Source organism: Brenneria populi, from assembly GCF_036016195.1.
Classification (GTDB): domain Bacteria; phylum Pseudomonadota; class Gammaproteobacteria; order Enterobacterales; family Enterobacteriaceae; genus Brenneria; species Brenneria populi.
Genome location: NZ_JAYWTM010000001.1, coordinates 574,716 through 632,386 on the forward strand (window position 1 = coordinate 574,716; position 57,671 = coordinate 632,386).

52 protein-coding genes (2 of these 52 cut by a window edge) are annotated in these 57,671 nt (G+C 55.2%); 29 read left to right on the forward strand and 23 right to left on the reverse strand.

The annotated features are described in order from the left end of the window. Positions 1-1,037 carry the beginning of a LuxR C-terminal-related transcriptional regulator gene (locus VSX58_RS02585; protein ID WP_327616681.1) on the reverse strand. 1,711 nt of this gene lie to the left of the window's left edge, so the window shows 1,037 of its 2,748 coding nt (coding positions 1-1,037); its start codon is at positions 1,035-1,037; its stop codon lies off the left edge, out of view. A 590-nt stretch (positions 1,038-1,627) separates the two neighbouring features. Here VSX58_RS02585 and VSX58_RS02590 point away from each other — a divergent pair. Both VSX58_RS02590 and VSX58_RS02595 read left to right on the forward strand, forming a co-directional pair. After that, positions 1,628-2,407: an acetoin reductase gene (locus VSX58_RS02590; protein WP_327616682.1), complete on the forward strand. Its 780-nt coding sequence runs from the start codon at positions 1,628-1,630 to the stop codon at positions 2,405-2,407. 136 nt (positions 2,408-2,543) lie between these two features. Continuing rightward, positions 2,544-2,717 (forward strand): hypothetical protein, encoded by a 174-nt coding sequence (locus VSX58_RS02595; protein ID WP_327616683.1) that lies wholly within the window; start codon positions 2,544-2,546, stop codon positions 2,715-2,717. Between the two features lie 156 nt (positions 2,718-2,873). Here VSX58_RS02595 and VSX58_RS02600 read toward each other — a convergent pair whose 3' ends face one another. Continuing rightward, complete coding sequence (locus VSX58_RS02600) at positions 2,874-3,725, reverse strand: LysR family transcriptional regulator (RefSeq protein WP_327616684.1); 852 nt, start codon at positions 3,723-3,725, stop codon at positions 2,874-2,876. A 163-nt stretch (positions 3,726-3,888) separates the two neighbouring features. Between VSX58_RS02600 and VSX58_RS02605 the strand changes: the two genes are divergently transcribed. Beyond that, positions 3,889-5,076 carry an MFS transporter gene (locus VSX58_RS02605; protein ID WP_327616685.1) on the forward strand — a complete coding sequence of 396 codons (1,188 nt, stop codon included), beginning with the start codon at positions 3,889-3,891 and terminating at the stop codon, positions 5,074-5,076. A gap of 96 nt (positions 5,077-5,172) precedes the next feature. Here the strand turns inward: VSX58_RS02605 and ychF are convergent, their stop codons facing one another. Both ychF and pth read right to left on the reverse strand, forming a co-directional pair. Further along, a complete protein-coding gene (ychF, locus tag VSX58_RS02610) occupies positions 5,173-6,264 on the reverse strand; it encodes a redox-regulated ATPase YchF (protein ID WP_327616686.1) in 1,092 nt (363 codons plus the stop codon). 131 nt (positions 6,265-6,395) lie between these two features. Continuing rightward, on the reverse strand, positions 6,396-7,019 hold the full coding sequence (gene pth, locus VSX58_RS02615; RefSeq protein ID WP_327615806.1) for an aminoacyl-tRNA hydrolase: 624 nt from the start codon (positions 7,017-7,019) through the stop codon (positions 6,396-6,398). A gap of 296 nt (positions 7,020-7,315) precedes the next feature. Between pth and ychH the strand changes: the two genes are divergently transcribed. Beyond that, the gene (ychH, locus tag VSX58_RS02620) at positions 7,316-7,585 is read left to right on the forward strand and encodes a stress-induced protein YchH (RefSeq protein ID WP_327615805.1); all 270 of its coding nucleotides are present in this window, start codon (positions 7,316-7,318) and stop codon (positions 7,583-7,585) included. A 185-nt stretch (positions 7,586-7,770) separates the two neighbouring features. Here the strand turns inward: ychH and prs are convergent, their stop codons facing one another. The 3 genes from prs to lolB all read right to left on the reverse strand — a co-directional run bounded on the left by prs (position 7,771) and on the right by lolB (position 10,365). Beyond that, on the reverse strand, positions 7,771-8,718 hold the full coding sequence (prs, locus tag VSX58_RS02625; protein WP_327615804.1) for a ribose-phosphate diphosphokinase: 948 nt from the start codon (positions 8,716-8,718) through the stop codon (positions 7,771-7,773). Between the two features lie 147 nt (positions 8,719-8,865). After that, positions 8,866-9,738: a 4-(cytidine 5'-diphospho)-2-C-methyl-D-erythritol kinase gene (gene ispE / locus VSX58_RS02630; protein ID WP_327616687.1), complete on the reverse strand. Its 873-nt coding sequence runs from the start codon at positions 9,736-9,738 to the stop codon at positions 8,866-8,868. Positions 9,739-9,741: 3 nt separating this feature from the next. After that, positions 9,742-10,365, reverse strand: coding sequence for a lipoprotein insertase outer membrane protein LolB (gene lolB / locus VSX58_RS02635; RefSeq protein ID WP_327616689.1), 624 nt, complete (start codon positions 10,363-10,365; stop codon positions 9,742-9,744). Positions 10,366-10,576: 211 nt separating this feature from the next. On the opposite strand from lolB, the gene hemA reads away from it, so the two are divergent. From hemA to kdsA, 6 genes are all read left to right on the forward strand, one after another. Further along, complete coding sequence (gene hemA, locus VSX58_RS02640; RefSeq protein ID WP_327616690.1) at positions 10,577-11,833, forward strand: glutamyl-tRNA reductase; 1,257 nt, start codon at positions 10,577-10,579, stop codon at positions 11,831-11,833. Between the two features lie 32 nt (positions 11,834-11,865). Continuing rightward, positions 11,866-12,948, forward strand: a complete 1,083-nt coding sequence (prfA, locus tag VSX58_RS02645; RefSeq protein ID WP_327616691.1) for a peptide chain release factor 1 — start codon at positions 11,866-11,868, stop codon at positions 12,946-12,948. Further along, positions 12,948-13,793: a peptide chain release factor N(5)-glutamine methyltransferase gene (prmC, locus tag VSX58_RS02650; protein ID WP_327616693.1), complete on the forward strand. Its 846-nt coding sequence runs from the start codon at positions 12,948-12,950 to the stop codon at positions 13,791-13,793. The genes prfA and prmC overlap by 1 nt, the downstream gene beginning before the upstream one ends. An 18-nt stretch (positions 13,794-13,811) precedes the next feature. Continuing rightward, a complete protein-coding gene (locus VSX58_RS02655) occupies positions 13,812-14,204 on the forward strand; it encodes a SirB2 family protein (RefSeq protein ID WP_327615798.1) in 393 nt (130 codons plus the stop codon). Positions 14,205-14,206: 2 nt separating this feature from the next. Next, entirely contained in the window at positions 14,207-15,016 is an 810-nt protein-coding gene (gene sirB1, locus VSX58_RS02660; RefSeq protein WP_327616694.1) for an invasion regulator SirB1, read from the forward strand. 79 nt (positions 15,017-15,095) lie between these two features. Next, positions 15,096-15,950 carry a 3-deoxy-8-phosphooctulonate synthase gene (gene kdsA, locus VSX58_RS02665; protein ID WP_327615796.1) on the forward strand — a complete coding sequence of 285 codons (855 nt, stop codon included), beginning with the start codon at positions 15,096-15,098 and terminating at the stop codon, positions 15,948-15,950. Positions 15,951-16,019: 69 nt separating this feature from the next. Here the strand turns inward: kdsA and ydgH are convergent, their stop codons facing one another. Then, positions 16,020-16,970, reverse strand: a complete 951-nt coding sequence (gene ydgH / locus VSX58_RS02670) for a DUF1471 family protein YdgH (RefSeq protein WP_327615795.1) — start codon at positions 16,968-16,970, stop codon at positions 16,020-16,022. A gap of 769 nt (positions 16,971-17,739) precedes the next feature. On the opposite strand from ydgH, the gene pntA reads away from it, so the two are divergent. Both pntA and pntB read left to right on the forward strand, forming a co-directional pair. Beyond that, positions 17,740-19,269: a Re/Si-specific NAD(P)(+) transhydrogenase subunit alpha gene (gene pntA, locus VSX58_RS02675; protein ID WP_327616695.1), complete on the forward strand. Its 1,530-nt coding sequence runs from the start codon at positions 17,740-17,742 to the stop codon at positions 19,267-19,269. Between the two features lie 10 nt (positions 19,270-19,279). Next, entirely contained in the window at positions 19,280-20,668 is a 1,389-nt protein-coding gene (gene pntB, locus VSX58_RS02680; RefSeq protein WP_327616696.1) for a Re/Si-specific NAD(P)(+) transhydrogenase subunit beta, read from the forward strand. 73 nt (positions 20,669-20,741) lie between these two features. On the opposite strand, the gene uspE is transcribed toward pntB, so the two are convergent. The 6 genes from uspE to VSX58_RS02710 form a co-directional block, all read right to left on the reverse strand. After that, positions 20,742-21,701, reverse strand: a complete 960-nt coding sequence (gene uspE, locus VSX58_RS02685; protein ID WP_327613464.1) for a universal stress protein UspE — start codon at positions 21,699-21,701, stop codon at positions 20,742-20,744. 166 nt (positions 21,702-21,867) lie between these two features. Beyond that, complete coding sequence (locus tag VSX58_RS02690; RefSeq protein ID WP_048638872.1) at positions 21,868-22,620, reverse strand: FNR family transcription factor; 753 nt, start codon at positions 22,618-22,620, stop codon at positions 21,868-21,870. Positions 22,621-22,792: 172 nt separating this feature from the next. After that, positions 22,793-23,326, reverse strand: a complete 534-nt coding sequence (ogt, locus tag VSX58_RS02695) for a methylated-DNA--[protein]-cysteine S-methyltransferase (protein WP_327616697.1) — start codon at positions 23,324-23,326, stop codon at positions 22,793-22,795. A 308-nt stretch (positions 23,327-23,634) separates the two neighbouring features. Further along, complete coding sequence (locus tag VSX58_RS02700) at positions 23,635-26,100, reverse strand: putative virulence factor (RefSeq protein WP_327616698.1); 2,466 nt, start codon at positions 26,098-26,100, stop codon at positions 23,635-23,637. After that, positions 26,097-29,087 carry a virulence factor SrfB gene (locus tag VSX58_RS02705; RefSeq protein WP_327616699.1) on the reverse strand — a complete coding sequence of 997 codons (2,991 nt, stop codon included), beginning with the start codon at positions 29,085-29,087 and terminating at the stop codon, positions 26,097-26,099. Before VSX58_RS02705 ends, VSX58_RS02700 begins: the two co-directional genes overlap by 4 nt. Then, positions 29,087-30,517, reverse strand: coding sequence for an SrfA family protein (locus tag VSX58_RS02710; protein WP_327616701.1), 1,431 nt, complete (start codon positions 30,515-30,517; stop codon positions 29,087-29,089). Before VSX58_RS02710 ends, VSX58_RS02705 begins: the two co-directional genes overlap by 1 nt. Positions 30,518-30,780: 263 nt before the next feature. Between VSX58_RS02710 and VSX58_RS02715 the strand changes: the two genes are divergently transcribed. Further along, entirely contained in the window at positions 30,781-31,065 is a 285-nt protein-coding gene (locus VSX58_RS02715) for a YciI family protein (protein WP_327616702.1), read from the forward strand. A gap of 49 nt (positions 31,066-31,114) precedes the next feature. Here the strand turns inward: VSX58_RS02715 and VSX58_RS02720 are convergent, their stop codons facing one another. Then, positions 31,115-31,387 carry a DUF3811 domain-containing protein gene (locus VSX58_RS02720; protein ID WP_327617047.1) on the reverse strand — a complete coding sequence of 91 codons (273 nt, stop codon included), beginning with the start codon at positions 31,385-31,387 and terminating at the stop codon, positions 31,115-31,117. 159 nt (positions 31,388-31,546) lie between these two features. Here VSX58_RS02720 and VSX58_RS02725 point away from each other — a divergent pair, with 159 nt between their 5' ends. The 10 genes from VSX58_RS02725 (at position 31,547) to VSX58_RS02770 (ending at position 40,938) form a co-directional block, all read left to right on the forward strand. Then, positions 31,547-31,828 carry a VF530 family protein gene (locus VSX58_RS02725; protein WP_327613470.1) on the forward strand — a complete coding sequence of 94 codons (282 nt, stop codon included), beginning with the start codon at positions 31,547-31,549 and terminating at the stop codon, positions 31,826-31,828. 425 nt (positions 31,829-32,253) lie between these two features. After that, positions 32,254-32,640 carry a DHHA2 domain-containing protein gene (locus tag VSX58_RS02730; protein WP_327616703.1) on the forward strand — a complete coding sequence of 129 codons (387 nt, stop codon included), beginning with the start codon at positions 32,254-32,256 and terminating at the stop codon, positions 32,638-32,640. Positions 32,641-32,649: 9 nt separating this feature from the next. Continuing rightward, on the forward strand, positions 32,650-32,808 hold the full coding sequence (locus tag VSX58_RS02735) for a hypothetical protein (RefSeq protein ID WP_327616704.1): 159 nt from the start codon (positions 32,650-32,652) through the stop codon (positions 32,806-32,808). 229 nt (positions 32,809-33,037) lie between these two features. Then, complete coding sequence (locus VSX58_RS02740; RefSeq protein WP_327616705.1) at positions 33,038-34,810, forward strand: EAL domain-containing protein; 1,773 nt, start codon at positions 33,038-33,040, stop codon at positions 34,808-34,810. 81 nt (positions 34,811-34,891) lie between these two features. Further along, positions 34,892-35,722, forward strand: a complete 831-nt coding sequence (locus VSX58_RS02745) for a mannosyl-3-phosphoglycerate phosphatase-related protein (RefSeq protein WP_327616706.1) — start codon at positions 34,892-34,894, stop codon at positions 35,720-35,722. Positions 35,723-35,751: 29 nt separating this feature from the next. Continuing rightward, complete coding sequence (locus VSX58_RS02750; protein WP_327613475.1) at positions 35,752-36,969, forward strand: glycosyltransferase family protein; 1,218 nt, start codon at positions 35,752-35,754, stop codon at positions 36,967-36,969. 328 nt (positions 36,970-37,297) lie between these two features. Next, the gene (locus VSX58_RS02755) at positions 37,298-38,482 is read left to right on the forward strand and encodes a pyridoxal phosphate-dependent aminotransferase (RefSeq protein ID WP_327616707.1); all 1,185 of its coding nucleotides are present in this window, start codon (positions 37,298-37,300) and stop codon (positions 38,480-38,482) included. A 387-nt stretch (positions 38,483-38,869) separates the two neighbouring features. Continuing rightward, positions 38,870-40,114: an acyltransferase family protein gene (locus VSX58_RS02760; RefSeq protein WP_327616708.1), complete on the forward strand. Its 1,245-nt coding sequence runs from the start codon at positions 38,870-38,872 to the stop codon at positions 40,112-40,114. Positions 40,115-40,203: 89 nt separating this feature from the next. Next, complete coding sequence (locus VSX58_RS02765; protein WP_327616709.1) at positions 40,204-40,554, forward strand: DUF1283 family protein; 351 nt, start codon at positions 40,204-40,206, stop codon at positions 40,552-40,554. Positions 40,555-40,641: 87 nt separating this feature from the next. Continuing rightward, on the forward strand, positions 40,642-40,938 hold the full coding sequence (locus VSX58_RS02770; RefSeq protein WP_327613478.1) for a DUF1161 domain-containing protein: 297 nt from the start codon (positions 40,642-40,644) through the stop codon (positions 40,936-40,938). Positions 40,939-41,014: 76 nt separating this feature from the next. Here the strand turns inward: VSX58_RS02770 and VSX58_RS02775 are convergent, their stop codons facing one another. The 4 genes from VSX58_RS02775 to VSX58_RS02790 form a co-directional block, all read right to left on the reverse strand. Continuing rightward, the gene (locus tag VSX58_RS02775) at positions 41,015-42,484 is read right to left on the reverse strand and encodes an MDR family MFS transporter (protein WP_327616710.1); all 1,470 of its coding nucleotides are present in this window, start codon (positions 42,482-42,484) and stop codon (positions 41,015-41,017) included. Between the two features lie 181 nt (positions 42,485-42,665). After that, positions 42,666-43,331, reverse strand: a complete 666-nt coding sequence (gene bioD / locus VSX58_RS02780) for a dethiobiotin synthase (RefSeq protein WP_327616711.1) — start codon at positions 43,329-43,331, stop codon at positions 42,666-42,668. A 169-nt stretch (positions 43,332-43,500) separates the two neighbouring features. Continuing rightward, the gene (gene mlc / locus VSX58_RS02785; RefSeq protein WP_327616712.1) at positions 43,501-44,718 is read right to left on the reverse strand and encodes a sugar metabolism global transcriptional regulator Mlc; all 1,218 of its coding nucleotides are present in this window, start codon (positions 44,716-44,718) and stop codon (positions 43,501-43,503) included. Between the two features lie 343 nt (positions 44,719-45,061). After that, entirely contained in the window at positions 45,062-45,955 is an 894-nt protein-coding gene (locus VSX58_RS02790; protein ID WP_327613482.1) for a LysR family transcriptional regulator, read from the reverse strand. A gap of 99 nt (positions 45,956-46,054) precedes the next feature. Between VSX58_RS02790 and VSX58_RS02795 the strand changes: the two genes are divergently transcribed. Both VSX58_RS02795 and tus read left to right on the forward strand, forming a co-directional pair. Further along, positions 46,055-47,329, forward strand: a complete 1,275-nt coding sequence (locus tag VSX58_RS02795) for an MFS transporter (RefSeq protein WP_327616714.1) — start codon at positions 46,055-46,057, stop codon at positions 47,327-47,329. A 117-nt stretch (positions 47,330-47,446) separates the two neighbouring features. Next, a complete protein-coding gene (tus, locus tag VSX58_RS02800; protein ID WP_327616715.1) occupies positions 47,447-48,379 on the forward strand; it encodes a DNA replication terminus site-binding protein in 933 nt (310 codons plus the stop codon). 84 nt (positions 48,380-48,463) lie between these two features. On the opposite strand, the gene fumC is transcribed toward tus, so the two are convergent. Beyond that, positions 48,464-49,861, reverse strand: coding sequence for a class II fumarate hydratase (gene fumC, locus VSX58_RS02805; RefSeq protein ID WP_327616716.1), 1,398 nt, complete (start codon positions 49,859-49,861; stop codon positions 48,464-48,466). 323 nt (positions 49,862-50,184) lie between these two features. Between fumC and manA the strand changes: the two genes are divergently transcribed. The 4 genes from manA (at position 50,185) to add (ending at position 55,204) form a co-directional block, all read left to right on the forward strand. Continuing rightward, positions 50,185-51,357, forward strand: a complete 1,173-nt coding sequence (gene manA, locus VSX58_RS02810) for a mannose-6-phosphate isomerase (protein WP_327616717.1) — start codon at positions 50,185-50,187, stop codon at positions 51,355-51,357. A gap of 62 nt (positions 51,358-51,419) precedes the next feature. After that, the gene (locus tag VSX58_RS02815) at positions 51,420-52,922 is read left to right on the forward strand and encodes a YdgA family protein (protein ID WP_327616718.1); all 1,503 of its coding nucleotides are present in this window, start codon (positions 51,420-51,422) and stop codon (positions 52,920-52,922) included. A gap of 133 nt (positions 52,923-53,055) precedes the next feature. Next, a complete protein-coding gene (locus tag VSX58_RS02820) occupies positions 53,056-54,036 on the forward strand; it encodes an arsenic resistance protein (protein ID WP_327616719.1) in 981 nt (326 codons plus the stop codon). A 151-nt stretch (positions 54,037-54,187) separates the two neighbouring features. Then, a complete protein-coding gene (add, locus tag VSX58_RS02825; RefSeq protein WP_327613489.1) occupies positions 54,188-55,204 on the forward strand; it encodes an adenosine deaminase in 1,017 nt (338 codons plus the stop codon). 84 nt (positions 55,205-55,288) lie between these two features. On the opposite strand, the gene VSX58_RS02830 is transcribed toward add, so the two are convergent. From VSX58_RS02830 to araC, 3 genes are all read right to left on the reverse strand, one after another. Further along, on the reverse strand, positions 55,289-56,299 hold the full coding sequence (locus VSX58_RS02830; RefSeq protein ID WP_327616720.1) for a bile acid:sodium symporter family protein: 1,011 nt from the start codon (positions 56,297-56,299) through the stop codon (positions 55,289-55,291). Between the two features lie 167 nt (positions 56,300-56,466). After that, entirely contained in the window at positions 56,467-57,513 is a 1,047-nt protein-coding gene (locus VSX58_RS02835; protein ID WP_327616722.1) for an oxidoreductase, read from the reverse strand. A 107-nt stretch (positions 57,514-57,620) separates the two neighbouring features. After that, positions 57,621-57,671: the end of an arabinose operon transcriptional regulator AraC gene (gene araC / locus VSX58_RS02840; RefSeq protein ID WP_327616723.1), read on the reverse strand. Its footprint extends 906 nt past the window's final position; 51 of the gene's 957 nt are visible here — the last part of the coding sequence; the start codon falls outside the window, past its right edge; it ends in the stop codon at positions 57,621-57,623.

Consider the following 57,671-nt stretch of genomic DNA (forward strand, 5'->3'; position numbering starts at 1 on the left):
AACCAGGCGCCGCCGTCGCCGAGGGCGCAAAGAAACAGATTATGCCGTTCTATCCAGGCCAGCATCGCCTCTCCGTTATTCCGCCCGGTAACGGCGTTGCACAGGGCGGGGTTAAGACGGTTGAGAACCGAGGTGCGCAATAGGAAGTCGAACACCTCCGGCGGCAGCGGCTTGAACACTATCTCTTCCAGATAGCGGGTAATTGAGCGCGAACCTTCGCTCAGGCTGCGGATGAAACAGCCGGGATCGGTGCGCCAGTCGGCCGACAGCGTGGCGATCTTCATACCGGCGATCCACCCTTCGGTCAGGGAGATAATTCGCTGAATATCCTGCTTTCTGGCCGTAGCCGGGGCCGAAGCCATAAAGTAGGCGCTGGCCTCCTCAAAAGTGAAGCGCAGATCGTTATCGTAGATTTCCGCCAGCCGATCCTGAATCCGCAGGCGACTCAGCTCCAGAGGCGGGCGGAAACGGCTACCGATGATCAGGTGTAAGGACGACGGTGCGTGATTAAGCAGATAGGTGAGGCCGTCGCGTATTTCGCGATGATCGATGGCGTGGTAGTCATCAAGAATCAGATACAGCGGATGCGGGCAAAGGTGTAACTGATTGATCAGCTCCGCCAGAAACATGGAAAAATCGGCGGATAGCTCGCCATTCAGGTAGCGCTGGAAGGTCGGGCTCCACTCGTGGCACAGAGAGCGCAGCGCTTCCAGCAGGTAACGCATAAACAGCAGCGGCGTATTGTCGTCTTCCTCAAGGCTCAGCCAGGCCACCGCCTCTCCCTGCTGCCGGCGGCGGCGGCACCACTGCGCCAGCAGGGTGGTTTTACCAAATCCCGCCGCGGCGCAAACCAGCGTCAGGCTGCGCGACGCCGCCTCGTCAAGCCGCTGCAGTAAACGCTCTCGCTGCAACGACATCTCCGATGAGTGCGGCGGCGTCAGTTTGGTGAGGATCAGCGGTAACTTGAGAGTAAAGCGAAGAGGCTCTTCATGGACGAACTCCGCCAGCGGGTAGTGTATTGGGAGCAAAAACGGCATACGTGCCAATATCTCTTTATTCAATAAGTGATTTCAAGGCGCTAACGAGAGTAAACCGGATCACCCCGCGATAACTCGCCCATCGCGTCTGCCCCCCCAATCGGGGGGTATACCCTGTTTGCTCGCTCCTATACAGTAAACTTCATCTTACGCAATAGGGCAGAAACAGGTTTTCTGCGCGCCAAGCGGCCGTGCCGACGAAGGAAACGACCGCGAGAACTTGAATGAACGACCGGCGGTACAGGTTTATCGCAAAATGCGCGATGGTGAATCTGAAGGCGCCCACGCCGAGGCATAGCCCGGATTCATGCAGTTAAAACATCTCGGTCAGCGCGCGCGAGAACCTGATATGGATTCGATTATATCGGGTCAATCCTTCGGGGTCACGGCCATTGTGTCGCTAATCTACGCGACCTTGCAGCAGCGAATAATGATTTCGCCCGGGACGTTTTCGCCGCTCCCGGGCACCCGGAAAAGTGCGGGGCCATTTCCACTGCGAATGGCCCGGCATTGCATTGGTGACTCTACCCAATAGATTTCGAGTTGCAGGGTATATTGTTTTTTTTGCATTAAAAGAGGTGAATCAGAGTATGGCTATCGAAAATAAAGTCGCGTTGGTAACCGGCGCAGGACAGGGTATTGGCCGCGGCATCGCTTTACGTCTGGCCAAAGACGGCGCATCGGTCATGCTGGTCGACGTTAATCGTTCCGGTTTGGATGAGGTAGCTGCGGAAATTAAGGCATTGGGGCGTAAAGCAGCAACTTTTGTTGCCGATATTTCTGACCGAGCTCAGGTTTACGAAGCTGTCGAACAGGCTGAAAAACAGCTGGGCGGATTCGACATTATCGTTAACAATGCCGGTATCTCCCAGGTTCAGGCGCTGGCCGACGTAACGCCGGAAGAAGTTGACCGCATCATGCGTATCAACGTTCAGGGGACGCTCTGGGGCATTCAGGCCGCCGCGCAGAAATTCATCGAAAGAAAACAGAAAGGCAAAATCATTAATGCCAGCTCCATTGCCGGCCATGATGGCTTCGCTTTACTTGGCGTTTATTCCGCCACGAAATTCGCCGTACGCGCCTTGACCCAGGCCGCCGCTAAAGAGTACGCCAGCCGGGGCATCACGGTGAACGCATACTGCCCGGGCGTTGTCGGCACCGGTATGTGGGAACACATGGACCGTCGCTTCGCGGAAATTACCGGTACTCCGGTGGGCGCGACTTACAAAAAATACGTGGACGGCATCGCTCTCGGCCGCGCCGAAACGGCGGATGACGTGGCGGGTCTGGTCTCCTACCTGGCCGGCCCGGATTCCGACTACGTCACCGGTCAGTCCATCCTGATCGACGGCGGCATCGTTTACCGCTAAGCCTGCGCGTTTAATCTAATAACATTTCTTCAAACCGCTTTCCCCGGAAAGCGGTTTTTTTTATGCACGGAATACCGAAGGCAGCTGTTCTATGGAGAAAAACGTAGGGCGATAGGCGGCATATTAAGAGATCGTCGTGCCGCCCGGCCTCGATGACGCGCCCAACGCCGCGTACTTCCCGGCCGAATGTCCGCGCGTCAAGTCCGAGGACATTGCGGAACTGCACTGGAAGCTGCACACCGAGCGCAACAACGGCGAGGCAGTCATCGGCGATATCGACCGCCTCTACTCGATCCCCGGTTTCCGCTGAATCTCGGCGCCGTCATGACCGCCAATGACTCACGGACAGCCACATGACGGCCTTTCCGCAACAGCGGGCGGAAGAGTATATCGCCGCCGAGCTCTTCGTGGTAGTCACCTTCGTGATCTCGCGATGAACAGGGCGCTGGCGTTCAGCGCGGCGCCTTCACCGCCATATTTCCAGCAGCGCCTGCGCAAACACCTGCAGCTTAACCGGCGGATGCCGCAATGCGCGCAGCAGACGGATGTCGTCGCCGCGGCGCGCCGGATCGTCGAACAGGGTGATAAGTTGTCCGTCGGCAACGGCCCGCCCGGTAACCCAGGTCGGCAAGTAGCTCAGGCCAAGACCGGCGATGGCCGCCAGCAGCAGAGCCTCGAAGTCGTCGCAGTCCAGCGCTCGGCCGGCGGCATCTTTCGCCATCAATCCCGCGGCATGTAGGCCGCGCCAGCAAACGGCGTCGGGGTCGTCGCGCTTGTCGAGCAGGCGATGCCCCGTCAGTTCATCCAGGGAGGATGGCCGGCCGTAACGGCGCAGATAGTCCGGGCTGGCGCATATCGACCAGCGCTGCACCCCCAGGGTCTGCGCATAGAGCCGGCTGTCTTTAAGCGGACCGATACGGATCACGGCGTCCAGACGCTCGCTGGAGGGATCGGCCAGACGTTCGGTGAAATCCAGTTCCACGCGCAATTCGGGATACCGCGCGAGCAGGCCGGGCAGCAAAGGCAGAACATGGTGCCTGCCGAAGGTCGGCAGGCAGGCCAGACGCAATACGCCGCGCGGCTCGTCGCTCAAGGCGGCGACCTCGGCGCGCAGATCCACCAACTCATCGAGCAGGACGGGGGCGCGTGCCAGTAGCAGTCCGCCCGCGTCGGTCAGCGCCAGCCCGCGCGTGGAGCGCACGAACAAGCGCGTACCCAGCGCGCTTTCCAGAGCATCGATCTGACGCACCACGGAGGAGGGCGCGACGCCTCGCCGTATGGCTACGGCAGAGAAGCTGCCCGCATGTGCGACAGCCATAAACGCCGGCAGATATTCTGCATATCGAATCTGATTCATTTTTGCATTTTACGCAAAACTTATGCGCGTTGTCATGCGCTTCTCCGTTCGCGGCGAACCGCCTAACATGCCGGCCATGACATAGCACACGCGGCGCTGACGCCGCATAGATGGAGCTTACGATATGACCTTAGCTTATCAACCCGCCGCGCCGCTTAACGGGCGCAGCATCGTGGCGCTGTCGGCCGCCTGCGGTTTTGCCGTCGCCAACCTCTACTACTGCCAGCCGCTGCTGCCTGCAATGGCGGCGACGTTCGGCGCCGGCGCTTTCGCCCAGGGTACGATCGCAATGCTTACGCAACTGGGTTACGCCGCCGGGCTGCTGCTCTTCGGACCATTAGGCGACCAATGCGACCGGCACCGGCTGATTACGGCGCTGCTTCTCGTGAATATCCTCGGCCTGACGCTTTGCGCGACGGCGGCCAGCCTGAATGGACTGTTTCTCGCGAGCGCGCTGGTGGGGCTTACGGCAATCAGCGCGCAGATCGTTATTCCGGCCGTATCGGGAATGGCCGACCCGGCGCAGCGCGGCTATACCGTGGGACGTCTGATGAGCGGGCTGTTCGCGGGGACGCTGCTGGCGCGCACCGTCAGCGGCTATGTCGGCGCGAACGCGGGCTGGCGCGTCATGTTCACGCTTGCCGCGGCGCTTGATGCGGCGCTGATTGCGCTGGTCTGGCGTTATCTGCCGCGCGCCCGGCCGGCCGGCGGCCTGACCTATCCCCAGTTGCTGGCATCATTGGGACAACTGTTCGCTCGTCAGCCGCTATTGCGCGATGCCTGCCTCAGCGGTTTTCTGCTGTTCGCCGCATTCAATGTCCTCTGGGGACCGTTGGCGCTGATGCTGACGCGGTCACCGTACCACTGGGGCAGCGAGATCGCCGGACTGTTCGGGCTGGTGGGAGTTATCGGCATGGCGGCGTCGCCGTTCATCGGACGCTTGACCGACCGCTGGGGAGCTCGACGAGTCGTCGCGCTGGCGGCGCTTACGGTCGCAGCGGCGTTTGCGCTGATAGCCGGATCGACATATTGGCGCGGCTGTCTGCTTGCCGGCGTCATCGTGCTCGATCTGGGGAGCAGAGCCAACCTGGTGGCCAACCAGACAAGAATCTATGCGCTCTTGCCGCAGGCGCGCGGGCGGCTGAACACGCTATTTATGACCGCCTATTTCCTCGGCGGCGCGGCCGGCTCGGCATTAGGGGCGACAGCCGCGGAACATTTCGGATGGAGCGGGGTATCCGCCGCCGGAATGCTATGCGCGGCACTGGCGGCAGCCTCGGTGTGGCGGCGAAAGGCGCGGCGTGCCGGTTAAGAGATGTTAAGAAAAAATCCACGCAACTGCGTGGATTTTAAAGAGGGTTTTAGTCTTCATGAGATGTATTGAGATCTCATGAGACAATAGGCGCCATTAGACGTTGAACAAGAAATTCATCACATCGCCGTCTTTCACGATGTAGTCTTTGCCTTCCGAACGCATTTTCCCGGCTTCTTTCGCGCCTTGCTCGCCTTTGTAGGCGATGAAATCCTCATAAGAGATGGTTTGCGCGCGGATAAAGCCTTTTTCAAAGTCGGTGTGGATCTTGCCGGCCGCCTGCGGGGCGGTGGCGCCGACGGGGATGGTCCAGGCGCGGACTTCTTTTACGCCGGCGGTGAAGTAGGTTTGCAGGTTCAGCAATTCATAGCCCGCGCGGATTACGCGGTTTAGTCCCGGCTCCGTCAGCCCCAGTTCCGCCATAAATTCATCGCGGTCTTCGTCATCCAGCTCGGCGATATCGGATTCAACCGCCGCGCAAACCGGCACCACAACGGAGCCTTCCGCCGCGGCTATCGCCCGGACCTGATCGAGATAGGGGTTGTTTTCAAAGCCGTCTTCGTTGACGTTGGCGATGTACATGGTCGGCTTCAGCGTCAGGAAACTTAGATAGCGAATCGCCGCTTTATCTTCGGCGCTGAGATCCAGCGAACGCAGCATGCCGGCATTTTCAAGCTGCGGCAGGCATTTTTCCAGGGCTTCCAGTTCGGCTTTGGCATCTTTGTCGCCGCCCTTGGCTTTCTTCTGTACGCGGTGAATGGCGCGCTCGCAGGTATCCAGGTCGGAGAGGGCCAGTTCGGTATTGATCACGTCGATATCCTCGGCCGGATTAACCTTGCCGGAAACGTGCACAATATTGTCGTTTTCGAAGCAACGCACCACATGACCGATGGCTTCCGTTTCACGGATGTTGGTCAGAAACTGATTGCCCAGGCCTTCGCCTTTGGACGCGCCTTTCACCAGCCCGGCGATATCGACGAACTCCATGGTTGTGGGGAGAGTACGCTGCGGTTTAACGATCTCGGCCAGCTTATCCAGACGCGGATCGGGCATCGGGACCACGCCGGTATTGGGCTCAATGGTGCAAAACGGGAAATTGGCCGCTTCAATACCCGCTTTGGTCAGCGCGTTGAACAGAGTGGATTTACCGACGTTAGGCAGACCGACGATACCGCATTTGAATCCCATGTTTATATCACCTTAAATTACTTATTAATCAGACAATTAATTTCAACTGTCTGTCAGAATGACCACTATTCCGGCTGATTATACACGGAATGGCCGTTTATCTCGATCCGCCATCGGCATCAGACGGCGATTTATGCCGCTCTGAATGCGTGCAAGCGGTTCATGGCCTTCGCCATATCTTCCGTTAGCAGAATATCGGTGCAGCGGATCGCTTCATCAATAGCGTCATCGATCGGCTTCTGTTCGCTGACGGGCGGTTTCCCCAGCACAAAACCGGTTACTTTATTTTTATCGCCCGGATGCCCGATGCCGATGCGCAAGCGATGGAAATTAGGGTTGTTTCCCAACTTGCTGATAATGTCTTTCAATCCGTTATGCCCGCCGTGGCCGCCGCCTAATTTGAGTTTGGCCGTGCCGGGCAGTAAGTCCAGCTCATCATGCGCCACCAGGATCTCATCCGGCTGGATGCGATAAAATGTCGCCATGGCCGCCACGGCTTTGCCGCTGAGGTTCATAAACGTTGTGGGAACCAATAGCCGGATATCATGCCCGGCCAGATTCAGGCGTGAGGTATAGCCAAAAAATTTACTTTCTTCTTTCAACGGCTGACGATGGATTTCAGCCAGGCGGTCAACGTACCAGGCGCCGGCATTATGGCGGGTCGCCGCATATTCGGCGCCCGGATTGGCCAAGCCAACGATTAACTTAATGCTGCTCACGATAATATTCCAGATTGCGCGTTGTATCGATCTCATCTCGATATCATGCCGCATGATTAAATAACGCAGAGGAGCGTTAGTTTACACAGTTCCCTTTCTGACTTGAAGCCGCAGCATATTTGACGTTAGCGCGCTGCGGAGGGAAGGATATCGGAATAATACCGCAATGGAATTATTCAATATTTAGCCCATTTATTGACTTAACGGTAAAAAGATGACTTTTTACTCTATTATCTGTGATCCCCCGCGCAATCATCGGCCGAGGGGATTGGCTATAATTACATCAACACAGGGGAGCCTCATCATCCACAGAGACTATCTGGAGGTGACAGATGAAACGTAAGAGCGCGACCACGCTGGGTAATATGTTGATGGGTATCGGTATGTTTTTGATGATTGGCGGTATTGCTTATTCCATCATCAGCCAATTTCCCGATCTGAACTTACCGCATCTTTCGGCTTATATTGACCTGATAGCCGTGTTTGCCGGCGCGATTTTTTGGCTGGCCGGCGCACGTATTAGCGGCCGGGAAAAGGTTACCGATCGTTACTGGTGGTTAAAACATTTCGATAAACGCTGTCGGCGCGAGCGCCATTCATAGCGCAATATAACAAATCTAGATGAGCGTTAAAAATCCGCTGTAGCCATAGGCTATGGCGTTTTTTTTATGGCGACGTTTAATATCGCCCGGCGATTTTTCATTGCGCGTAATGCAAAATAAATTAAGCCGCCTTTTTATCGGCGGCTTAATTTTCTGCGCAACAGGCTAAGCCCGGTCAGAAACGATTAATGCTCAAACATGGCGGAGATAGATTCTTCATTACTGATGCGGCGAATCGCTTCAGCCAGCATGCCGGACAGCGTCAGCGTACGGACATTCTTCAGCGATTTGATTTTATCCGTCAGCGGAATGGTATCGCAGACAATCACTTCATCAATAACCGAGTTCTTAATATTATCGTACGCCTTGCCGGAGAAAATCGGGTGCGTCGCATAGGCGAATACGCGTTTGGCGCCGCGTTCTTTCAGGGCCTCCGCGGCTTTACACAGCGTGCCGCCGGTGTCGATCATATCGTCGACCAATACGCAGTCGCGGCCAGCGACGTCGCCGATAATATGCATCACCTGAGAGACGTTGGCGCGCGGGCGACGTTTATCGATAATCGCCATATCCGTGTCATTCAACAGCTTGGCGATAGCGCGAGCGCGCACCACGCCGCCGATATCCGGAGAAACCACGATCGGATTATCCAGATCCTGCTGCAACATATCTTCCAGCAGGATAGGGCTGCCGAACACGTTATCGACCGGAACGTCAAAGAACCCCTGAATCTGCTCCGCGTGCAGATCGACCGTCAGCACGCGGTCGACCCCGACGCTGGACAGAAAATCGGCGACCACTTTCGCGGTGATCGGCACACGAGCGGAACGAACCCGACGATCCTGGCGAGCATAGCCGAAGTAAGGAATAACGGCGGTAATACGCCCGGCGGAAGCGCGGCGCAGCGCGTCAACCATAACAACCAGTTCCATCAGGTTATCGTTGGTCGGCGCACAGGTGGATTGGATGATGAAAATATCACCGCCGCGCACATTTTCATTGATTTGCACGCTGACTTCACCGTCGCTAAAACGACCGACGGCGGCGTCGCCAAGGCTAGTGTACAAACGGTTGGCAACACGTTGCGCCAGTTCCGGGGTGGCGTTACCAGCAAAAAGCTTCATATCAGGCACGAGAAGAACCTCAGGCTTGCGTCCAGAGAAATATTGTACCCGCTATAATATCCGGGAGCGGGGAGCAACAACAGGCACAATATGCATACGGGTGTATGAATTAAATTTGATAATACACAGCCCCAATAGACTGGGTGTTATCAAAACTTAACATTGCCCGGAAAGCGTGCGTTGCAACGGAGAGACGTTAATCCCTCGCGCCACAAAACCATTCAACCATTCCGGGGCCTGGTCAAGCACCTGGCGGGCTTCGGGCTCAGTGTCGAACTCAGCGAACACGCAAGCACCTGTACCGGTCAGGCGCGCCGGGGCGTATTCTAGCAGCCATGAAAGTAGCTGTTCAACCTCACGAAAACGTTTTCTTGCGATAGTCTCACAATCATTGACGAAGGTCTGTTTTAACAGCATTTCTAACGATCGGACCGGCGAATCTCGTTTTAACGCCGGATCGCCGAAGATCAGCGGGGTAGAGATGCTCACCCCCGGGTGCGCCACCAGATACCATTTTTCCGCCGGATACGCTGTCGTCAGCTGCTCTCCGACGCCTTGCGCGAACGCGGCGTGGCCGTGAATGAAAACCGGCACGTCGGCGCCGAGCCGCAGCCCGAGGGCCGCCAGCTCATGCTCGCTCAGCCGACATTGCCACAGGTGATTGAGCGCAACCAGCACCGTCGCCGCATTCGATGAGCCGCCGCCCAATCCGCCGCCCATCGGCAGGCGCTTATCGATGCTTATATCCGCGCCGAGGCCCGCGCAGCGGCCGCCGCGGCTTAGGCAATATTCCTGCAACAGGCGCGCCGCGCGCACGATCAGATTCTGCTCGTTATCCACGCCCGCCAGCGGGGTGAGCAGTTCGATGCGGTTATCCGCGCGCGGGGTGATGGTTAGCGTGTCGCCATAATCCAAAAACTGAAACAGGGTTTGCAGCAGATGATAACCATCCGCGCGCCGCCCCGTGATATAAAGAAACAGGTTCAGCTTGGCGGGAGAAGGCCATTTCTCAATGAGGTCGGGCTGCATGGGTTATTTTACCGTCCAGTTATCCATTTTTAACTTGATGCGCTGTTCGCCCTGGGTCAGTTCCAGGCTCTGCGGCAGCGGCGGATTGACCTTGCGGTTGTAACTCTGATAGCTGACGTTCCAGCTTTGACCGCTCTGGCGGTAGCTCACACTGCTGAGCAGGGCTCCGTCGTCGAGGGTGAAATCGCTCGCGTCTCCCGGCAGGCCGAGGATCCACTGGCGCAGATTATCCAGGGGGATCGCCATTCCCGTGAGCCGTTGCACCATCTCTTCGCCATCCTTCCCGACGTAACGCTTGCCCTGATTGTCCGTAATCTGCACGCTGCCCGGCTGCGCGCTTAACTCCAACTCCGTGCTGCCGAGAGGGTTGGTCAACAGCAGACGATAGCGCTGAGACGATGACTCCTCCCAGAAAAACCGGGCGTATAGTTTCTTGCTATCGGAGATATAGGCAAAGGAGCCGCGCGTCTGATATTGACTCAACTGCCGCACTTTTTGCTGGTGCTGCCGCCATTCGGGCGAGGTCGGATTGTGGTCGGAGGTCGCGGGCTGGTGAAGGGTACAGGCGGTCAGCAACACACTGGCCAAAGGCAGTAGCCGCAGGCAACGGAGAGGATTTAGTGGCATGTTGGTCAGATCCTATAAAGCAGATTGAATGTCGCAAAATGGTCACGCTAACGGGCTTGTTACCCGGCGTCAATGTTTGTCGTTTTCAGCGCGGAAGTATACACCCGGCGTGGGGGCATCGCGCGCTGTCGCTTTTCTTGCTTCACGGCATCAAGTAGAATGCCATGCAACGAAATCCATACTAACACCGGTATTACTCAAGAATTGCTCAATGACGCTGCTCGCGCTTGGTATTAATCACAAAACGGCTCCGGTTTCTTTGCGGGAACGCGTTGCTTTCTCGCCGGATGCGCTGGGGCTGGCTCTCAATAGCCTGCTGCAACAACCGATGGTGCAGGGCGGCGTGCTGCTGTCCACGTGTAATCGTACCGAACTCTACCTCAGCGTGGAAGAACAGGAAAACCAGCGTGAGCGGCTGATCGACTGGCTGTGTGAATATCACCATCTGGATCCCGACGACATCAGCGCCAGTCTTTACTGGCATCAGGATAACGCGGCCGTCAGCCATTTAATGCGCGTGGCCAGCGGCCTGGATTCGCTGGTGCTGGGCGAGCCTCAGATATTGGGGCAGGTGAAGAAAGCCTTTGCGCTGTCGCTGCGCGGGCAGACGGTATCCGGCGAACTTGAACGCTTATTTCAGAAATCGTTTACCGTCGCCAAGCGGGTTCGCACCGAAACCGACATCGGCGCCAGCGCGGTCTCCGTCGCCTTCGCCGCCTGCACGCTGGCGCGCCAAATCTTTGAATCGCTTGCGGATGTTAATGTATTATTGGTCGGGGCGGGGGAAACCATCGAACTGGTCGCCCGCCATCTGCGCGAACATCGGGTGCATCGCATGGTGATTGCCAACCGTACCCGCGAACGGGCGCAGTCGCTTGCCGCCGAAGTGGGCGCGGAGGTTATCACGCTGGCCGAACTGGATGAACAGCTCGCTAATGCCGATATCGTCATTAGCTCAACCGCCAGCACGCTGCCGATTATAGGAAAGGGGATGATGGAAAGGACGCTGAAAGCAAGACGCAATCAGCCGATGCTGATGGTGGATATCGCCGTACCGCGCGATATCGAACCGGAAGTCGGTAAATTGCCTAACGTCTATCTTTACAGCGTCGATGACCTGCACGCCATCATTCAGCACAATCTGGCGCAGCGCAAAGCGGCCGCGCTCCAGGCGGAATCGATTGTTCAGCAGGAGAGCGCCGACTTTATGGCCTGGCTGCGGGCGCAGTCCGCCGTCGATACCATTCGTGACTATCGGGAACAGGCGGAAGCGCTGCGCGCGGAAATGGCGGCCAAAGCGCTCGCCGCGATTCAGACGGGGAGCGACGTGGAGTCGGTTATTCAGGAGTTGACGCATCGCTTAACCAATCGCCTGATCCATGCGCCCACCAAATCTCTGCAACAGGCCGCCCGCGACGGCGATTCTGACCGTCTACAAATTTTACGCGACAGCCTTGGGCTGGACTAGCATCTCTCTCTTAACAGGATTTTACTGCCCGCATGAAGCCTTCTATTGTTGCTAAACTGGAAGCATTACAAGAACGCCATGAAGAAGTTCAGGCGTTGCTCGGCGAATCGAGCGTCATCGCGGATATGGACCGCTACCGCGCCCTGTCCCGCGAATATGCGCAGCTCACCGATATCACTCGCTGTTTCCAACGATGGCGGCAGGTACAGGAAGATATCCAAACCGCTGAAATCATGCTTGATGATGCGGAAATGCGTGAAATGGCGCAGGAAGAGTTAAAACAGGCGAAAACCGCCGCCGAAGCGCTGGAGCAGCAGCTTCAGGTTCTGCTGTTGCCGCAAGACCCGGACGATGCGCGCGGCTGTTTTCTGGAAATACGCGCCGGAACCGGCGGCGACGAAGCCGCTATTTTCTCCGGCGACCTGTTTCGGATGTACAGCCGCTACGCGGAAGCCCGCCGCTGGCAGGTAGAAGTCATGAGCGCCAGCGACGGCGAGCACGGCGGTTATAAAGAGGTCATCGCCAAAATCTCCGGCGACGGCGTCTACGGCCAGCTCAAGTTTGAATCCGGCGGCCATCGCGTGCAGCGCGTTCCGGCGACCGAATCGCAGGGGCGTATTCACACGTCGGCATGCACCGTCGCGGTGATGCCGGAAATACCGGAAGCGGAGCTGCCGGAGATCAGCCCTGCCGATCTGCGTATCGACACCTTCCGTTCATCCGGAGCCGGCGGCCAACACGTCAACACCACCGATTCCGCCATTCGTATTACCCACCTGCCGACGGGCATCGTGGTCGAGTGCCAGGATGAGCGTTCTCAGCATAAGAACAAAGCCAAGGCGCTGTCGGTGCTGGGCGCGCGTATCCGCGCGGCGGAAATGCAAAAGCGTCAGCAGGAAGAGGCTTCTACGCGCCGCAACCTATTGGGCAGCGGCGATCGTTCGGATCGCATCCGCACCTATAACTTTCCGCAGGGAAGGGTGACCGATCACCGCATCAACCTGACGCTCTACCGTCTGGACGAGGCGATGGAAGGCAAACTGGATATGCTGATTCAGCCGGTGGTTCAGGAGTACCAGGCCGACCAGCTCGCCGCGCTTTCCGAGCAAGAGTAATGAACTATCAGACCTGGCTGACATCGGCCGCCGCGCGTCTCGCGGCGGGGGAGAGCCCGAAGCGGGATGCCGAGGTGCTGTTGGGTTTCGTCACCGGGAAAGCGCGGACCTTCCTGCTGGCATTCGGCGAAACCATGCTGACGGATGCGCAGCTGCGCCAGCTGGACGCCTTATTGACGCGGCGGATAGCCGGCGAGCCCATCGCCTATCTGACGGGAGAGCGCGAGTTTTGGTCGCTGCCGCTCGCGGTCTCGCCGGCCACGCTGATCCCGCGTCCCGATACCGAATGTCTGGTCGAGCAAGCGTTGCTGCGGCTGCCTTCCGGGCCGTGCTCCGTTCTGGATTTAGGCACCGGCAGCGGGGCGATAGCCCTGGCGATCGCCAGCGAGCGTGCGGATTGCCGGGTAACCGGCGTAGATGCCCAGCCGGACGCCGTGGCGCTGGCGCAGCATAACGCCGCGCGGCTGGGCATCGCCAATGCGCGCTTTGTACTGAGCGACTGGTTTTCGTCGCTGCCGCAGCGGCATTTCTCGCTTATCGTCAGCAATCCGCCCTATATCGACGCCGACGATATTCATCTGTCCCAGGGCGATGTCCGTTTCGAGCCGGCAAGCGCGCTGGTGGCGGCGGAGAACGGATTGGCCGATTTGCGCGTCATTATTGAAGGCGCGGTAAACCATTTGTCGCCCGGCGGCTGGCTGTTGCTGGAGCACGGATGGCGGCAAGGGGCCGCCGTGCGGCGGCTGTTGCAGGATAACGGCTTTGAACGGATAGCAACCTGCCGGGACTATGGAAACAACGATCGCGTATCGCTGGGGCTATGGCCCAAAGCGGTAGATAAATGATGATTCAGGAGGCAACGCGTGGCGCTCTTTTTAGGATTCGCCTATTTGCATATGGTTACGGTCGGCGTCAGCATTGCTCTCTTCGTGCTGCGCTTTTTTTGGTTGTGCCGCCAGTCCGCCATGCTGCGGCGGCGATGGGTTAAGATACTGCCCCATATAAACGATACGCTATTACTGCTTAGCGGCGTCGGTCTGCTCATCATTAATCACGTTTATCCGTTTACCGCCGGACAAAGCTGGCTGACGGAAAAAGTGTTTGGCGTTATTATTTATATCCTCCTCGGCGCAGTCGCTCTGGGGAAACGCCAGCGCACTCAGAAGATGCGCTGGCTGGCGTTTATACTTGCCTTAGCATGTTTCTATCTGGTTATGCAGATTTCGCTGACTAAATTACCGTTGCTGATGGAATAACTATGAGCTCTATTGCTGATTTTGAATTCAATCGTTCACAGTTAAGTGAAGGTGTCATACTCGTTTCACAGGCAATTCGCCATGATTTTCCCGCGCAGGACGTGCGGAAAAATCTGCAACAGTTGGCTGACGACGCCCGTGCGGTTATTCCCGAGGATCTTGAACAGGATTTGCAGCTGGAGAAACTTATCGAGCTGTTCTTTCACACCTGGGGGTTTGGCGGCGCCAGCGGCGTCTATCGGCTTTCCGATGTTCTGTGGCTGGATAAAGTTCTGGAATCCAGACAGGGGATGCCCGTGTCTCTCGGCGTTATTTTTCTGCATATCGCGCATGCGCTCGGACTTCCGCTCATTCCGGTCATTTTTCCGACCCAGCTTATTTTACGGGCGGACTGGCTGGACGAGGAGATGTGGCTGATCAATCCGTTAACCGGCGATACGCTGAGCGAGCATGTGCTGGAAGTGTGGTTGAAAGGCAACATCGGCCCTTCATCGCAGCTGATGGATGAAGATCTGGATGAAGCCGAGAATGTGCTGATTGTGCGAAAGATGCTGGATACGCTGAAAGTCGCGCTGATGGAAGAAAAACAGATGGAGCTGGCGTTGAAGGCCAGCGAAGCGGTGTTGCAGTTCGAGCCCGACGACCCGTATGAAATTCGCGACCGCGGCCTGATTTATGCCCAACTGGACTGCGATCATATCGCGCTTTCCGATCTTAACTATTTTGTCGAACAGTGCCCGGAAGATCCGGTGAGCGAAATGATCAAGGTTCAGATCTACTCGATAGAGCAAAAACATATCGTCCTGCATTGATGAACGCCTATTTATACCCGCTAGCCTGTAGGCCGGCGGGTATGTTCAACGTTGATTTATCCGATATTAAGGTAAAAGTATGAAGAACAAAGTGGTCAAGATAGGGGATATCCCTGTCGCCAACGATCTGCCTTTTGTACTGTTCGGCGGCATGAATGTCCTCGAATCGCGCGATCTGGCGATGCGCGTCTGCGAGCATTACGTTACGGTTACGCAGAAGCTGGGCATTCCATACGTCTTCAAAGCCTCGTTTGACAAAGCCAACCGTTCCTCCATCCACTCTTACCGCGGCCCGGGCCTGGAAGAGGGCATGAAGATTTTTCAGGAACTAAAACAGACCTTCGGCGTAAAAGTCATTACCGACGTACATGAGTCATCCCAGGCGCAGCCGGTCGCTGATGTGGTTGATGTGATTCAACTGCCGGCTTTTCTAGCCCGCCAGACCGATCTGGTTGAAGCAATGGCGAAAACCGGCGCTGTCATCAATGTGAAGAAACCGCAGTTCATCAGCCCCGGACAAATCGGCAACATTGTCGATAAATTTATTGAGGGGGGCAACGACCAGGTGATTCTGTGCGATCGCGGCAGCAATTTTGGTTATGACAATCTGGTTGTGGATATGCTGGGCTTTAACGTCATGAAGCAGGTTTCCAACGGTTCGCCGGTCATTTTCGACGTCACGCACGCGCTGCAGTGCCGCGACCCGTTTGGCGCGGCGTCGGGCGGACGCCGCGCGCAGGTGACCGAACTGGCCCGCGCCGGTATGGCCGTGGGCCTGGCGGGATTATTTATCGAGGCGCATCCCGATCCGGCTAACGCGAAATGCGACGGCCCTTCCGCATTGCCGCTAGGCAAACTGGAACCCTTCCTCCAGCAGATCAAAGCCATTGACGATCTGGTGAAGAGCTTCCCAGAACTGGATACCAGCAAGTAAAGCGTTGAAAATCGTTTTGCCGTCATAAAAAAACCCGCGTAACGCGGGTTTTTTTATATTCTTTCTCGGTTACTTATACAGATCGGCGCTGATGCTCATGTTATTGCCGTTGCCTTCCATCTGTTTGGTGATGTGGTAGTACTTGGCGCCTTTTTGCGCCGCGCGTTTCGCCACTTCCTGAGAAACTTCCGGCATGCTGCTGTAGTTGCCGCGGAAAGAGATGGAGTCGAAAGGAACCATCTGCGCGGCGGTCGCTTTGTTCAGCTCTTCGATTTTGGTGCCGTTAGCCAGAGTGACGGTGTAACGCCCGCCTTTCGATGTCTGCGTTTCAAAGAATCTGCCGATATTACGGCTAGGGCTGCCCGAGTTCGCCACGCCGGGAATTTCCACCTTCGCCGCTTCCGCGCCGCCGGCGGCCAGCGCCGCTCTGCCCGCATCGGAATCGGCGGGAATCAGATCGGGTTGTTGCACCTGGCGCTTGGGCGCGTCGGCTTTATAGATAAACGCCGTGGCTTTCTGATTGCTGCCTTCGGAGTTGATATCGACCTGACGCACGATGAAGAAAGCGTCCGCATTTTTTTCCTTCGCCGCTTTAGCGATGGCGTCGTTCAGATCCGGCTGATTAGGGAAAAAACCGCTGACGGTAACCGTATCAAAGGGTTCCAGGCCGTAGGCGACATCTTTAGGCAATTCTTTGACGCCGTGAAAAGTGCGGTATGCGGTCTCATTGTTCATCTTAGGCGCATCCTTATGATAGAGATCGACAATGACGTCCCATCTATCAAGGGAATTATCGTTTATCATATCCTGCACATAGAACGCATCCGCGCCTAATTTATCCGCCCGCTTCGATGCATCGGCGACCGCTTCGTTGATAGCGCTGTAGCGGCCTTTGAACGAAATACGCTCAAAAGGCCGCAGGGATTGGGCCTGTTCGGACGTGAGTTCCTGAGCGGCCTGTGCCGAAAATGCCGATAATGAGAGTAGTGCGGATGCAATAACAGTCGTCTTCAACTTCATAAAAAAGATCCTTTCGCCTGGCGCATTTGGTGTATATATCCTAAATACTTCAAGCAGCAGGGCAAACATGCAACTTGCAGTATGGCGGGTATAACGTGCTTAGCAATCAAGATGTAATGGATAGCTCAGGATTATCGCACGGAATAACGACGCGTGCTTTAGCATTTTGCAGGGTATTGCAATCTTCCGTTGCGACGGCGGAGTAAGGAAAAAGGTTAATAATAACGGTTAATGATTGTTTTAACATCATAAGCGACGTTTATAAGGACTTTGTGCTTAACAACACCGTAACACATGATTTTTGTGAAACGCGCCAGAATAATATTTCAATAATAATGCTACAAAAGCGCCAGGCAAGCGTGATTTTTGACCAAAAAAAACGAATGCCGACTATGATAACTCGGCTTTTATGTGAAATTCGTTTTATATATGGACCATCGATCACATTTTCAGTAGGTTATATACCCACTGGATTTCAAGCGGTCCTTGGGAAAGCGATCAATTCATCCTCCGTGTGCTCAACGCGACGTGGGGATCGCCGCCGTTGCAGTTTTAAAGAGGCTGAGCATATGCTCTAAATAATCGAGTTGCAGGACAAAATGCCAAGCGAGCGACAAATCGAGCAGATTTAAACACCGCTGGCGGCCGCAACGTGGCGAGTAGCAAGGCAACTCTGAAACTGAATGAAATAGAGCCCGGTCAATTCATCCTGCCGGAGTAGGGTAACTATCATAACCTTCGTTAAAAATAAGCAAAAAAGGGAATCAGTATGCGTATTGGTGTGCCAAAAGAGCGGTTGACCAATGAAGCGAGAGTGGCAGCAACGCCGAAAACGGTGGAACAGCTGCTGAAACTTGGCTTTGAGGTCTCGATAGAACACGGGGCGGGGAAACTTGCCAGTTTTGAAGATACGGCGTATGCGCAAGCAGGCGCATCGCTTGCAGCTACCGATGAAGTCTGGCAGTCCGACATTATCCTGAAGGTCAATGCGCCGCTGGAAGATGAGATTGAACTCACCCGCGCGGGAAGCACGATCGTCAGTTTTATCTGGCCGGCCCAAAACCCCGAGCTGCTGGAAAAGCTAGCGGCGCGTCAGGTGACGGTACTCGCCATGGATTCGGTTCCCCGAATTTCACGCGCCCAGTCAATGGACGCGCTGAGCTCGATGGCGAATATCGCCGGTTATCGCGCGATTGTCGAAGCCGCCCATGAGTTCGGCCGCTTCTTTACCGGTCAGATTACCGCCGCCGGCAAAGTTCCGCCGGCCAAGGTGATGATTATCGGCGCCGGCGTCGCCGGTCTGGCCGCTATCGGCGCCGCCGGAAGCCTGGGCGCCATTGTGCGCGCTTTTGATACCCGTCCTGAGGTCAAGGAGCAGGTCAAGAGCATGGGCGCCGAATTCCTGGAGCTCGACTTTGAAGAGGAAGCTGGCAGCGGCGACGGCTACGCCAAGGTCATGTCGGAAGCCTTTATCAAAGCGGAAATGGCGCTGTTTGCCACCCAGGCGAAAGACGTGGACATCATCGTCACCACGGCGCTGATCCCGGGTAAACCCGCGCCGCGGCTGATCACTAAAGAGATGGTTCTGAGCATGAAGCCCGGCAGCGTGATTGTCGATCTGGCTGCGCAAACCGGCGGTAACTGCGAACTGACCGTTGCCGATCGGGTTACGGTAACGGAAAACGGCGTCAAAATCATCGGTTATACCGACCTGCCCAGCCGTCTGCCGACCCAATCTTCCCAGCTTTACGGCACCAATCTGGTTAACCTGCTGAAGCTGCTGTGCAAAGAGAAAAATGGCGAAATCGACGTTGATTTTGAAGACAACGTCATTCGCGGCGTTACGGTCATCAAAAATGGCGAAGTGACCTGGCCGGCGCCGCCGATTCAGGTATCCGCGCAGCCCCAGCAGGCCCAACCCGCCGCCGCCGCGACGAAAGAAGAAGCCAAGCCCGCGTCTCCGTGGAAAAAATATGTTTTCCTCGCCATTGCGATTGTGCTGTTCGGCTGGTTGGCCGACGTGGCGCCGAAAGAGTTTCTGTCTCACTTCACCGTATTCGCGTTGGCTTGCGTGGTGGGGTACTACGTTGTGTGGAACGTGAGTCATGCGTTGCACACGCCGTTGATGTCGGTAACAAACGCGATATCGGGAATTATCGTCGTAGGGGCATTGTTGCAAATTGGTCACGGCGGATGGGTGTCTTTCTTTTCATTCATCGCCGTATTGATTGCCAGCATCAATATTTTCGGTGGTTTCACCGTCACTCAGCGCATGCTGAAAATGTTCCGCAAAAACTAAGGGGTAACACATGTCTGGTGGATTAGTTACAGCTGCATACATTGTTGCCGCGATTCTATTTATCTTTAGCCTGGCCGGTTTGTCCAAACACGAAACCTCGCGTCAGGGGAATATCTTCGGCGTGGTCGGGATGGCCATCGCGTTAATCGCCACCATCCTGGGACCGGATACTAGCAACGTTGCCTGGATCATCGTCGCGATGGTGATCGGCGGCGCGATCGGCGTCTATCTGGCGCGTAAGGTTGAAATGACCGAAATGCCGGAGCTGGTCGCCATTCTTCACAGTTTCGTGGGTCTGGCCGCCGTGCTGGTTGGATTTAACAGCTTCCTCGACCACGGCGAGATCGCCGATCCGGTCATGGTGAATATCCATTTAACGGAAGTTTTCCTGGGTATCTTCATCGGCGCGGTGACCTTCACCGGTTCTGTGGTCGCTTTCGGCAAATTGCGCGGCATCATTTCGTCCAAACCGCTGATGCTGCCTCATCGCCACAAAATGAACCTGGCGGCGCTGGTGGTCTCTTTCCTGCTGCTGCTGGTGTTCGTTAATTCCGACAGCGTGGCGTTGCAGTCCGTCGCCTTACTGTTTATGACGGCGATTGCGCTGGTATTCGGCTGGCATTTGGTCGCCTCCATCGGCGGCGCCGACATGCCGGTGGTCGTTTCCATGCTGAACTCCTATTCCGGCTGGGCTGCTGCTGCTGCGGGCTTCATGTTAAGCAATGACCTGCTGATTGTGACCGGCGCCTTGGTGGGCTCCTCCGGCGCCATCCTGTCGTACATCATGTGCAAAGCGATGAACCGCTCCTTCATCAGCGTTATTGCCGGCGGCTTCGGCACCGACGGTTCTTCCACCGGCGCCAGCGAAGAGGTGGGCGAATATCGCGAGACTTCGGCGGAAGAGGTGGCTGAACTGCTTAAGAACTCAAGCTCGGTCATCATCACGCCGGGATACGGCATGGCGGTGGCGCAGGCTCAGTATCCGGTGCACGACATTACCGCCAAGCTGCGCGCCCGCGGCGTCAAGGTCCGCTTTGGCATTCACCCGGTCGCCGGCCGCCTGCCTGGTCATATGAACGTTCTGCTGGCCGAGGCGAAAGTGCCTTACGACATCGTATTGGAAATGGATGAGATCAACGACGATTTCGCCGATACCGATACCGTGCTGGTGATCGGCGCCAATGACACCGTAAACCCGGCGGCGCAGGAAGATCCCCACAGCCCGATCGCGGGGATGCCCGTGCTTGAAGTGTGGAAAGCACAGAATGTTATCGTGTTTAAGCGCTCCATGAACACCGGCTATGCCGGCGTCCAGAATCCGCTGTTCTTCAAAGAAAATACCCAAATGCTGTTTGGCGACGCCAAAGATAGCGTAGAGGCGATTCTGAAGGCGCTGTAATCTTCAACCTGTACCAACGAAAAGGGGCGATAATCATCGCCCCTTTTTTATTCAATATTCATGCGGCTAAATGCTAACTTTTATCCTCTTCGGCATCCCCTTCCTGCGTAATGGGGCTGACGAAGTCATCGGGTTTGATCGCCAGCAGATCGCATTTCAGATGGTCGATAACGTGCTCCACGGTATTGCCGATAAACGCCGCGGAGAGTCCGGTGCGTCCCAGCGACCCCAGAACCACCACGCCGGCCTGCAAATGCTCGGCCAAATCGGGGATCACTTCCTCCGGCAATCCTTTCTCCACATGGGTTACACGCTCATCCAGATTGAATTTTTGGCGCAAAGCCTTCATGGCGATAAGGTGTTGACCGCGGATGGCGTCGTTGTAAACGCTGGGGTCGAAATCAGGCAGTTCAATGGCGATATTAATCGGCGTGACCGGATAAGCGCCGACCAGATGAACCTCCGTCTGATTAACCTGCTTCGCCAGCTCCAGCGCTTCCGATACCAGCTTAATATTAAGGGGATCGTGATAAGGGTCTTCACTGGAGAGGTTAACGGCGACCAGCGCCCGGCTCACTTCCGGCCACGGCTGATCCTTGACCATCCAGACGGGACACGGACATTTACGCAACAGCTGCCAGTCCGTAGGGGTGAAAATGACGGCCTCCAGCCGATCGTGCTGGTGCGCCATCTTCAGTAAAAGGTCATGTTTCCCGGCAATGACCTCCTGAATGATGGATTCAAACGGCTTATTGTGCCAGACCACTTTGATTTCTATCGGTACGCCCGCGTCAAGATAATATTTGCACTGTTCCCTAATCCATTCAGTGCGCTGCAGGACCACGCCCTGACGCATTTCCATTCGCTCATCAGGAGACAGCAGGGTCGTCATTTCATAAGAGAAATCATAAATAGGCAGAAATGCCTTAATGCGGCCGCCAAGTCGTTGAACCAAATAAACCGCCCGCCGCAGCGCCGGTTGGTCATCCTGATTCGGGTCAATAGCGACAAGCAAGTTCTGATACTTTGCCATAGGTCCTCCAAACAGCTGTCGGTGCACAGTCTGTAAATTAAGAGTACCCCAATGACATCGTTTTGAACAATATCGTTTTGAACAACTTTGTTTTGAAAATTGTTTTGAAAAAACAGCGATGAAAGCCGGAGCGGTGAAACACTATATTCACCGTTCCGGCGACAGATCAGGCTCGGTTGGGAGATGAGCCGGCAAGTTCGGAAAGGGCGCCGAGATTTTCAATCGTGATGTACTTCCCTTTTACGGCAAGTATCTCGCTTTTCTGAAAACGCCCCAGCAAACGGCTGATGGTCTCCACCGTTAAGCCCAGATAATTACCAATATCGCCACGCGTCATCGTCAGACGAAACTCTCTGGGAGAAAATCCCCGTTCGGCAAAGCGGCGGGAGAGGTTATAAATAAAGGCCGCCAGACGCTCTTCGGCGTTTTTCTTTGATAGCAGTAGGATCATATCCTGATCGCCGCGGATTTCGCCGCTCATCAGGCGCATCATTTGCTGACGCAAATTAGGCATTTTCCCGGAGAGATCGTCCAGCGTTTCAAACGGAATTTCGCACACCATCGACGTCTCCAGCGCCTGAGCGAAGCTGGGGTGCTGAGCGTTGCCGATGGCATCGAAGCCGACCAGATCGCCGGCCAGATGAAACCCGGTGATCTGCTCGTCGCCTTGTTCGGTGATGGTGTAACTCTTAATCGTGCCGGAACGAATGGCATATAAAGATTTCAACTCATCGCCAGCCTTGAAGAGCGCTTGTCCTTTCTGGATAGGCTTTTTCCTTTCAATGATATTATCGAGCTGATCGAGCTCGTGCTCATTTAAGGTAAATGGAATGCACAGTTGACTGATGCTGCAATCCTGACAGTGGATTGCACAACCGCCAGACTGGATGCGGCGGATAATTCGCTTTTCCGGGATCATAGACTTTGCTCAGGCGATAATTGATATTGGTCAATTTTAACAGCTTTTATCGCCGGTGATAAGTCCGATAACCTCTCCGACAGCGCAATAAAGCGCGAACTGACGGATAAGTTGACTTTGCGTCTGGTTAAAACACCGGCTGGCGTCCGGCTTATTAGCGTAACGATCTCATTTATAGCGCTAATATATTTTGCCGGGGAAGATACCCCTCGTGGGCGAGTAGCCACTGTTTACGATGAACGCCGCCGGCATAACCGGTCAATGCGCCATTGGCGCCAATAACGCGATGGCAGGGAACGACGATGCTAATGGGGTTCGAGCCATTGGCCATACCCACGGCGCGAGAGGCGGCGGGCCGCCCCAGACGAGCGGCCAGTTCGCCATAACTTATTGTTTCCCCGCAGGGAATTTTTCGTAATTCGCGCCAAACCTGTTGCTGAAACGCCGTGCCGACCGAGGTTACGGCGAGGGTATTAATAATATGCAGATCGCCGGCAAAATAACGTTGCAGACTATCGGTTAATCCACCGGGATTATGCTTATGCTGTAACGAGAAGGGATCATTTTTATAACGCCGATGCAGGGAATGATATAGCTTTTCTTCATATTCCCGCCACTCCACCGCCCGTAGGCGATTATTTTCATCCGCAACAATCATTAATTCCCCTATAGGGGTCGGCATCGTATCCAGAAAAAAAACCTGCATCATCATTCCTTACTGAATTTATCCCGCGGAGGCGTTAGCGCTGCATAAGCCGTTGTCATAGCGCTCAATGAATAATAGAAAGTGACGAATATCACATGACGGCGCAAAAACGACAAATTTATCTTTTTCGTCTCTTATCCCCAGCGCGCCGAGAATTTCCGCCATGAAGCTGACCGGCGCAGAGCCGGGCGCGGTGACAACCCGACGATCGGCTACCGCGTAAGGGACATTTTGATAGTACGCGGCTCCGCCATAATTCAGCTTTGTGTATAAGAGACCCGGCTAAGCCGGGGATAAGCAAACGACTATTACGCGTCAGGTTTAATCAGGCTCAGGATAACCCCCAGCTGTTCGCGCTGCTGCGCGCTGACTTCGCGTCCGGCGGAATACCCGGTATTTTGTATGATCATTTCATTCAGGCCGACCAGCCAGTCATAGATATAAAAAGCGGTATTGTTGGTCGGCGTTAACGAAAGCCGGGTCAGACGCTGCGACGCGCTCCAGTTCACCGCCTGTTCCTCCGGTTTGGCGAAAATCTTATGGCCACGATTAATCCGGCTGGCGGGGCGCAATGATTCATCCATTTGCTGGAACCCCAGCCAGGCGACGAAATCGCCCAGCACCGTAAGCGCGCGAGAAACCTGACGGTCCGCCTTATTTTCACGCTGTACGTCCAACTGTTCCGTATCCGCCAGCATACCGATCAGCGCCTCTTCGATATGCATTCTGATGCTGGCGGTGATCAGCTCCTCCGCCAGCATTTCAATCGTCGCTTTCGTCACGCCCAAAAGCTCGACCAGCGGCGCATTTTCCGGCAGGCCGCGCAAGTGATTGACCCAATAGCGATAAACCAGGCGCGCATATTCAGCCTCGTAACCCTGTTCGCTCTCCTGCGCCGGTGAGGCCGCCTGCGCCGCCTCTTCCGGCTCATCGGCGAACAGGTCGATTTCAATGCCGACGCCAAAGGGATCGCCGCCGACCAACGGGGCGCTGAAATCCTCTATTTCCTGATGATGAGCGCCGCCGGGCTGAGCCAGCTGCTGCAGATAGAGGCGCCGCAGCTCATCGCGCGCAGGCAGCAGGCGTTCCAGCAACTCGCCGTGCACGCCGGTGCGGGTTTGCAGCGATTTTAGCAGCGTTTCCGCTATCTGCCGTTTCGCCGCCGGATCGTCCGTTTCCGCCGGCAGATACCAATTCCCCAGCAGGTTTTCGCCCAGTTCGCGCTGTATTTCGCCGAGTTGCTCGCCGATGCGGCCGAGCTTCACCTCGCGGTGGACTTCCGCGCCCAGCCAGGCCGCCATGCGGCTGACGCCCCGTTTATCCATCGCCAGCATGGTGCCCCAGGCATCGCCGGGGTTGCCGACATAGCGCTGTACCGCCGCATCATGATTTTGTCCATGGGTCACGCGGCGATCGAATTTGGTCACCGCCCAGATCAGGCCCGGCTTGCGGCGGCTGCGAATCTGGACGTTCTCTCCCTGGGTCAGTTTAACCCAGTGATCCAGCGCCTTGCCCACGACTTTAACATCGGAACGTTTACCCGCGGCGCTGCAGACCATCAGCAGATTCATTTCATGATTGTCGGTATAACGCTCAAGCAGGTAGATCCGTTTAGCGCGCAGAAGCGCGGACGCCAGAGGATAGGTTTCGTTCGGCGCCGGTTCCGGCGTGGGCGGTTCGCCGCCCATTTCCGCCGCATCGCCGAAACCGGGGAAATCCAGAATATCGACCTGCTCAAACAGCGCCTCACGAGGCGGGTTATGCAGCGGGATCAGCAATTCAGCGCTCAGCATGGCCAGTTCGGCCTGCGACAGTTCGACGGCTTTCGCCGCCCGGCCGTTCAGAACGGGGCGCACCAAAACGCCGGGATCATAAGCGCTATTAAGGCGCGCCAGCGCCGCTCCATGAATGACGCCGTCAACCGGACGCAGCGCTTCATCGGCTAATACCCGCAGCGGAGCCAGTATCTTATGGGCGCCGGAAAGGTGCTGCAACGTATGGGAGAAGTGGCGGTAGGCCGCCGTCAGCGCAAGGTTGCGTCCCCAAAGCACCGCAAACAGCTGCGCGCGATCGTCAACGCTCAGATAGGGCGCAAGTTCCACCGCGAGAGGCCAAAAATGCGTTTCCAGCTGCTTTTGCCGCTTAGCGTCATGGCGGGCCAGATAGTCCCATAGCGCGACAACGTCATCTGCGCTCATGCCGGGGACCGGCTCCGGCTGACGGTGCATCGACAGCGTTCTCAGGTGTTCGTCGATAAACGGCTCGTCCAGCTCTTCAAACGCCGCGTCCTGATGCGGATCGTACAAAAACGCGTTGGCGATAATCTTGCCGATATCGACCTCGCTGAACAGCAGCAGTTGGACGGGAAAGGTTTTGTTTTTTACTCCCGTCTGACGGCTAAAGCGGGTGACCAGCGCGGCAGAGCGGTTGGTTGGATTGATATGGGTAAGAAAATCAATCTGCTGCCCTTCGAAAAAGGTTTCCAGCCGGCCGTTCTCTCCGCCGGCCAATGATGAAATCAGGTAGGATTTTCCCGCCTGCGACAGGCCGAAAAAACCGATGGCGATATCTTTTAGCGCCATATCCGACAGGCGCGCGGCCTTATCGCGATTACGGCGCAGCTTTACGATCAGCCGGTCGGCTTCGATATCCAGCCGCGGCGCATTTTGGCGCGTGGTTTCAATCCAGTCGATCGCCCGATCGACGCATTGCGCTACGGCCTGTAGCTGGCCGTTGAGTCGGTTTGACTGTTGTTTAGGCGTTAATGGTTTCATTTTCTAAATACGCTCCCACTATCGATCCAATAATGGGTGGCGCCTGAGCCGTTGGCGGATAGGGTGTTCAGTTTGAGCCGCAAATGCTGGGGCGGCACGCGGCTGCCGTCATCCAGCACGGCTTCGGCTATCTCAAAACGTTCCGGGCTGTCCTGATCGTCGCCTTTGGTCACGGCCAGCCTGACGCGCAGGATGCTGTCGCCGACCACTTTTCTTGCCAGCTCCTGATCGACAATCGACAGAGTATACAGAGACGACGCCGGCCAACGCTCGTTATCAAGCTGGCGGAACCCCAGGCAGAGCGATCCGCGGATCTGGAAGCCGCCGTCGGGGTCTAGCGCAAAGTCCGGAGCGTCCAGATCGATATCGCCGTAGTAAACGTTGTCCGAGGCCAGCGCATTATTGGCGTCCATCATGCCCAGGTAGCGGATGGTCGAATAGGGCTGGAAGTCGCCGACTTTAAAATAGAAGCCCGGCAGCCGCAGATCGAGAGCCAGCAGGCAGAGCATGGCGCCCACCGCCGCGGTGGATTTCGGATTATCGATACGGCCCCGTTTATTAAACGGATACCAATCGTTGGTGTGATAGCCGTCCAGCGACAGCATACGGTTAATCGGCAACGGCTGCAGATGGCGGAACAGCGCCTGGATCCCGGGGAAGCGGGAAGGGCGCCCGGTCAACAACAGCACGTCGCAGGAATAAAGCGAAACGACCTCGGACAGTAAACGCAGGTTCTGGGTGATATTCATCCGGTTGGACAAAAACTCCGCATGCAGCTTGCCCAGCCGGAGAATAAACGGCACCTGTAAAATATCAAACGCATGAGCGTCCGCCGGCAGTTCGCGCTGAACCTCGGTATTGATGTGTTCCAGCACTTTTGACGTCGGACGCTGCGTCAGCAGTTCGCCGAAGGTGGATTCTATTTCGGCGCTGGCGTCCAGCGGATCGAAGCGTTCATAGGCTTCCAGAATCGAGCGGCCGATAGGGATGAAAATCTGCAATGTCACCTGCTGGCGCAGCGTCAGCTGTCCGTCGATTCGTCCCTCGTTGCCGAACAGTTTGACCATTAACTCATCGGGATTGGCCAGACCGGCCGTTTTTAATTCGGCCTGCAGCGCCGGTAAGACATACAGCTGGATGACGTCCAGTAAAATATCGTCGCCCGCGACCTTAAATCCTTCGCGGAACAGCAGGCGCGGAATGATTTTGACGTTATTGCCGATGCCGTCATCCAGCAGATATTGGGTGATCGCCAGGTCCGTGGTGCCGCCGCCGATATCGATCGACGCGATACGCAGGGTTTTTCCCGCCGGCTCGTCTGCCGATAGTGCTTTATCCGGGCGCGCCATGCTGGCGAAAAAATCTTCGGCGCGCCCGCCGAAATTGACCTGCGCTTCGTTGTACAAATAGACCATTTGTCCGCAGGTGGCTTCATCCCACTCGATTTGCACCTCCGGCACCGGCACGCGGCTGCGCCGTTTATCCTCAGGCGTAGTGAAATCGTCATCCTGCGGGTGCCAGCCCATCGATTTCCATACCAGGCCGATCGCTTCATTCATCCGTCGGCGGAATATTTCACGCTCCGGCTTCGGCATTGCCGAGGGCAGGGTAAGAATAATGTTGCGCAGCCGGCGAGGCGCCGCGGCGTGGATCATTTTCAGGCGCTGGGCGGCGCCGTTCATCTGCATCAGCGCCTGCAGCAACAGCTCGGACAGCATAAATGTCATGACCGAACTGCGGCTATAGTGCGGCGAGAAAACCGGCAAACGCTCGTCAAGAGGCTGGGCGTACAGCGGCTGGCCCTCATCGTTAAGCAAAATCGTCAGCGGCATCGCCGTCGCCAGCGGTTCGTTTATGGCGTTCGTCTCCGCCGATTGGCTGAAACGCCATCCCGGCGCATAGCTCTCTTCGTCCCACAGGTAACGGCGCGGGCTGGAAATACCGGTTGAACCTTCCGATCCCTGACGCAGCAGCGCCATACGGCTGGCCTCACGCCCCACGCGCGTAATCGACGGCCAGATAAAGGCGTCATCGCGCCCGCTCTCGACGGAGAAATTCTGCTTGCCGAATCCGGCCTGGGCGAATTCGACCCGGCTTTCAAACAGTTCGTTATACAGGTAGTGCGGCTCGCTCAGGTCGCGCAGCTGCAGTTCGTACGTCTGTTTTAAGCCATTGCTTTCATCCGCATGATCTTCAACTAGAATGCCGCAGGTATGGGAGTTGCCGACGTCCAGAATCAGATCGACGCTGACGGCCGGCTCCTGGAGCGTACTGGTATTGATGCGGATTTCGGGTATCGAAAGCTGATTCCCCAGCATATCCAGCAAATTCATGTAATGCGCCTGATACTCAAACCCGCGGATGGCGGCTTTGAGCTCCCCGGCCGTGCGGTTCTCCCGTTCGGTCGCCTGCTGGGTGAAGACCTCTCTCAGCCAGCCGTCCACCCAGGTTTGATCGAGAAACTCGCCCAGTTCATCGCTGTGATACGCCAGCGCAAAGCCGCCTCCGGTTTTGATGTCATTGGCATTGGGCGCCAGCGACTCATACTCGTGCCCTTCGGGATAAACTTTGGTATCAAAGGCCAAACAGATGCGATGGGTATTGCCGTCCTGATCCGGGGAGTCCAGCGCCAATAGCTGCATCCGCGCCCAGTTATCCGGCCCGCCCATAAAGGTACGCGGCGGATTAAAACGGAAGAAGGGCAGCGGCAGCCAGATTTTTTCCAGCAGCCTCAATGACCGCTCCAGCGGAATGCTCAGCTCCGGCCTGACCACTTCAGGCGCCGCGCCCGTCGGCGACGGCAGCAAATATTTATCCGTCTGTGGGTCATAGATCAAACGCAGCAGCGGTCCGTTGGCGCTTTTGCGCACATACTTATTAGGAAAATCGGCGGATAATTCCGGTTTCAGCGCAAAATCCAGAAATTGGATGCCGCTGTCCTGAATAAGCGTAACTCTTTGTTTATAATCAGCGATCGTCGCCAGCATTATCGTTTACTCTCACGCTTTATCGTCATAGGGAAAACCGCATCAGCGTTATAGCGACCGGTACACTCTGCAATGTCCGCCGTCCCCTGTTTACATACGATCTCCGGCATCCGGTATCGGGTGTTATCGCTGCATCGCGCTTGATACCGGCTGTTGATCACCAGGTTGCCGGAACTCATCAATCCGGCTTCGATATTCGCCCGGCAGGTGACGCCATCGCCATGGGTGATTTTTGCCGTCCCTTTACCCTCTTTAATCTGATATATCAGGCTCGGCGGTCGACCGGTAACCGGGGTTTTGATGTCTATCGATACGCGCCAGCTTCCGTTAAGAAATTTGACCGATCCCATTCTCACCGCATCCGCCGGCATAAGCAGCTCGCCTTTACGCGCCGCGGCCGGAGGCTCAGCCGGCGTTTCTTGAGCAACCGCCGGCTCAACGGGCACGGCTTCCGCCGCCTGGGGTTCGTCATTCGCCGGAGAGGGCGCCTCAACCGGCGCGGCGGCAGTTTCGGTCGGCGCGACCGCGGGACTAACCGCGTCAGCCGTTTTATTTTCTTCGGCGGGCTTGGGAAGCTCGGCTTCCGGCGGCGCGACCGGCGCGGCCTCGATCGCCGTCTGCGCTTCCGGTTTCGGTTCCGTAACCGAGGCCGGCAACGCGCGTTTCTCCGGTTCTACCGCCGCGGCCAACGCGGGAGGCTCGGACGTCTTGTCCCCACTGGCGATCCAACCGCGGATCTGCAAAGCAAGCACGGCCAGCAGGGCAACGACGGGCAGCCCCCACCAGAAGCGCAGCCATCGAGCGCGTGGCAAGGCGGCGGCGGCTTCGGGGGCAGGGAGCGGTTCTGATTTTCCCGCCGGCTTAACTTCCGGCTCGGGTTGCGTTGCCGACTCAGCCGGCGGCGCTTCATAAGCGGAAACCGGGGAGTAAAGCGGCGGCGCCGTCTTCTCGACCGATCGCAAACAGTCGAGCGCATCGTCCCGGGATTTTTTATCGAGATTAACAAAACCCCAGAAGGTTAAAACCGGCTGGCCGTCCACCAGATAGACGTGATTAGGACCGGGAAACTGTATGGCTTTCGCCAACAGTACGCCAAAAAGTTTTTGTCCGGGTTTTTCCGCATGCTGCGCTCGACGGCTAATGTCGGCAACGGCGGACTGATACGTTTCCAGTAATTTCAGCGCGGCGAGGCGCTCCTGTTCGCTTGCGGCGATCCAGGAAGTTACCTTGCCGGCGATCGGCGAATACCAGTCAATGCGATCGCCGCGCTCGTTAGGTTGGGGAATAGCCAGACAATCCGCAATCTGTTGCTGTTTTCTAAGACGTAATGTTTCCCGCAGTTGAAGCGCGGATGCATAGACTGGCTGTCCATTTTCGCCCAGAGCCAGAAAATCATCCAAACTCCCGCTACGTAAAAATAATTTTGTCACGCAAAAGAGACCTTTTGTAGTAGATACCCAGGGCAGAAAATGGTGTGTAATCTGCGACAGGCTATACTTTAGTGCCGATGATGACGAATCAAATGCTTAAAGAAGGGACAAAACTAATAAATATTTAAGGCATAGATGGTGAATTCGCATTTTCATCTAACCCAGCTTCCCCTGTCCGCGCCGCGCGGATTCTCAGGGATCGCTCGCCGACGCTCCCGTAACGCGCTAGTATATATCGGTTTTTCGTAGAGAAAGGATAAACCATGTTCATCATCAGTCTTACCTATCATCAGCCAATCGAAACGGTGGAAAAGTATCTGGAAAACCATATCGCCTGGCTGAAGAAATATTATGCGCAAGGCGTATTCGTCGCCTCCGGCAGAAAGATACCGCGTACGGGCGGGGTGATTTTCGCCAAAACGATGGCGCGTTCGGATCTTGACGCGGTGTTATCCGAAGATCCGTTCAATGCGGTTGCCAGCTATGAGATCATCGAGTTTGCGCCGTCGATGACCAGCGACGAACTGGATGTATTAAAGACCCTCTAATCGCGTTGGGCTACTCAGGTGATAACGCCGTTGCCACCTGAGTATGAAACTAACGGCGTCCCCGCCAGTTGGTATTGGCCGACCAGCTATAGGTTGTGGAAGTATCGGGCTTGAATTTATTTTTCTTCTTCTCGGCCCGCGCCTGTTTAGCCGCGATGTCCCGCTCTTTCATCAGACCGTCGATGTAATCATTTTTAATATGGTTGCTTTCAGAATTGGTCAGCGGGCGGCCGTGTTTTTTTCTTTCCTGGTCGAGCAAGGTTTTAAGTTGACGTTGTTCTTGCTCCGTCATGTCTTTCTGAGTCAGTCTGGGCATAAGAATCGACCTGAATAGTGGCTGGTGATCTCATTGTAAAGGAAAAATGCGCCAAACTCAGGTAAATCCGCCGGTTAATCGGACTTGCGCGCAATCGTCATGCCAAACAATTGCATCAAGCTTTCAAGGCCAGTATGTTGTACGAAAATAATGATGGGATAAACTATGACGACGCATATCTCGAAAGATCCTCTGCATGGCGTGACGCTTGAAGCGCTGTTGAATGCGCTGGTTGCCCGCTTTGGCTGGGCGGAACTGGCGCAACGCATCAACATTAATTGTTTCAAAAACGATCCCAGCATCAAATCCAGCCTGAAATTCCTCCGGCGTACGCCGTGGGCCCGCAAGGAAGTTGAGGCGTTATATATCGCGTCGCTGAATAAGCCAGACGCCGCCGACGCGGATACATCATCAGCCGACAACCCGTGGGGCAAATGGCGATCGTGATTTTCCGAGGATATGGAGCTGGTGACCGAGGAGTTCCAGCTTGTAGAGGTCGTCTAACAATTTATCAGAGTAGTTAACGCGCAAGACGCACGCTTAGCCGACTTCAATATCCTGGCCGTAACGCCGCCACACAGAGATACCATCGCCACGGGTTAGTATCGGAAATAAAGATTTATCAAAGCCCATCATCATGACCACTGAAAGCCGGATTTCGCCCATCTTCATTCTGGTGCGCATAATGTATATTATGTTAAATATACTACTAGGGTCGATAACCTCATAAGCGACATCCACGCACACATAAATCAATACGTTGAAACTCTGACTTCCCTCTCGCTTCTCTCAGCGATACGGTCGCACTCACCGGTCCCACGACGACGATACAGGATCAGAAAGCCGTCGCTATTTTGCGGGAAACCATCACTGTGGATTATGACGGATTTGTCGCCGAACTGCTTGCAGCAAAAACCGATCTTACCGGTCAGTCCGCAGTACAATTACTCAATCGCGATGCTAAAAATTACCAGATCCACGGCGTGTCGCTTTTACTATCGCAAATAGAGCTTCGGGATATGTCTGATATCGATCCCTATTTACCCGAACTAAAACAGGAAATCGGACATACCAGGCAGATAACGGGCCTGGACATGGTTATTCTGGTGCTGACTGATATCACTCATCACAATTCCGTTTTGTACTTCTCAAACAATAAGACCATCAGGTCTCGCCATATTTACCTACCGGGTATGACAAGCAGAAAAAAAGAAATTCTTCCCTGGCTGACTAGCCATTTCTCTTCGCTTGAGAGGTGATGTATGCACATGTACAAACACGCATTATTACTGGTTCAGAACGAAACTGATGGCTTGCTGCTTCTGCACCATGCCGAACGCCTGGCGAAAGAGATGGGAACCCGAATAACCATGGGCCACATCAGCTCTGATTACAGAGAACTCGAATCCGCCTTTAAAAAAAGTTAATTCTGTGAAAAGTTCTTCCGTATCTGGCGGTACGGAAGAACGATTATTAATTCTATTTTTCGATCCTGCCCCATGTCATCGGCTCATTGATGACCCCAGTTGGCTTTGTTGTGATTATGCGGTCGTAAACAGGGCGTTTTAATGCAAAGAATGGTTTAAGCACTTATAGTGAACATATCCCCTTTTTAAGGGCAATTTTGGAAAAATATCTGTGCGGGTAAAAACCAATATGTTCACTGGTCTTAACAAAAATGAAGAAAAAAAGCTGGCTACGCTTGAGCAACTTAAATTAGCGGACAAAACAAAAGACCAGACGCTGGGTGAATTTGCACGGTTGGCCGGCAAGGTCATGGGGATATCGAGCGGCTTCGCCACAATTTTCGACGGCAAATATCAGCATATCAAATACGTCCCAAACACGCCCTTCCCGCTTGAAAACGTCCCGATAACCGAAATGATGTATCGTCATGCGCTTGACGCCGACGGTCCGGTAATATGCTCAGACACGCGTACGGATATCCGCTTTAAAGATCACCGGCTGGTTAAAGACGGCGTCATCCTATTTTATGCGGCGGCGCCGTTGAAAAATCGGGATGGATTTGTTCTTGGCGCGCTGTGCGTCATCGGTAACACCCCCTTTACGCCGTCGCAAGACCTTATCGATAACTTTCTGCTCATCGCCGGTCTGGCCGGCGCCTATCTCGAATCCCGGGGTTCGATTGGTTTTATCGACGCATTGACCGAGTTGCCCAATAGACGCCAGTTGCTTGACGATATTGCAAAACTGGCGGTAAAAAACATCGACGAACCCTATAGCCTAATAATTTTCGACTGTATCGATATGCCCCAGGCCTATGAACTCTCTCGCTATTTAGGGCTTGTCGCCGTCGAAAACATGCTCAGGGACTTCAGCTCATTGCTGCGTCTGCGGCTTAATCTGAAAAAAGAAACCGTCTTATATACCTTTGCGACCGGTCGGTATGCGGTATTGGTGAAATTGCGTAATGCGAAAAAACTCATACGAAAAGCGCTCGTTATGCCGCCAACGCAAACCAAAATCACCAATGACATCGACATCACGCTGAACATTCACGCCGGCTATGTTTCCTTTCGGCCGGCCGGTTCTTCGGTCGCGGAGATTTTTCGTCAGGGGGTCAGCGCGCTACACGAGGCGATAAAGCAAGGCATTCCGGTACAGAAATTTGATTCGGAGTTGGATAAAAGAAGAAACGATGAATTCAAACTGCTGTATGACCTGAGCGAAGCAATCAAGTCCGAGGATCAGCTTTATCTGGCCTATCAGCCGAAAGTGTCGCTGTCGGACGGGCATATAGAAGGCGTAGAGGCGCTGCTGCGCTGGGAGCACCCGCTCAAGGGGAATATTTCCCCCACAACTATCGTCGCCCTGGCGGAAAAAACCAGCCTGATGTTCGCGATTACCAATTGGGTGATTTCCAAAGCGCTTGAACAGCTCAAGGCATGGCGAAAAATAGGCATTGGCATTCCTATTTCGGTTAACGTAACCGTTAGCGATTTATCCAGACACGGCTTTGCCGACCGGCTGGAGGAGCAGGTACTGGCCTCGGCCCTTCTCACGACGGATTTGCGCATCGAATGTCTGGAAACCGAAAAAGTGCTGGAAAGCGAGATTGCGCTGAACGAGCTGAATATTCTCAAATTGAGAGGCTTTAAAATCCTGCTGGACGATTTCGGCGCCGGCTACAGCAATATTAATTATCTGCGCCGTATCCCCCTTGATATCGTTAAGCTTGATCGCTCCCTGATTAGCCTTATCGCCACGGATACCGGCAGCCGAATTATCGTACGGAATATTATCGTGATGCTTAAAGAGCTGGATTACACCGTGCTTGCCGAGGGGGTTGAGGATGAGGAAACCGCGCTGATGCTCAAAGAGTTTGGCTGTGACGAGGCGCAGGGATATTTTTTCTCGAAGCCCGTCTCGCCCAGGCAGATTCAGGATATGTTTTTCGCTAATGAATAAATTCCCCGCCAAACGATGCGGACGCGGCATGGCGCGCTCATCGTTACTCTCTCTTTATTCCCGCTAAGTTATGGAGCGCCGATGCCTAAATTAAGTTCTAATCTGCTGATTTTCAGCGACCTAGACGGTTCGTTGCTGGATCACGATACCTACGGTTGGGAAGCCGCCCGGCCGTGGCTGGAGAGATTAACGCGGCATCGGATCCCGGTCATTATTACCACCAGTAAAACCGCGGCCGAGGTCGAGCAATTACAATGCGAGCTGGGCCTTAGCCATCTGCCTTATATTGCTGAGAACGGCGCGCTGGTTGCGCTGCCGCCGGATTGGCATGCGCATCCGGCCTACCCGCGCAAAATTTTTGGCGCCGACTATGCTTTCATTTGCGCTCGACTCCATCAATTACGGGAAAAGTACGGTTTCAGCTTCAGCGGTTTTTCCGATATGGACGCCGCAGACGTTGCCGAATTAACGGGGCTGTCGGAACGGGATGCCGAACTGGCGCGGCGGCGCGAAGCCTCAGAGCCCATTCAATGGCTGGGCGATGCCGCTTCGCTGACCAGCTTTAGCCGGGCATTGACGCAGATGGGGCTAGCGCTTACCCAGGGCGGACGGTTTTATCACGTTATGGGGAAACAGGTGGCGAAAGGAAAAGCCGCAGACTGGATAAAAACACAGTATGCGGATAAACATGGTACTCTGGCGCAGACTATCGGTCTCGGCGACGGCCCGAACGATGTTTCCCTGTTATGCGCAATGGATAACGCAGTGATTATTAAAGGCAAAATAAATCAACTTGTTATCTTGCCAGAAAGCTATGCCGGCCGGTTATATCGCACCCGCGCCATGGGGCCGAGCGGCTGGAGCGAAGGTCTTGACTATTTTATCGGCTCGTCCGGAGTATGGCCGGTATAACAGAAAGCATAATTGTATGGGAGAACGCCATGAGTGAATTTTATCAGGATGGAATAATCACCAATTTCCACAATCTAACCCAGCGCAGCGTGGAAGAGCTTGAATACGAGCTGCAAGTATTTTCCGGACAAAACAGCATGGGGCTTATCCTCCCGTCCCTTTTTTCCGAGCTGGAAGGCCCGGCGCTGGACAATATTATCGAACAGTTGTCCAACGTGTCTTATCTCGGCGAGATCGTCATCGGCCTGGATCGCGCCGATCGGGAACAGTTTCAGTTTGCGCGCCAATTTTTCTCGCGTTTGCCGCAGCGCCATCGCATTTTATGGAATGACGGCCCGCGCCTGCAGGCATTGAGCGATGAGCTGGCGGATAAGTCGCTGGCGCCGATGGAGCCCGGTAAAGGGCGCAACGTATGGTTTTGCGTCGGCTATACGCTGGCGTCGCGTCGTACGGCTTGCGTGGCGTTGCATGATTGTGACATTGTCACTTATAATCGCGCTATGCTCGCCCGCCTGCTCTATCCCGTGGCGAACCCGCATTTCCACTATGATTTCTGTAAAGGCTACTACGCGCGCATCGCCGACGGGAAATTCAATGGCCGCGTCGGCCGCCTGCTAGTCTTTCCCTTGCTGAAATCGCTGCAAAAGGTTTACGGCAACTCAGACTATCTTGAGTATATGCGCAGCTATCGCTACCCGCTGTCCGGCGAGTTCGCCATGCGCACCCATATTTTGAATAATCTGCGCATTCCCAGCGACTGGGGATTGGAAATCGGCGTTTTGTCGGAAATTCACCGGGGCACGGCGACCAGCCGTATCTGTCAGGTGGATATTGCCGACAACTATGACCATAAGCATCAGCCGATGTCGGAAAACGATCCCAATGCGGGTCTGCAACGCATGGCGAGCGATATCACCAAAGCGCTGTATCGCAAGTTGGCGATTTTAGGCGTGAACATTACCACCGATTCATTCCGCGTTCTGCGAGCGACCTACTACCGCACCGCGCTGGATATGATCGACGCTTTCGAGCATGACGCCCGCATGAACGGTCTGCATTTTGATCGGCATACGGAAGAGTCCGCCGTCGAACTGTTCTCAGATGTGATTACGCTCTCGGGACAGGTCTATGCCGAAAGCCCCGGAGACAAGCCTTTTGTCCCCAGTTGGAACCGCGTTCAGTCGGCGCTCCCCGACATTCTCGAGCGGCTGTATGACGCCGTAGAGTTAGATAATCAGGAGAAATAGTTTCTCCGACGCCGTAAATCGCTTGCCGGACCGGCAGTCGCTTTACGGCGGGCCATCGCCTGCCTCATTATGGATCGTCTGCATGCAAAACGTGCATCCGCTTGATTTAATTACCCGATCAATCCCCCAAACCCATCGTGCTTTATCGAACGGTGATAATGGCATGGAAGAATAAAGCGTCCGCGCCAGGGACAAAGGCGTAGGTTTTGTCGTCGGAAAACCCGGCTGCGCCTATCTGGCGGTCAAAAAAAATAGAAATCTTCCAGCAAAACTGGCGCGTTTTGTGCTTCATCTCTTCTGCCAATATGTGATCAAGGAGAGTGTTTGGATGAATTTTTTGACGAATGAAAGCGACGTATTAAACCCGAAACGCCGGGCATTATTAAAACTTTCCGGCGCCCTATTGGGAACGGCCGCCGTCGCCTCGGGGTTAAGCTCACGGGTTTTTGCCGAAACAGCGCCGACAAACGCGGAGCTTGCGCCGCCATCGCCGGATAACCCGATCCGCATAAATTTCAACGAAAATCCGCTGGGCATGTCGCCAAAAGCGCAGGCCGCCGCCCGCGACGCCGTCGTGAAGGCCAATCGCTACGCCAAAAATGAAATACTGATGCTCGGCAAAACGCTGGCTGATCATCATCAGGTCGAGCCCGCGTCTATTTTACTGACGGCGGGATCGTCCGAAGGTATCCGTGCGGCGATTGAAGCCTACGCGTCGCTGGATGCGCAGTTGGTTATTCCCGAATTGACCTACGGCGACGGCGAGCATTTCGCCAAAATCGCCGGAATAAAGGTCACCAAAGTGAAAATGCTTGATAACTGGGTATTCGATATCGAAGGATTGAAAGCGGCGGTCGCGGGTTACAGCGGTCCTTCCATTGTCTATCTGGTCAATCCCAACAACCCCACGAGCACCATTACCCCGGCGGATTTAATCGAACCCTGGATTGCCAGTAAACCCGCTAATACGATATTTATCGTCGATGAAGCCTACGCCGAATTCGTTAATGACCCGCGCTTCCGCTCCATTTCCCCCATGATTTCCCAGGGCGCGGAGAACATCATTCTGCTCAAAACATTTTCCAAAATACACGCCATGGCCGGGATGCGCGTCGGCTACGCCGTCGCCCATCCCAACGTGATTGCGTTAATGAAAAGGTACGTCGCGGGCGAAAAAATCAATTTTTGCGGCGTGGATGCGGCATTGGCGTCCATGAACGATCAGGCATTCATCGCCTACAGCAAAAAAAGCAATGACGCTGCGCGTCAAATCCTGCTGAAAACGCTGGACGAATTGAAGTTGCCTTACCTGCCGTCGGAAGGCAATTTTGTCTTTCATCAGCTGACGGTTCCGCTGAAGGATTACCAGCAGCATATGGCGGAGGCCGGCGTGCTGATTGGGCGCGCTTTCCCTCCAGCGGATAACTGGTGCCGCATCTCGCTGGGTACTCCGCAGGAGATGCAGTGGGTGGCGAATATCATGCGCGAATTCCGCGACAAAAACTGGATTTAACGCCGCCTCTTTTTGTATTGCGCGCCTCCATGCAATATCGGCCCTTCCTTCCGAAGGGTCCGATGATTAAAATAGCTTCGTCGAATCTTTAGATAATTCGTATATATCCGTCATGCTGAAACATTATTTTTCTCATTAACATCCCCCCTTACCTTCTGACGATTGACAATATTCCCTTCAGCGCAATACCTATTTTCATCGATAAGAATAGCCCTAATTATTGCGCCTCCTCCCGGCGACAATGATATTAAAAAAAGCAATAGATACATAATGATAGTCATTTTTCGATGGCATCTATTTAATAGTTTCGTTCGCCCGACGACCTTGAATCCGCTAAATCGCCGCACTATTCTCGATAACGTTTTTGCCGTCGGATGAGGATGATTGATGCAGGGATTATTGTTTTTAGCCGTATGTACATTGCCCATTTTTTCCTGTTTCCTGCTTTATCCGTTGCTGAGCAGTAAATTTACGCAGGAGATCGGCGACGGCGAAAAAATATCCACTATCGACGGATTGCGCGGGCTGTCCGCGACGGCGGTCATCATTCATCATGGCATATTAATGTCCAATCTTTTTATCGACTCAACCTGGAAAATCAACGCCGGCTATATCGCCTATTTTAATGAAGCCACCCATCGGATATTAACCCAATTCGGTTCGTTCGGCGTGATGGTGTTTTTTATGATTACCGGTTATTTATTCTGGAACAAGGCGCTCAATAACGGCGGCGCCGGCGATGTCGGCGTTTTTTACCGACGCAGAATATATCGCCTGCTGCCGCTATATCTGTTTGCCGTCATCGCCGTCTATGGTCTGTCGTTTCTGATAGGCTTCAGCGATAAAATGGATATACGCTATTTCGTTCACTCCCTCGCTTCATGGCTCTCTTTCGGCTTTATTCAGGGTATGCCGCTCACCGACAGCAAGCCGGGCTGGCTGATACTGTGCGGCGTATTCTGGACGCTGGCGATTGAAGTGAAATTTTACGCGCTGTTCCCCTTCCTCAGCTCGCTGTGCAAAAACAGGGGCGTTTCGCTGGCTCTGCTGCTCGGCGCGATTGTCGTCCTGTTGGCGCTATTGCGCTGCGACGCGATCGCCGGCGGTACCTACAGTATTCTCTTTGCCTTTATCGGCGGCATGCTGACGGCGACGCTGCACCGCTTCTCATCGTTCCGCCATGAAACGCAAAATATCAATAGCCAGCCGTGGCTGAATAGCCTGTTCGCCGCGCTGGCTATCGGCAGCGTGGCGCTGAGCTTTTCCCTTTTCGATTTCGCCTATACCAGCCTGTCGGTACTGCTGATCGCCCTATTTTTTCTCATCACCGCCAGCGGCAATACGCTATTCGGCCTGCTCACGCTAAAACCGATCCGCTTCAGCGGCATCGTCAGCTACAGCAGCTATATCATTCACGGGCTGGTGCTGACTTCCGCCTTTACGCTGATTTATCCGCGCTACGGCGCGCTTGCCGCCCTGTCGGTCGCTTTCGTCCTGGTGACGCTGATCAGCGCGCTCACCTACCTGAAGATTGAGAAACCGTTTATCATGTTATCGCACGGCAAGGCGCAACGCCGCGCGCCGCAGACGCCTGTCCGCCCCGCTTCTCAACGCGCGTCCTTAACCGAATAGGCCGGCAGGGGAAACCCGCTTTATCGGCGGCGGATTAGACGGCATAATAGCCAAAGGTTATAGATATCCTTTATTCATCAAGGTGAAAAATGAAAGCATACTCTTTTGCATCCCTGATGCGGGCCATGATCCCGCTGTCCATGGTCATAGCCTGTGCCGCCTGGCAACCGGCCGCGCTGGCGGACACCCGTCACGTTATCGTTGAATCCGGCGATAGCTCCTTATCCAAAGAAGCCGCTCGCCAAAGCGGCGAACAGTGGAATTCAACCCGTACGTTGCGCAATAAGGTCAACTCACGCAACGAGAAAGAGTTCGATAAATTGGAAAAATCGATAGATGGCGAAGAAAAGTGCAACGCCAGCTACAACGTTAACGCCTATTGGGAAGCCAATACTTCGCGCTGCCTCGACCGCCGTACAGGCCGCCCGGTCGCGCCCTGATTTTTAGTCTACGCTTTTAATGTAACGTTCATCTGCCCGCTCGGTGTAACAATGGGCAGAAATTCATACAGATAAAAGGGTGATAAGATGAAAAAATCCATGATATTCGGCGCGGCTTTGTTGGTTATTACGCCTCTGGCCGCGCAGGCGTCTTGTGAGAGCGTTAAAGCGGACATTGCGCAGAAAATCATCAACAACGGCGTGCCTGAATCGGGTTTTACCCTTGATATCGTGCCTAACGATCAGGTGAGTCAGGCCGGCGGCCAGGTCGTGGGCCATTGCGAAAACGACTCGCAAAAAATCATTTACATCCGACATGCCGACGGCGACGCGGGAACGGACGACGCCGCTTCCCCGGCCGAGCCGACGACCGGCGCGCAGTAACCATTCCCGTTTTCGTTTCGGAGAGCCTTTTGTTCTCTCTGAAACGAACCTTCCCGAACCTGCCGTTCCCGACGGATTAGCCCTGAATCCGTTGATTGGCGGGGATCATCCAAGCGGCGAAGAGCGTAATGACCGCAATCAGCGCCGAAACCATAAAAACCCAGTGTATTGAGGATGAGACTTGCCAGGAGATTGATTCAAGCTGCGCCGCGCTCATCATGCTCCGGCTGCGGCTATCCATCAGCGTTTGTAGCGGATCGGCCATCTCCGGCAGACGAAAATGCAGATTGATATTCAGCGTCGCGCCGAGAATGGCCGTGCCCAGCGCCGAACCCAGCATACGGGTAAACATGGTGGACGCGGTTGCGATGCCGCGAATGGCGTAGTCCGCCGCGTTTTGCACCGAAACCAAAAAGGTGGTGTTGCTTAATCCCATACCGGCGCCGATGGTAAAAGCGGCAACGCGGGCCCAGTTCAGCGATGTATCGGGATCGAGCGTTAGCAACATCAGGCTGCCGGCAATCAGCAGCACGCCTCCGCTGACGGCGGTAAAGCGATAGGATGTCCAGAGCATCAATCTGCCGCTCAGCGTACTGGCCAAGGGCCAGCCAATCGACATCAGCGCCAGAATGCTGCCCGCCTCCAGCGGCGATCGCCCCATCACGCTTTGGATGAAGGTCGGTAAAAAAGCGCTGACGCCCATCATGGCCGCGCCAATCAACAGACCGCCGAAATTCCCAGCAACAATCACCCGGTTACGCCATAAGGCCAGCGGAAAGAGCGGTTCGGGCGCCCGGCGTTCCTGCCTGAATAATAAAATGGCGCCGGCCGCGGCGACGGCCAGTAGCGGAACGCCCCCGATGCCGAACGCTTCAGCCTGCAATAGCGCCAGCAACAGAGTCGCGACGGTAAGCGCGAGGTAGCATGCGCCGGCCCAGTCCAGCCGATGCCGCCGTACCCGGCTAACCGCAGGCAAATAGCGGGCTAATAACAATATCGACAGGATTCCAATGGGAACGTTAACCCAGAACACCAGCGCCCAGGAGAAGCGCTCGACGATAAACGCCCCCATCAGCGGGCCGGCGATCGCCGAAATCCCCCATACGCTGGAGAGATATCCCTGAATTTTGGGGCGCTCCGTCTTGCTATACACGTCCGCGACGATGGTAAACGCGATTGGCGTAATGGCGCCGGCGCCCAGGCCCTGTATGGCGCGAAACAGAATCAGCCATCCCATATGGCGGGAAAAACCGCACAGCGCCGACCCCAGCAGGAAAATCATCATACCGATAAAAAAGACGCGCTTACGGCCAAACAGGTCGGCCAGCCGCCCATAAATCGGAATGCTGACCGCCTGCGTAAGCAAATAAGCGGCAAAAACCCATCCCAACAGCGAAAAACCGCCCAGGTCGGTAATAATGGTCGGCAGCGCGGTGGCGACAATGGTAACTTCGATCGCCGCGGTAAACATCGCCAGCATACAGGCGATTAAAACCCAATGGCGCCGCGCGACCGGGGGATGCTCAGGATTATCTACTGTTTTCATTATATTTTTTTGCCAGGCGAATAATATCTGTTGCTGAGTATACCAGCTGTTATCCCATTGGGGACCGCGTAAGGCGGCCGGCCAAACTTGCGATGGGAATTTAAAACGGAAAGGAGACCCTAAATATAAATAAGGTGCAGCGCTGACGGCTACACCCCGAAGTCATTCGACGGGCAAAAAACTAATAATTTAATGCCGAGAGATCGGTATAAGAAGATAAGTCGCGCTGTTCGGCGCGCGGTAAATAAGGCAATTCCCCTAGCTGCGGCGCGGGAATTTTTTTACGCAGCACGGTAATGATCTCCGCATAATTCGCCAACCCCGGATTAATTCGATTCGCCACCCAGCCGACCAGCGGCAGACCATCATTAATGATGGCTTGAGCCGTTAATAATGCGTGACTGATACAACCCAGTTTAATACCGACCACTAAAATGACCGGCAGCTGTTCCTGAACGACCCATTCGGAATAAGGGCGCAGATCGCTCATCAGCGTGCGCCAGCCGCCGCTGCCCTCAACCACGACGACGTCGGCGATATCGCTTAACCGCTGTAATCCCTGAGTCATGGCGCTGTAATTAATTTCCTGTTCGCTGGCGCTGATTTCGTCCTCCCGCAATGCGATCGGATTGACTATTTCATAAGGCAGCTCAATTGACGACGCCGCCTGCAACAGCAGCGCGTCTTTATTTCTTAATCCCGCATCCGTTTCCGTACACCCTTTGGCTATGGGTTTATAGCCGGCCACCGATTTTCCCGTCATTGCCAGTTTTTGCAATAACGCTTTGGATACCACCGTTTTACCAACCGCGGTATCAGTACCTGTGACGAAAACGCGTTTCAACATGAGAAAACTCCGGGAGGAACCTGAAAAATAACAAACACGACAAAATGCCATCCAATAGCCGAAGTCTAGGCGATACGCCATTCAGGCGGCTTGCGTTAGCTCAATGTTTTGTTTCTCTGCGTTGGCGAAGCGGAAAATACGAATATCAGGAGGGACGGAGAATTTAACATTACCCCTGCAGCAATTTCACCAGTAACGACCCGTTATACAAAGCATCTTTAACCAAAGCCGCGCCCGGCATAGTGCCTTGATTATAAAACTGGGTCGCTTCCACCTTAATGTTGTGGCTATAAGGCGGAAAAGACTGCTGGCGAATACACCCCATAATTGCCGGATATAAAATATCCGCGGCTTTATTTAACGGCGATCCGACCAAAATTTTATCGGGATTAAATAAATTAACCATAATGGCGACAATACGTCCGACGTTATTACCCACATCGTTAATAATATCTTTCGCCAACGGATCGCCGTTTAAAGCCGCGTCGCAGAGGCTGTCGACCGTCAATGGCGAACCATGCAGCGCCGAACTCATTGAAACGCTCATCCGCTGCTGCGCCAGCTCTAACATGCTTTCCGTGCTGGCGACCGTCTCAAGGCAACCGTGATTGCCGCAATAACACCTCTTGCCATAGGGATCGACCTGCGTATGCCCTATCTCAACCAAATTACGGCTGCCCGCATGCAGAATCCGCCCGCCGGTGATGACGCCCGCGCCGACGTTATGGTCAATCACGATCTGAATGACATTCTGGCAGCCGCGTGAGGCGCCATACAGCGCTTCGGCCATCGTCCAGGCGCAGATATCATGCTGAACAAAAACGGGTAAGCCGGTGCGCTGTTCCAGCGCCGGCCCTATCGCCATCTCCTCGACATGGTAAAACGGCATGCGGTGAATCACCCCGGCGGCGGAATCGATCATGCCGGGCGCGGTAATCGCAATCGCGGTCAGCCGTTCAAGACGACTTTGATAGCGAATAAAAAACCGATCGATCTCATTCAGAATACGCTGCAGCAGCGGCTGCGGATCATCCGCGGGCAGCGGTATGCAATTCTCGGCAACCAGTTTGCTGCTCAGATCGCGCAGCGCCAGCGTAATCGCGTTGCGGCTGATGCGCGCGGAGAGGTAATGCCATGCCTGCGTATCGAGGATCAGTCCGATGGCCGGGCGCCCCCGGCTGCCGACATCCTGGTATTCGGTTTCCTGAACCAGATGCGCTTCCAGCAGCTCGCGCACGATTTTGGTGATACTGGCCGGCGCCAGCTGCGCGCGTTTCGACAGCTCAATGCGTGATATCGGGCCATAATTATCGATCAGTCTGTACACAGCACCGGCGTTCATTTGTTTGATTTGATCGATATGTCCTGGCTGGCCGTCGGCAATCACAAAACTGGCTCCTACTCTTCACTTCATCTTATCGCTGGCGCTGCTGATGGAGACCGGTTATCCCCGTCTTCCTGCCGCCTTCCTGCAGTTCGAATTATTTAGGGTATACCCGTCATACTTCAAGTTACATGTGCGTTGGCCGCGTTCAGTCACCCGAATCACTTACTTGTGTAAGCTCATCGGGACTCCTTCTCTTGCCGCCTTCCTGCAACTCGAATTATTTAGGGTATATATAACCTATTTTTCACGCTGCAAAATAAAAAGCTGAGGTTATGTTGGGGCTTTTCGCGAAAGGCGTCAAATATTTGATTCGTTATGTGATTTGATGCACATATTGAAAATATTATCGATTGAGCATCAGCGAAATCAGCGTCCGCGCCGCCGTTTTTAACGCCCGGTGTTTCGCCGTAACCAGCCAGACTTCGGTAATTGCGTCGCTCTCCGCCAGCGGTAAGTATTTCACCCCATCGACCTTGATGCGCATAAACGAAGCGGGAAGAATGGAGACGCCCAGGCCGGATGATACCAGACCGACGATCGTCATCGCCTCGCCGACCTCCTGGGTAATGTAGGGCGTAACGCCGTATTTCTTCAGCAGCGTCAGGGTTTCGTCATATAACGCCGTCCCCACCTCACGCGAGAAGAACACAAAAGGCTCATTCGCCAACTGGCCGATCCCGATCGGCCCCTTGGCCTGCACGGCCAGCGGGTGCGCCTCATGCACCACGGCGACCAGCGCCTCATGCAGCAAAAGCTGATGTTCAAGCGCATCGGGCAACGGATTATTGCGCATCACCCCAATATCAAGTTTACCGTTCAGCAGCGGTTCGATCTGCTGCTTGGTATTCAACTCCATCATCTGGATATGAACTTGCGGAAAAGATTGACGGAAGCGGAGCAAGCTGCGGGAAACCTTTTTAATAAAAGGCGCGGATGAAGTAAAACCGATGGTCAGTTCCCCGATCTCCCCCCGCTGGATGCGCGCGGCGCGCTCTGCCGCCTGATTGACCTGCGCGATGATTGACCAGGCCTCTTTTAGAAACATCTCGCCCGCCGGCGTCAGACGTACGTTACGGTTGTTGCGCTCGAATAATCTGGCGCCGATCTGTTCTTCCAGAATTTGTATTTGCTGACTGAGAGGCGGTTGAGAAATAAGCAATTTTTCCGCCGCGCGGCCAAAATGCAGCTCTTCGGCGACGGCAATGAAATAGCGCAGATGGCGTAATTCGATATTCATATTTTATAAGTATTAATTATGACGACTAATATATTATACAAAATAATATTGCTCTTCTATGATCGCGCCATCTTTTCCCTTGTTAAATCTGGAATTATTTTGAGTACCCCCCCGTCACCAGCAGCAAATGATACGCCCGCCTCGATTATTGATGATATTGAAACACGGTCACCAAAACCGAACGCCAGCGGTAAAACCCCCTATATCAAACGCGGTACGCCGCAATTTATGCGCGTCACCCTGGCGCTATTTTCGGCCGGCTTGGCCACCTTTGCGTTGCTTTACTGCGTGCAGCCGCTATTGCCGGTCCTTTCCGAGGCATTTTCCATTTCTCCCGCGGCCAGCAGCCTGTCGCTTTCGGTCGCCACTGCAACCATGGCCTTCGGCCTGCTATTTACCGGCCCGCTGTCTGATACCGTCGGACGCAAGAACGTAATGGTGGTATCGCTAATGTTGGCATCCATCTGCACGCTGGTTTGCGCCTTTATGACCAGTTGGCACGGAGTGCTGATCATGCGCGCCATGATCGGCCTGTCGCTCAGCGGCGTGGCGGCGGTCGCCATGAGTTATTTAAGCGAAGAGATCCACCCCAGCGTGCTGGCCTTTTCCATGGGGCTGTATATCAGCGGCAATTCGATCGGCGGCATGAGCGGACGGCTGGTCAGCGGCGTACTGAGCGACTATTTTCCCTGGCGCGTCTCCGTCGGCGCCATTGGCGTTCTGGCGTTGGTTTCAGCGCTGACCTTCTGGAAAATTCTGCCGGAGTCGCGCCATTTCCGCCCCGGCTCTTTGCGTCCCAAGACGCTACTGCTGAATGCGAAACTGCACTGGCACGACGCCGGATTGCCGCTGCTGTTCTTAGAGGGTTTTTTGCTGATGGGGTCGTTCGTGACCCTCTTTAACTATATCGGCTACCGGCTATTGGCTCCCCCTTACCTGCTCAATCAGGCGATCGTCGGCCTGCTGTCGGTGGTGTATCTAACCGGCAGCTATAGCTCGCCGAAAGCCGGCGCCTTAACCGCCCGCTATGGGCGCGGACCGGTGCTGACGATCTCCATCGGCATCATGCTGCTGGGTCTGCTCATTACCGCCTTAAGCCCTATGCTGTGCGTTCTACTCGGCATGATGTTGTTTGCCGCAGGCTTCTTCGCCTCTCACGCGGTCGCCAGCGGCTGGATCGGGCAGCGCGCGCGCCGGGCAAAAGGCCAGGCCTCCTCCCTGTATCTCTTCTCCTACTATTTTGGCTCCAGCCTGGCCGGAACCATCGGCGGCGTGTTTTGGCACGGATATGGCTGGGCGGGCATTACCCTGTTTCTGGCGACGTTGCTGATCGTTGCGCTGCTGGTCAGCGTCCGCCTGAAACAGCTGCCCTGATTTCACCTTTTTGCCATTAATCCCTGCTCGGCGACTGAAAAACGGTTGCCGATGTCGGGGATTCGTCATATAACCATTAGTATGTTGTAACTAAATACCGACTGCGAAGGGGGAATCATGGATCGCTACTCGCTTGTTAGCCGAATGAACCGCTGCTTTGCGACGCTGGAAGAAAAGCTGGCGCAGATGCCGCCGCTGTTTTCGTCATTTCGCCTACTGGCCGGGCGCGTCTTTGCGCTGCCCGATATTGAAAAAGGCACCGAGCACGACGCGATAGAACAGATTAGAGTTCATCAGCACGTCGGCCGGACGGCATGCGAGCTGGGATTAACGCATTTTCAGCGGCTGTTTATCCACCACTATCCGGAAACCATTAGCAGCAAAGCCGCTATCCGCCTCCCCGGCGCCCTGTGCTTCTCCGTCGATGAGCGCCAATATCAGCAGGCGCGGCAGCTGATAACGGAAGTCAATGCATTGAAAAAAGAGCTGGAGCGCATCATCACCGTCGAGTCCGGGCTGGCCTCCGAGCAACGCTTTGAGTTCGTACACCAGCATCTGAAGGGGCTGATCACGCTTAGCGCCTACCGTTCATTAACGCTGGTCGTCAATCCGGCGTCGGTCCGCTTCGGCTGGGCCAATAAACACATTATCAAAACCATAACCCGCGTCGACCTGCTGGATAAACTGGAGAGAAGCCGCAAAGCCGGCAAACACGCCGCGCCCTACGGCAAGCTGCAGTGGGCCGAACGGGTCGAGCAGGAGATAGCGCAGGTATTGCGCTTGCCCGAATCGGCGTTGCTGAAGATCAAACGCCCGGTGAAGGTCCAGCCGATCGCCAGAGTATGGTATCCTGAACGGCAAAAACAGGTGCAACACCCCTGCCCCTCACCGCTGCTGGTCCTGTGTCGGCAGGCATGCGGAGGCGCCGTCCCGGTTATAGGCGAGTTGAATAACTATGATGCCGACAACATAAAACATAAGCATAAACCTCAGGCAAAGCCGCTGAGGCTGCTGATCCCCCGGCTGCATCTGTATACCGATGCGATGTAAGCGGCCGACGATGTTCGCGCGCCAAGATCCGAGCGCGCCGCCTGCCGGCTTAACCTCGCCGGCAGGCGAGTAGATCGAGATTAATCAGCTTTTCAGACTGCCGACCATATCCTGCGGGCGCACCCACTCATCAAACTGCGCGTCGGTGAGATACCCGAGCTTCAGCGCCGACACTTTTAACGTCAGCCCCTCTTTATGCGCTTTTTTGGCGATTTCCGCCGCTTTATCGTAACCGATATGGGGATTGAGCGCCGTCACCAGCATCAGAGATTCATTCAGCAGCTTATCGATCCGTTCGCGATTCGGTTCAATGCCGACCGCGCAGTGTTCGTTGAAGCTTTTCATGCCGTCGGCCAGCAGACGCACCGATTGCAGAAAATTATGGATCACCATGGGGCGATAAACATTCAGTTCAAAGTTGCCCGCCGCCCCGCCGATATTAACCGCGACGTCGTTCCCCATAACCTGGCAACACAGCATCGTCAGCGCCTCGCACTGCGTAGGGTTCACTTTACCGGGCATAATTGAACTGCCGGGCTCGTTTTCCGGAATGCTCAATTCGCCGATGCCGCAGCGCGGTCCGGAGGCCAGCCAGCGCACGTCATTGGCGATCTTCATCAATGACGCCGCCAACCCTTTCAATGCGCCATGGCTATGAACCAACGCGTCGCAGGTGCCTAGCGATTCAAATTTGTTCGGCGCGGTGACGAACGGTTGCCCGGTCAGCCGCGCCAGTTCGGCGGCGACTCGGACGGCGTATTCAGGGTGCGTATTCAGGCCGGTGCCGACGGCCGTTCCGCCCAGCGCAAGCTCGCATAAATGCGGCACGCTGTTTTCAATATGCTTCAGGCTATGTTGCAGCATTGCCGCCCAGCCGGAGATCTCCTGTCCCAGCGTTAACGGCGTCGCATCCTGCAAGTGGGTGCGTCCGATCTTTACGATCTCCTTGAATTTTTCCGCTTTTGCGGCCAGCGTCCGCTGCAATGAGGCCAGCTCCGGAATCAGGTGCTCATTCAGCGCCAGCACGGCCGCGACATGCATCGCCGTAGGGAACACATCGTTCGAACTTTGGCTTTTATTGACGTCGTCATTGGGATGGACCAAACGGCCGCTGCCTCGTTCGCCGCCCAGCAGTTCGCTGGCGCGGTTCGCCAGCACCTCATTCATATTCATGTTGCTCTGGGTGCCGGAACCGGTCTGCCAGATGGCCAGCGGGAACTCGTCGGCATGCTTGCCGGCCAGAACTTCATCGGCGGCCTGAACGATGGCGTTTCCCCGCTCATCGGGCAGCAGCTTCAAATCCATATTCACGCTGGCGGCCGCCCGTTTTGTCTGCGCCAGCGCAGAGATCAGCGCGCGCGGCATTTTCTCTTCGGAAATACGAAAATGCTCCAGCGAACGCTGCGTCTGCGCGCCCCACAGATGAGCGGCGGGAACATCAATCGGCCCCATCGAATCTTTTTCAATACGCGTTGTTGTCATAACCATTTCTCCTTAGCATTACGAAACAATGAAGGGGTCAGTATCGCCATAAAATGAAAATAAAAACGATAATGACAATACAAATCATTACGGAAATATTCGGCGCGAATCCTGATTAAACGCCCTGTCCCCGCCGAAATCGCCCCGGAATAGCGCGACGCAAAACGTCTGAGCGAAGAGATTACCCCTACCGGCACCGTCTGGAATAGTGACACATAAAACATTAACATGATGTGAGCGGAAACTATTTATTTGCCGGCCCCCTATTTGTTAACTATTTGAATTATATTAATCAACGAATTATTTAACGTCAGGAATCCAACATGCGAAAAATGCTCAACCGTGTCCAGCACTATGCCTGGGGAAGCAAACACGCTTTGAATGAGCTATATGGTATTGATAACCCTAACGATTTACCAATGGCGGAATTATGGATGGGCGCGCATCCCAAGAGCAGTTCCCAGGTTATTGACGAAGAAGGGAAGGCGCGCAGCTTACGTGAAGTGATTGCCGAGGACCTATCCGGGCACCTTGGCGCCGACGTCGCACGGCGTTTCGGCGAACTCCCCTTCCTCTTTAAGGTACTGTGCGCCGCGCAGCCCCTTTCCATCCAGGTACACCCAAGCAAATCCGCAGCGGAACAAGGGTTTGCAAAGGAAAATGCTGCCGGAATCGCGATGGATGCGGCGGAAAGAAACTATAAGGACGCCAATCACAAGCCGGAATTGGTTTTTGCGCTAACCCCTTTCCAGGCCATGAACGGCTTTAGGGAATTATCTGAAATTGTCGCTTTATTGCAGCCGGTAGCCAGCGCCCATCCATCGATCTCCGCCTTTCTGCAACAGCCCGACGGCAAGAATCTCTCCATGCTGTTCGCCAACCTGCTGAGTATGGAAGGACAGCAAAAAAATCAGGCGCTGGGCGTATTAAAAGCGGCGCTGAACAACCAGCAGGACCAACCCTGGGCGACCATTCGCGATATCACCCGGTTTTATCCCGACGACAACGGTTTGTTTTCTCCGCTGCTGCTCAACGTCATTACGCTGCAGCCGGGCGAAGCGATGTTTCTCTACGCGGAAACGCCGCACGCCTATCTGAACGGCGTGGCCCTGGAAGTGATGGCGAATTCGGACAACGTGCTGCGCGCGGGATTGACGCCGAAGTACATCGATATTCCGGAACTGCTGGACAACGTAAAATTCGTAGCCAAACCGGCGGCAAATTTATTGACCGCCCCCATTCAGCAGGGAAATGCGCTAAGCTTCCCTATTCCCGTAGGCGACTTTGCCTTTTCTCTGCACTTTTTGGACGGCGAGCCGCAAACGCTCGACCAAAATAGCGCCGCCATTGTTTTCTGCGTAGACGGCGAAGCCCTACTGCGAAAAGACGATCGGCAAATCGTGCTTAAAGCGGGCGAATCCTGTTTTATTTCAGCCGATGAGTCGCCCGTGACGGTTCAGGGACGAGGGCGCGTCGCGCGCGTATTTAATCGGTAATTACCGAAACAGACCTGCTCGCCGGGAAGAAGCCGGGCGAGTGCAAATAAAGGATGAATAAGATGAAGAAGTCATTAATTGCCGCCGGCGTTATCATCGCTTTGGGAGCCGTCTGGACCGGCGCTTCCTGGTATACCGGCAGACAATTGGCTCAGAATATCGATGAGTTTACCGACAACATTAACTCACAGATAAAATCCGCCTACCCCGACGCGGCGCTAAAAGTGGTGTACCGCGATTATCAGGGCGGTATTTTCAGCAGCAAAGCCGCCTTCGTTATACAATACGACGGTTCGGACAAGTGGCAAAAACCCCTGGCGCCGGGCGAGGAAATTGTTATCAACAATACCGTTTATCACGGTCCTTTCCCCTTATCGCAACTCAAAAAGTTTAATCTGATCCCCGCCATGGCCGCCGTACAGGCGGAGCTGGGGAACACGCCGGTGATTAAACCCCTTTTCGATCTCACGCAGAATAAGCCGTTATTTACCGCCGAGTCGCGCGTCGCCTACAGCGGCGCAATCGATGCCGACATCAGCCTGCTGCCTATTGAATATCAGGGCAATGAGCAGAAATTGTCTTTCAGCGGCGCGCAGCTGCAGCTAGACGCCTCCAGCGATCTGCGCGCGCACAAACTGTCGGGCACCGCCGGCAGCATCTTGATAGAGAAGAAAAATCCCTGGGGGGAGATGGAGCAATTCACGCTAAAAGATCTGGCGCTGGATACCAACACCCGCCAGGGCAAGTTTGACGTCAGGGTCGGCGACGGCAACGCTACCGCCAAGTCGCTGACGGTGACCGTTGCCGGCGGCGAACCCGTCGCGTTCAACGATATTGTGATACAGAGCAGCGTAACGGAAGATGATAAAAATCTGGCGGGCAAAACCACCATGGGATTGGGCTCGTTAACCATCGGCGATCGTAATCTGGGATCCGGCGGCCTGACCCTAAACTTCTCACGCTTTGACGGCGAAGGCACCAAGCAGTTCGCCAGCGATTATCAAAAAGCGATGCAGCAGCTTCTGCCAAACGCGGCCAAGGACGATCCCCTGGCTTATCAGCATCAAGTGATGATGGTTTTCCTGCAAAACTTGCCTAAATTGCTGAAAGGAAACCCAAACATCTCCATCTCGCCGCTTAGCTGGAAAAACGGCAAAGGCGAAAGCACCTTTACCCTGGCTCTGGATATGACCGATCCGCTGCAGAACGGCGCCAGCGCCGCCAATCCGGAATCGTCGGATGAAGAAAAAATCATCCTACAGTCGGTAAAAAAATTCGATGCTAAATTACATGTGCCGTTGGAGATGCTGGCGGAATTGATGGTTCAGACGGGGAAACAGCCCGCGACCGATGAGGAGAAAGAGCAGGTTCGCAAGATGGCGCTTCAGCAAGCGAATATGATGGCAAGCATCGGCCAAATGAATAAGATGACCGTCACGCAAGATAACGCGATCGTCAGCTCACTGCAGTACGCCGACGGCCAGGTCGATTTTAACGGCAACAAAATGCCGCTATCCGACTTTATCGCGCCGTTTATCGACCTTCCCGCCGAGGGCAGCAATTAAGCATCTGGCGTCATCGCCGGAGTAGCCTGCCGTAGTAGTTTAAGAAAGCGATAACAATAAACCTGTGACGGCCGCCGCGCCGTTACAGGTTATCTTCCCGTCCGAGTCTGTTTTTATCGTTAAGAGATCCAGCATGCAAAACGTAAAGATCCTCCTGGAACAGCGCCAAACCGCCACCTACTTCCTTACCGTCGTCGCGGCGGCGCTGATTGCGCTGGCGCTCCCCGCGACGGAAAAATGGGACCAGGCGATCAACCCCGCGCTGGCGTTAATGCTATTCGCGACCTTCTTACAGGTGCCGCTCGCGTCGCTGAAACGGAATTTGGCGCAGATACGCTTTCTTGCCGCGCTGCTTACGGTCAATTTTATCGTTATCCCTCTGTCGCTCGCTATTCTCGTGCCCTATTTGCCCGCCGACCCGATGATTCGGCTGGGTATTCTGCTGGTATTGCTCGCCCCCTGTATCGACTACGTGGTGACCTTCTCCCATCTTGGCCGCGCGGATGCGGCGCGATTGCTGGCCGCCACGCCGGTACTGCTGATCGTACAAATGCTGGCGCTACCGTTTTATCTTGGTCTGTTCCTGGGCCGAGAGGCGTCTGAGCTGATCCATATCGCGCCATTTTTCCACGCCTTTATCTGGCTTATCGCCGTTCCCCTGCTGCTTGCCTGGCTGGTGCAATGGGGGGCGCGCCGTTCTCCCCCGCTGGCTAGGTTAGCCGACGGGCTCGGCTTCCTTCCGGTTCCCGCCACCGCGCTGGTGTTATTCGTGGTGGTGGTTTCCGTCATTCCGCAGCTGAAAACCGCCTGGGCCACGGTGCTGGCGGCGATTCCGTTCTATATATTATTCGCGGTCATCGCTCCGGTTGCCGGGTGGCTGGTCGGCAGGCTGTTTCAGCTGGAGTCCGCCGGCGGGCGAGCCGTGGCCTTCAGCGCCGGAACGCGCAATTCGCTCGTCGTGCTGCCGTTAGCCCTCGCCATTCCCGGCGCCATCCCGACGCTGCCGGCGATTATCGTGACCCAAACGCTGGTGGAACTGTTAAGCGAGCTGATTTATATCCGCATTATCCCTAAACTCAGCGCGCGGACGCCCCGGACGTCGCCCAGGGCATAAGACCGGCGCACGCCCTTTAGCACGGCAGATTGCCTGACTTTTTTTCGTAACGATTAGCAATTTGCCGCCATTTGTTTTTATACTTCACCGCTCTCGGACGGATCGCTCCCCGGCCGTCCAATACCACTATATTTATTGTAAAGAGTACACCATGATTGATACGCGACTCCCTCTGACGGATATTCACCGCCACCTTGATGGCAATATTCGCGCGCAGAGCATTTTGGAACTGGGCCGCCAGTTCAATATTTCACTCCCTGCCGATGACCTGGAGTCACTGCGTCCTCATGTGCAAGTCACCAAGAATGAGCCTGATTTACTGAGTTTTTTGCAGAAGCTCGACTGGGGCGTCGCCGTTCTGGGATCGCTGGATGCCTGCCGCCGCGTCGCTTATGAAAATGTGGAAGACGCCGTTAACGCCGGGCTGGATTACGCGGAGCTGCGTTTTTCTCCCTACTACATGGCGATGAAGCATCGCCTTCCGATTGCCGGCGTGGTTGAGGCGGTCATCGACGGCATCGCCGCGGGCTGTCGCGATCGTGACATCGTGATACGTCCGATCGGCATTCTGAGCCGCACGTTCGGCACCGCCGCCTGTCAACAGGAACTGGACGGTCTGCTGGCCCACAAAGACCACATTGCGGCGCTGGATCTGGCGGGCGATGAGCTGGGATATCCCGGCGACCTGTTCGCCTCGCACTTCAAACAGGCGCGCGACGCCGGCTGGCATATTACCGTCCACGCGGGTGAAGCGGCGGGGCCGGAAAGCATCTGGCAAGCTATTCGTCAGCTTAAAGCCGAACGCATCGGCCACGGCGTCGCCGCCATTATCGATAGCGATTTGATGAACTACATGGCTGAAAACGCTATCGGCATCGAATCCTGTCTGACCTCCAACCTGCAAACCAGCACCGTCGCCGCGCTGGATCAGCATCCGCTGGCGCATTTCCTGCGTTACGGTATTCCCGCCACGATTAATACCGACGATCCGGCCGTTCAGGGCATTGAGATCCGCCATGAATATGAAGTGGCGGCGCCGCTTGCCGGGCTAACCGCCAAAGAGACCCGTCAGGCGCAGGAAAATGGATTGCGTATCGCGTTTATCAGCGAGCGGGAAAAGCAACAGCTGCGCGAGAAAGTGCTGCGTAAACGCGGCCTGGCGTCATAATCTGTTTTCCCTGCGCTTACCCCAAGGCGGCCCGACCGTCCGCCTTGGGGTTGCCGTTTCGCCGTCTCTTCCGCGTCCAGCTTATTAATCGACGGTCGGCGCGGGGGCGCAACCCGCCTCAGCGCGTTTTAGCCGGCGCGCATAACGCTGGGCCAGCGCCGCGCACACCATCAGCTGAATCTGATGGAAGATCATCAGCGGCAGAACCATTATCCCCACCGCCGAGGCCGGAAACAGGACGCTGGCCATCGGAATGCCGTTGGCCAGGCTCTTCTTCGAACCGCAGAATACGATGGTTATCTCATCGGCGCGATTAAAACCCAGCCTGCGCGCCAGCAGCGTATTGGCGATCAGCACAATGGTCAGCAGCACGATGGAACAGACGATCACCGCCAGTAAGGACCAGCCGTTAATCTGGCTCCAGATCCCCTGAACCACGGCTTCGCTAAAGGCGACGTACACCACCAGCAAAATGGATGAGCGGTCGGTAATATTAATTAACTTGCGGTGGCGATCGACCCATCCGGCAATCAGCGGTCGGGATAGGTGGCCGATAACAAAGGGAACCATCAGCTGCATGATAATCGCGCCGATGGCGTGCAACGTGTCCGTCTGCCCCTCGCCCTGGGTATGCATCAACAGTCCGACCAGTATCGGCGATAGAAATACCCCCAGGATACTGGAGGCCGAGGCGCTACAGATGGCCGCCGCGACGTTGCCCCCGGCCATTGAGGTGAAGGCGATGGCGGACTGTACGGTGGCCGGCAAAGCGCACAGATAGAGAAAGCCGAGGTACAGCGCCGGCGTCAACACCACCGGCACCAGCAGGCTCATGCCCACGCCCAGCAGCGGAAACAGGACGAACGTGCTGGCGAAGACCACCAGATGCAGCCGCCAGTGCCCCATCCCGGCGGCGATGGCTTGCCGGGACAGTTTGGCTCCATGCATAAAAAACAGCAGCGCAATCGCCGCCGTCGTCAGATACTCAAAAAAGATTTTCGCCGCGCCCTGGCAAGGGAAAAACGACGCCGCCGCCACCACCAAAAACAGTATCAGCAAAAAACTATCAATTCTTAACCGCTGCAACCACCCCATTCTCACATCCTTATCTCGGCCGATAACCGCCACCATTCAAGCTCTCCGACGCCTTGCGCCGCCGCTTGATTTATGGGTTCTCATTAGCCTTTGGTTTAAACGACGCAGGCGATCCTAAGATCGCCTGCCGCAACCAAACGGCAACGTCCGCCATAAAATTGACGACGTTAGCTATTTTTTAGCGTCATCACCCTTTTCTGCTGATGCGACGCCAATCCAAGCTCAATCAACTCCATCACCTGAATCGCCTGATGCACCGTCACCGGGTTTTCGCCTTTGCCGGTTAGCGCATCGCGAATGGCGCTGTAGTAGGCGGGATAGTCGCCGGGAAGCGTCGAAACGCGCTGCTCGACCGCCACGCCGTCGCGGTACAGGGTCAGCACGCCGTCCTGTTTATCCTGCCCCCAGTTCTCCTGCGGCGGACGCCGATTATCCTTCAACTGCTGCTCCTGCGTATCAAGGCCGTATTTCACAAAACTGCCGCGCGAACCATGCACGATATAGCGGGCGGAAGGGGCGGCCACCAGCATGCTGCCATGCAGCACCACCCGGCGCTGAGGGTAGATCAGCACGGCGTGGAAATAGTCCGTCGCTTTGCTGCCGGGCCTTAACTGCGCCAAATCGACCTGAATGGCGACCGGTAAGCCAAAAAGCTGCAGGGTCTGATCCAGCAGATGCGGCCCCAGATCGTACCAGATCCCGCTCCCCTCGCTGCCGTCTTCGCGCCAGCGCTGGCGAACTTCCGGACGATAGCGATCGAAATGGGACTCCATATAAACCACATCGCCCAACACGCCGGTATGAAATACCTGCTTCAGCGTCAGAAAATCGCTGTCCCAGCGCCGGTTATGAAATACGGAAAGCAGTTTTCCCGTGTGCTCGGCCAGCAGATTCAGCTCATGCGCCTGTGACAACGTCACGGTAAAAGGCTTATCCACCACCACGTGTTTGCCCGCGGTCAGCGCCTGTTTGGCCAATGAGAAATGCGTGTCATTCGGCGTGGGGATAACGATAAGGTCGATATCCCGCTCGTTAAATAACGTTTGCGGCTCGCTCACCACTCTCACATTCGCCCAGTCGGCATGAACTTTATCGGCATTACTGCTGGAAACAGCGACCAGCTCCATCCCCGGCGTCCCGGCAATCAGCGGCGCATGAAACGTTTTACTGGCATAACCGTATCCCAATAATCCAACACGAATTACGTCACTCATGAAGATTCCCCTTCGCCTTCGCTTTTTAATATCACCACAAGTATACCCTTCATACCGCAGCTCGAATTATTTAGGTATATATACCTCATAAATTTAGAGGAATCTCATTATCTTGATGATATCTCCGCCGCGCGCCGAATGCCAACGCCGCAGGACGC

Bases quoted from the DNA above. Each gene is read 5' to 3' on its own strand.
- VSX58_RS02590 (WP_327616682.1), top strand. From the start codon at position 1,628: ATGGCTATCGAAAATAAAGTCGCGTTGGTAACCGGCGCAGGACAGGGT.
- VSX58_RS02600 (WP_327616684.1), bottom strand. From the start codon at position 3,725: ATGGCTGTCGCACATGCGGGCAGCTTCTCTGCCGTAGCCATACGGCGA.
- VSX58_RS02605 (WP_327616685.1), top strand. From the start codon at position 3,889: ATGACCTTAGCTTATCAACCCGCCGCGCCGCTTAACGGGCGCAGCATC.
- ychF (WP_327616686.1), bottom strand. From the start codon at position 6,264: ATGGGATTCAAATGCGGTATCGTCGGTCTGCCTAACGTCGGTAAATCC.
- pth (WP_327615806.1), bottom strand. From the start codon at position 7,019: ATGAGATCGATACAACGCGCAATCTGGAATATTATCGTGAGCAGCATT.
- ychH (WP_327615805.1), top strand. From the start codon at position 7,316: ATGAAACGTAAGAGCGCGACCACGCTGGGTAATATGTTGATGGGTATC.
- ispE (WP_327616687.1), bottom strand. From the start codon at position 9,738: ATGCAGCCCGACCTCATTGAGAAATGGCCTTCTCCCGCCAAGCTGAAC.
- lolB (WP_327616689.1), bottom strand. From the start codon at position 10,365: ATGCCACTAAATCCTCTCCGTTGCCTGCGGCTACTGCCTTTGGCCAGT.
- hemA (WP_327616690.1), top strand. From the start codon at position 10,577: ATGACGCTGCTCGCGCTTGGTATTAATCACAAAACGGCTCCGGTTTCT.
- prfA (WP_327616691.1), top strand. From the start codon at position 11,866: ATGAAGCCTTCTATTGTTGCTAAACTGGAAGCATTACAAGAACGCCAT.
- prmC (WP_327616693.1), top strand. From the start codon at position 12,948: ATGAACTATCAGACCTGGCTGACATCGGCCGCCGCGCGTCTCGCGGCG.
- sirB1 (WP_327616694.1), top strand. From the start codon at position 14,207: ATGAGCTCTATTGCTGATTTTGAATTCAATCGTTCACAGTTAAGTGAA.
- kdsA (WP_327615796.1), top strand. From the start codon at position 15,096: ATGAAGAACAAAGTGGTCAAGATAGGGGATATCCCTGTCGCCAACGAT.
- ydgH (WP_327615795.1), bottom strand. From the start codon at position 16,970: ATGAAGTTGAAGACGACTGTTATTGCATCCGCACTACTCTCATTATCG.
- pntA (WP_327616695.1), top strand. From the start codon at position 17,740: ATGCGTATTGGTGTGCCAAAAGAGCGGTTGACCAATGAAGCGAGAGTG.
- pntB (WP_327616696.1), top strand. From the start codon at position 19,280: ATGTCTGGTGGATTAGTTACAGCTGCATACATTGTTGCCGCGATTCTA.
- uspE (WP_327613464.1), bottom strand. From the start codon at position 21,701: ATGGCAAAGTATCAGAACTTGCTTGTCGCTATTGACCCGAATCAGGAT.
- VSX58_RS02690 (WP_048638872.1), bottom strand. From the start codon at position 22,620: ATGATCCCGGAAAAGCGAATTATCCGCCGCATCCAGTCTGGCGGTTGT.
- ogt (WP_327616697.1), bottom strand. From the start codon at position 23,326: ATGCAGGTTTTTTTTCTGGATACGATGCCGACCCCTATAGGGGAATTA.
- VSX58_RS02700 (WP_327616698.1), bottom strand. From the start codon at position 26,100: ATGAAACCATTAACGCCTAAACAACAGTCAAACCGACTCAACGGCCAG.
- VSX58_RS02705 (WP_327616699.1), bottom strand. From the start codon at position 29,087: ATGCTGGCGACGATCGCTGATTATAAACAAAGAGTTACGCTTATTCAG.
- VSX58_RS02715 (WP_327616702.1), top strand. From the start codon at position 30,781: ATGTTCATCATCAGTCTTACCTATCATCAGCCAATCGAAACGGTGGAA.
- VSX58_RS02725 (WP_327613470.1), top strand. From the start codon at position 31,547: ATGACGACGCATATCTCGAAAGATCCTCTGCATGGCGTGACGCTTGAA.
- VSX58_RS02735 (WP_327616704.1), top strand. From the start codon at position 32,650: ATGTACAAACACGCATTATTACTGGTTCAGAACGAAACTGATGGCTTG.
- VSX58_RS02740 (WP_327616705.1), top strand. From the start codon at position 33,038: ATGTTCACTGGTCTTAACAAAAATGAAGAAAAAAAGCTGGCTACGCTT.
- VSX58_RS02745 (WP_327616706.1), top strand. From the start codon at position 34,892: ATGCCTAAATTAAGTTCTAATCTGCTGATTTTCAGCGACCTAGACGGT.
- VSX58_RS02750 (WP_327613475.1), top strand. From the start codon at position 35,752: ATGAGTGAATTTTATCAGGATGGAATAATCACCAATTTCCACAATCTA.
- VSX58_RS02755 (WP_327616707.1), top strand. From the start codon at position 37,298: ATGAATTTTTTGACGAATGAAAGCGACGTATTAAACCCGAAACGCCGG.
- VSX58_RS02760 (WP_327616708.1), top strand. From the start codon at position 38,870: ATGCAGGGATTATTGTTTTTAGCCGTATGTACATTGCCCATTTTTTCC.
- VSX58_RS02765 (WP_327616709.1), top strand. From the start codon at position 40,204: ATGAAAGCATACTCTTTTGCATCCCTGATGCGGGCCATGATCCCGCTG.
- VSX58_RS02770 (WP_327613478.1), top strand. From the start codon at position 40,642: ATGAAAAAATCCATGATATTCGGCGCGGCTTTGTTGGTTATTACGCCT.
- VSX58_RS02775 (WP_327616710.1), bottom strand. From the start codon at position 42,484: ATGAAAACAGTAGATAATCCTGAGCATCCCCCGGTCGCGCGGCGCCAT.
- bioD (WP_327616711.1), bottom strand. From the start codon at position 43,331: ATGTTGAAACGCGTTTTCGTCACAGGTACTGATACCGCGGTTGGTAAA.
- VSX58_RS02790 (WP_327613482.1), bottom strand. From the start codon at position 45,955: ATGAATATCGAATTACGCCATCTGCGCTATTTCATTGCCGTCGCCGAA.
- tus (WP_327616715.1), top strand. From the start codon at position 47,447: ATGGATCGCTACTCGCTTGTTAGCCGAATGAACCGCTGCTTTGCGACG.
- fumC (WP_327616716.1), bottom strand. From the start codon at position 49,861: ATGACAACAACGCGTATTGAAAAAGATTCGATGGGGCCGATTGATGTT.
- manA (WP_327616717.1), top strand. From the start codon at position 50,185: ATGCGAAAAATGCTCAACCGTGTCCAGCACTATGCCTGGGGAAGCAAA.
- VSX58_RS02815 (WP_327616718.1), top strand. From the start codon at position 51,420: ATGAAGAAGTCATTAATTGCCGCCGGCGTTATCATCGCTTTGGGAGCC.
- VSX58_RS02820 (WP_327616719.1), top strand. From the start codon at position 53,056: ATGCAAAACGTAAAGATCCTCCTGGAACAGCGCCAAACCGCCACCTAC.
- add (WP_327613489.1), top strand. From the start codon at position 54,188: ATGATTGATACGCGACTCCCTCTGACGGATATTCACCGCCACCTTGAT.
- VSX58_RS02830 (WP_327616720.1), bottom strand. From the start codon at position 56,299: ATGGGGTGGTTGCAGCGGTTAAGAATTGATAGTTTTTTGCTGATACTG.
- VSX58_RS02835 (WP_327616722.1), bottom strand. From the start codon at position 57,513: ATGAGTGACGTAATTCGTGTTGGATTATTGGGATACGGTTATGCCAGT.